Source organism: Peribacillus sp. YIM B13482 (assembly GCF_042787975.1).
Lineage (GTDB): Bacteria > Bacillota > Bacilli > Bacillales > DSM-1321 > Peribacillus > Peribacillus simplex_A.
The window spans coordinates 1-57,671 of record NZ_JBHZPF010000022.1 but is presented as its reverse complement, the minus strand read 5'-3'; the positions used below and the strand labels follow the sequence as shown (position 1 = coordinate 57,671).

The window sequence follows — 57,671 nt, the reverse complement described above, 5'->3', positions numbered from 1 at the left end:
TCCTGACTGTTTATAGCCTCCGAATGGTGTTCCAGGAAATGCGGAGAATGGGCAATTCACCATGACGATTCCCGCTTCGATTTGATTTGCCACTCGAGTCGCACGCCCGCCATCCTTTGTCCAAAGCGCTGACCCCAAACCGAATTCGGTATCATTCGCGAGTCTTACGGCCTCTTTTTCATCTTTGAATTTCATAATGACAACGACCGGTCCGAATATTTCCTCTTTCACTACATTCATTTCATGATTGACATTCGCTATGACGGTCGGCTCATACCAATAACCGCTTTCGAAGCCTTCAATAACCGCTGGTTTTCCTCCTGTCAGGATTTCCGCTCCATCAGCAATGGCAGATTGTACATAATTGTCGATGACATCCAATTGCCCTTGATCTATGACTGCACCAACATGTGTTTCTTTGTCGAGTGGATTGCCCAATTTCAATTTTTTTGTTTTTTCTACGAATCTGGCAACGAACTCATCGTATATGTCTTCGTGTACATATAAACGGGATCTAGCTTCGCAAGATTGCCCAGTATTGTAGAAAATTCCATATAGTGATCCATCGATAGCTGCTTCAAGGTCCGCGTCTTCAAAGACAATATTAGGGGACTTTCCGCCAAGCTCCAATGTCACCCTTTTTAATGTTTGTGAAGCTTTGCCCATGAGATCCCTGCCGATTGGCGTAGAACCTGTAAAGGCCACCTTATTCACTTTCGGATGCTCGACAAGGTAATTCCCTACATCCGATCCAGGACCTGGAATGACATTGACCACACCGGAAGGAACACCAGCTTCTAAACAGATTTCCCCTAATACAATGGCAGTCAGCGGCGTTAACGAAGCTGGCTTGACAATGACTGAACAGCCAACTGCAATTGCAGGTGCAATTTTCCAAGCTGCCATCATCATAGGGTAATTCCAAGGAATGATTTGAGCACAAACACCTACTGGCTCTTTTTCCGTATAGTTATGGAATTGACCAGGTACATTATTGACAGATCCGCGGTGTGCAACTAAAGCGCCTGCATAAAACTCGAAATCTTCAATTGCCTGCATGACTTGGCCTTGTGCTGCAGAAATGGATTTGCCGCTGTTCAGAACCTCCAATTCTACCAATTCATTAAAGCGTGAACGCATGATTGCTGCAATTTTGTTCAAAACACGAGACCGTTTATTAATCGGAGTTTTCTTCCATTTCCCGTTATCAAATGCTTCACGTGCAGCTTGAACAGCTTTTTCTGCATCTTCCTTTGTAGCCTTGGCAACCTTGGCAATGATTTCACCAGTTGCAGGATTGTACGCATCAATCGTGGTACCATCAGAGCTTTCCACTCTTTCTCCATTAATGATCAGATGATAATAATCACGCTTCATTTCCGCTTTTTCAAATGCCGCCTCTTGAACTCTAACCATGTAATCCCACTCCCTTTTCTATATTACTTGCCTATGAATTGAGCTTTCCTTTTTTCAGTGAATGCTGCCACACCTTCTGCATAGTCCTTCGTTAAGCCAGCAATTCGCTGACCCTCCGCTTCTTCTTTTAAGTATTCGTCCAATGAAAGGTGATAGGACGCCTCTAAGTATCTTTTGATTAAACCGATTGCTTTCGTTGGTTTGTTTGCGATATTCTCAGCAAAGGCTTTCAATTGCTCATTCCATTCTTCCACACCGATCACTTTTGTAGCGAGCCCGATATTTTTCGCCTCGCTAGACGTGACCTTTTCCCCCAATAAAGATAATTCCAAGGCTTTCGCATGACCAACAATCCGCGAAAGGTAATACAGATTCCCCGAATCAGGTATCAATCCGATATTGACAAAAGCATTTAAAAACCTGGCTTTTTCGGAAACAAGCCGGAAATCGCATGCCAGTGCCAGGCTGAAGCCAGCCCCTGCAGCCACTCCATTGACAGCTGCAATGATCGGTTTTTCACAGTTTGCTATTTGCTGCATCATCGGACCGTAGTTTTCGCGCAGCATCTGGCCTAAATTCATGCCCTCATCAACATCCGATAAATCTTGCCCCGAACAAAAGGCCCTGCCTTCTCCTGTAATGATAATGGCCCGCACTTCATCTGACCCCGCAGATATTTTGATCGCTTTCTGTATTTCCTTATTCATTTGGGACGTAAAGGCATTTAGTTTATCAGGACGGTTCAAAGTAAGCCAAGCCACTCCATTTCCAACCCTATATTTAATGGTTTCGTACATAGAGCACCCCTTATCCGCCTGTAAAATCCGGCTCTCTTTTTTCTACAAATGCTTTCATTCCTTCTTTTTGGTCCTCTGATGCAAAAAGAATATAGAAGTTCTTCCGTTCAAATTGCATGCCCTCATATAAGGGGTAATCAACGGCTTTATTGACGGATTCTTTAATCAGCCTTACAGCTAACGGGGGTTGCTTCGCTATCTTTCTAGCAAAATCAACCGCTTGTTCCATTAACAATTCAGGAGCAACGATCTTATTAATGAAACCATATTGCAGGGCTGTCTTGGCCTTTATCCTTTCAGCCGTCAATATCCATTCAAGTGCCTTCGTCTTCCCTACCAATTTCGTCAACCTTTGGGTCCCCCCTGCACCAGGCATGACCCCTAGTGTCACTTCCGGAAAGGAAAACTGGGTATCGCTGGCGGCAATCAAGAAATCGCAGGATAAAGCAAGTTCAAAACCACCACCGAATACAAAACTTTTCACCGCACCAATCACAGGCTTCTTGACTAGGCTTATTCGATCCCAATCGGCAAATTGGTTCGTTAACTCCATACTGATTGGATTGTCGTTCACCATCTCGTCAATATCAGCTCCAGCGGAAAACGCTTTTCCATTTCCCGATAGCAAGATCACCTTCACTTGTGTGTCCCGGTCGAATTCTTCCATGGTTGAAACTATTTCCCTAACCATTTTCCTGTTAAGGGCATTCAGTTGCTTCGGCCGATTTAAAGAGATATAACCAATGCCATCCGCGATTGACGTTTCAATGAATTGAAGCGCATTCATTTTATTTCTTCGCCGATCATCATCGTTACAAGTTTCCCGGCAAACCCCATTAAATCTTTCCCTGATGCTTTTCCTTCCGTGGAACGCATTCCTTGTTGCAGTGCATCATGGTCTTCATAATACATTTCACAAAGAATGTAATATTCAGAGTCTTTGCCCATTGGGGTCCCTACAATTTTAGTGACCTCCATTTTTTGAAGACCGGGAATTTTTTCCGTTATCGGACCATGTACATTGAAATAGTGCTCATCGAACTCTTCCTTGTTTTCAGGTTGTTTGTATAGGGCGATTAACTTTACCATTTTATAGAACCTCCATTTATTAGATTATTTTTATCATCGGTTTCATCGCTTCGAACGGATTTTTGCATGCTTTACAATATAAAATGCTGCGGCAGGCCGTTGGACCGAAGATATTTTCCATCGTGACATATGTCGATTCACAATATGGGCAATCCACATGCCATGATCCATCACTTTTCATTTGTCGAGGAGGAGGGGATATTCCGAAAACCTTCAATCCAGCTTTCCCCTTTTCCGTAATTCGATCGGATGTCCAGGAAGGGGAACGTAAAAATTCCACACTTACATTTTTTACGGCAGGCAGCTGTCGAAGGGCTGTTTCCACATTTTTTTGAATGATTGACAATGCCGGGCACCCAAGAAAAGTTGGCAGCATTTTCACCGAAACGTCCTGGCCTGAAACCGTCACGTCTTCAACCATCCCTAAATCCAGAATACTTACTGTATCGATTTCGGGATCTTTAACGTCTTCCAGGAGTTTATATATTTCTTCTGTGTTTAACTGTACGGTCGACATGATACCCCTCCCCTTTTCTATTGATTCACCATGAAGCTGCTCTATCTGTAGCGTAAACTTCGCTTAACGTTTCTAACGCCTTTTCCAAATCCTCCGTATGCTGGCCATTACGACCATCACCTCTTGCCATGCCTATTTCAATGGTTGCTGCCAAGCCAACACTTTCAAAAATTGGGGTGATAGCCTCGATCCACTTCTTCTGTAAGTCAGCTTCGCCTTCTATCAAGCCAAGCTCCACCATTTCCTCACCATATTGTCCAAGTGAAAATACGCCAGCGAAATCCGGCATCGTTTTCCCGATCGCAGCCTTCATTCTCAAAACCGCTTCTTCGTGACCAGAACCCAGCAATTGGACGAACCATGTTTTCCAGTGCATCAAATGATAGTAAAGTTCCATTTGTACCTTTTGTGCCACTTCAGCAAGCGGTTCATATGAACATGAATGAAGCGATTGAACCTTAATAGCTTTGGCTTGGGTATAAAAATAATTCCGCACTACCGCAAACGCCCAATCATAATCCGGGTCTTTCATATAGTAACCAGGTCCATTGACCAATTCGAGAATGATCGCATTGCGCCGTTCCTTGGCGGGACGGTCGTGAGCCAGCTTATCAGCATCCCCTTCACCGAGTTCATCAAGTAACTTATAATATATGGCTGCATGCCCCATCGTGTCTTGAGATATCGAAGCGGATGCAACATCTTCTTCGATATGCGGTGCGAGTCCAAGCCATTCTGCACCTCTGTATGAATGGATGAAGTCATCGTCCGCCAGTTGAAGTAGCAATTCCTTGATTGCGATGTTCTTCAATGATTCATTCTTCATTTTTCACGCCTCCAGCCCAAGACATTATCTCTTTTTCATCGAGCATTCCCTGCTCATACTTCCGCCATTTTTTCTTTAAATATCCATACCCTTTTGTGGTCCTGTAATCTTTATTATCAATACGTTGAAGCGTTTTCTTTTCCTCAATCGTCATTTTCCGTATATTCTGTCTTTTCACGACCCAGATATCATCAACTGCTTCACGTCTCATGAAATTTTCTTGTGCCATCATGATGGCGATATCCTCATTGGGGGCCAGCAGGCTGAAGTGGTATTGAACGGGTGAAGTTTGCGTTTTACGGCTAAATACTTCAAATTCTTCAAAGTAATTTTCTTGTCTAGTTTCCATATCGTCCTTCCCCCTCCCTTAGATGATCTTTGGCGCTAACGCCTCGCGTACCCATTTATTATTTTCATAAGAAATCCTTCGAAGACTTAAGCGGTCCTGTGAACGGGGGCCTTCATTCCTTGCGAACACTTTCAATTTCCCCCAATCCGGTTGTTGGTAAATCCAGGTTTTCGATTCTTTATCAAACCTTAGTGTTTCATCGGGAATGGTAAAGCCAAGTGAAAGGATCCGCTTCACATATTTAGAAAAAAAGGCTTGGCGAAGCTCTTCATTAGTACTTGTCCTGATTCTGTACTTAATCGTTATATCCTGTTTGGATGTGCCCACTTCATTTTTACTGGGAGGTCCAAAGAAGAGTAATAAAGATTCCCACCAATAATTGATGGAGTCTTGAACCAATTCCCTTTGTTCTTCCGTTCCTTCAGCCAAAGCCATGATTATCGCTTCACCATGCTGAGCGTGAAAAACTTCTTCCGCGCAAATTCGCTGTAATGCTCGGGCATAAGGTCCGTATGAAGCGCCAAGCATGTTCGTCTGGGAAATGATGGCTGCCCCATCAACCAGCCACCCAATCAATCCCGCATCGCCCCAGGATTTGGCTTCCATATGGAAGACATTATGAAACTTTAAATCTCCATTAAATAAATCTTGCATAAGGTCATCCCGTTTTTTACTGTACGGCTTTAGCAAATCCTCGGCGACTCGAAGCAATAATTGTCCATGCCCCATTTCATCTTGCACCTTTGCCATGATTCCAAGTTTCCTATTTAAAGTCGGGGCTTTAGGTACCCATTCCTTTTCCGGAAGCGCTCCCATGATTTCACTGATGCCATGCATCGATATTAACTTGATGAGTGTGCCACGGTAATCTTCCGGCATCCAATCATCCGCTTCTATCTTTTCTCCTGCTTCGATTCTGGCAATAAATTGGTTTAGTTTTTCTTGTTCTGCCATATCATTTAAAAGAACGTTCATCCAATTCACCTCTCATATATCAATGTAACGTTTATATAACGTTATTATATTTTACTGTTATATTTAATGCAAGACTATTCCGTCTCTTTTTTCAAAATAAAAGGAAATTATAAGGGGATTTTACGATTCTTTTAATCAACTAAAACTTTAAACGGTGAAGATTCCACTTTAATTGACTCTGTTGGCAGCCTTCCAGTGCATCATCCAGATCATCAAATAAATCTTCTGCGACCACTGCAGTTCCTTCATGTTCATCCAAGATGACAAATGCCACTCCATCATCATTGTAATCAAAGATTTCCGGTGCATCGGCACCACACGCACCGCAAGCAATGCAAGTTTCTTGATCCACAACTGTATATTTAGCCAAGATGCCTTCCTCATTCTCTATTTCATGATTAGATCCTTCTTCTTTTCCATTAAGCTTGTGCCATGAAGGGGCTGAACCTTTGAAAATGGATCGATAAGTTCCTTTGCATTGCCGATTACAGTAGATGCTTCTCCAAACCCACTGGCTCAACTTTACTTTCCCTTCATAAATGCAGATATCCCCAGCGGCATAAATCCCCGGAATGTTCATTTCCATTCTTGAATTAACGACAATCGCATTTTTTTCAATATCAAGATTCCAGACTTTAATCGGACTCAAAGCCCGTAGTCAGCGGCATCCGCTTTATGTATCTCTTCTTCCCCTTCAATCACGTTTTCGAGCATCACATCGATTTCTTCTGCTCCACGTAATTCAATCCAGATGGAGTCATAAACTGAACGTCAGAATTCGCATGGTTTTCAACACTATGTTCATGAGCACGGAACTTCCCCCTCCGGTGTGCAATCTTTACAAGATTTGCGAAAGGCTCGAGCAATTAAAACCCAACTAATGGCACCCTCCTTTCCAGCCAGTTATAAACTAATCACTTCATCTTTCCGCTTATCAACGACCCGAATGGCTTTTCCTTCTGAGCGCGGAATGCTTTTTGGAATGTTGACAACAATATCCATCGTTACAAGACATGCAGATTTCATATGATGCTGAATCGTTTTCCTTAGTATCTCTACATCTCCATGCGTTAAGTCTTCTTCAATCTTCTTGTAGAAACCGCTTTCAATTTCAATGTGCAGTTCAACACCATCCATCTTCCCCTTCTTAACGAGATGAATCTGATAATGAGGCACAATTCCCTCCATTTGGAATAACACACGCTCTATTTCAGAAGGGAATACATTCACTCCCCTGACTATGATCATATCATCCGTTCTGCCTTTCACACGGGACATTCTTGTTGTGGTACGCCCGCATTTACAAGGTTCATGGGTAATGGAGGCGATATCACCCGTCCGATAACGAATGATTGGCAACGCTTCCTTTGTAAGGCTGGTAAAGACAAGTTCCCCATCTTCGCCGTCCTCAACTAGTTCAAGCGTGTCCGGGTTAATGACCTCGACAAGAAAATGGTCTTCTGCGATATGCAGTCCATCCTGTGCTTCATGGCATTCAATCGCAACTCCTGGCCCCATGATTTCACTTAGTCCGTAAATATCGATCGCTTTCAAATTCAGTTTCCTTTCAAGTGTTGCCCTCATTGCCTCTGACCACGGCTCAGCTCCGAAAATACCATACTCAAGCCCATTATCAGCAGGGTCAATCCCCATCTCCTCCATCTTTTCAGCGAGATTCAAAATATAAGTAGGGGTTCCACAAATGCCGCGCGGTTTAAAATCATTGATGATCGTAATCTGGCGATCGGTATTCCCCCCTGAAATTGGTACGGTGGCTACCCCCAGCTTTTCTGCACCGCAATGGAGGCCAAGTCCGCCCGTAAACAGACCATATCCATATGCGTTATGGAAAATATCTGATTTTTGACCTCCAGCGGCTACAATTCCACGTGCGACGATCGTTGCCCAGTTTTCCAAATCGTTTTTTGTATACCCGACAATTGTAGGCTTTCCGCTTGTTCCTGATGAACCATGAATACGCGTTACTTCCGCCATTGGAACTGCGAATAAACCGAATGGATAATGATCACGAAGAGTCTGTTTTTTTGTAAATGGAAGCTTTGTCACATCGTTTAGAGTTTGAATACCTTCTGGATCAAGGCCCAGCTCTTCAAATTTTTCTCTGTAATAAGAAACATTTTCATATACATGGCTTAACGTTTTCTTAAGACGTGCCAATTGTAAACTTTCCATTTCAGCACGCGTTGCCGTTTCAACTTCCGGATTGTACATTGTTTCAGTCCCCCTTAATTTTGCTCGTGTCCCATCCGACCCCTCTTTCATAACGTTTATAAAACGGGTATCAAATTATCGTTATGATTCATTTTCAAGATTAATACGTCGTTTCTACGTTGTCAATAATGTTTTTTTCAATTCTGCAAAAAATGACAGAATAAACAAAAAACATTTTCTAATTTACTAAATTTTCCGACTATGTTAACTTTAACAGTGATATTTCACTTTAACTACGGACGTTTTAAATTTGTACTATAACGAAAAGGGGGGTTATTATGGAATCGCCGGTTAAAGCGGGGCATTCACCCGCAGGTCATGACAGTGGAAACAAGTATCGTCAATTAATTGAAACGGAAGAATTCAAGGAACTGATTCAAAAGAAAAATGCTTTCATCGTACCGGCGGATTGACAGCATGGCAAAATGGTTTGGCCGTCGCAGGTGACTTTATGTCAGCCGCTTCTTTCCTGGGAATTACAGGTGCCATCGCACTGATTGGTTTTGATGGCTTTTATATGAGCATCGGGAACCTTGTTGCCTTTCTTGTCTTACTTTATCTTGTCTCGGAACCACTTCGTAATTTATGTAAGTTTACGCTGGCAGACATGATTTCAGCACGCTTTAAATCAAAAAAAGTGCGTGGGATAGCTGCGGCTAACACACTTGTCATTTCAATCTTTTACATGATTGCACAACTTGTTGGTGCAGGGGGATTAATTAAACTATTGCTCGGCATCGATTATTGGCTTTCCGTCCTTCTTGTCGGTATATTGATGACGATTTATGTAATTTTCGGCGGGATGAGGGCTACAAGCTGGGTGCAGATCACCAAAGCTGTTCTCTTACTAGGCGGTTCCGCTGTGCTGACGTTCATCGTATTTTCCCGTTTTAATTTCAACATTTCAGAGATGTTCCATCATGTTCAAACTGCAACACCGCTCGGAAAGGATTTTTTGAATCCTGGGAATAAATACACCGATGGACTTGACATGATTTCCTTTAATATGTCGCTTGTCCTTGGAGCAGCAGGCCTTCCGCATTTGCTCGTCCGCTTCTTTACAGTTAAAGACGCAGCTACTGCAAGGAAATCCATCGTATATTCCACATGGTTTATAGGGATATTTTTCATCATGACGATTTTCCTTGGTTTCGGTGATGCATCTTTCGTCGGTTTTGAGCGGATCGTCGAAGCGAACTCGGCAGGAAACATGGCCGCGCCCCTTCTTGCATTAACCATGGGCGGTGAATTTTTATTCGCATTCGTTTCTGCTGTGGCATTTGCCACGATTTTAGCGGTTGTATCCGGTCTTGTTTTAACTTCGGCATCCGCTTTTGCACATGATATATACGGTGAAATCATCAAGGAAGGAAAGATTACGGAAAAACAGCAAATACTCGTCGCCCGAATGGCTTCTGTCGGCGTAGCGGTCATTTCGATTTTACTTGCTTTATTTGCACAATCAATGAATGTCGCTTTTCTTTCAGTCCTTGCGCTTGGAATTGCTGCAAGTGCCAATTTACCGATCATCCTTTGCACAATATATTGGAAACGCTTCAACGCAACCGGAGCGATCACAGGAATGTTATTCGGGTTACTCAGTTCCATCATACTGGTCATGCTCAGTCCCAATGTATGGAATCCGGAACCTGGGATGGGTATTTTCACAGGCAATCCCCTCTTCACAATGAGCAACCCTACCATTTTCACCGTGCCGCTTGGCTTTATTGGAGCCTATTTAGGTACAATCCTGTCAACGGCAAAAGGTGAGGAAAACAATTTTCCTGAAGGACTGTTCAAATCCAACACCGGATATGGAATAAGTTCAGCAAAAGACCATTAAAGGAAGGGAGATTTCCATGACCACTCATTTAGATCAGGATATTCACGAATTGCATTACGACCAAATCAAACAGGTACTTGTCGACGAACCATATGCTTCTTTTCTCGGGATGAAGTTGACGAAACTCGGTCCCGGCACAGCTGAAGCAGAATTGATTCCAAGTGACCATATGCTCAATTCACACGGAACGGTTCACGGGGCGATTATCTTTTCACTCGCTGATTACGTGTTCGCAGCAGCCAGCAATTCATATGGAAAAATAGCAGTTGGCGTTTCAAACAACATCAATTTCTTATCAGCTGGCAAACGGGGTGAGACTTTAACTGCCAGAGCGGAAGAGATCAAGAAAAACCATAAACTGGCATGGTATAAAATAGACGTGGTAAATGAAAGGGAATTGATCGCGTCCATGGAAGCGATGGTATTCAGGAAAAATCAATATTTCGTTGACCAGGTTGAATAAGTAACGTTTGAACCGTACAAGCAATCCATTTGTCCGGTTTCCTTCCCCTTGATTTTCCAAGGATACATACTCAGAGATTTAAAAAAGGGGGATTTCCGATTCGGAATCACCCTCCCTTATAATGAATTCAATTGCCCCAACCTTATTTGCAAAGCCTTCTCCCTAGTTATTGACCGCAATACCGGAATCTATCACTTTTAACCATTCCCCACGCTCCCATTCACTTATTACATCAGTCTGATAAACTATTTTCCCTCTATTAATGGTAGCCGTGATTTGGCAAGGAAAGGTATGGCCCATATAAACGCTTTGCTTATGTTTCGCGAAAAAATTCGTTTCCGAAACTTCATGCGTACCATTAAGGGAAACGATAGCAAGGTCCGCATCCATCCCGTGCTTAATTTGTCCTTTTCTAGAAGAGAGACCAAATCTTTTTGCCGGGGCTGAAGCTGTCCACATAGCGACTTTATGAAGCGGGATATCGTGTAATACAGCCAACTCTATCAACGACATTAGCGAAAATTGCCCTCCGCTTATTCCGCCCCACGCTTCAAAAATATTATGTACGGCAGGATCTTTCAGCTCATGAGGGCATGGTGAGTGGTCGGAAGAAATCATATCGAATTCACCTTCCATTAAATGGGTAATCAATCTTTCTTGTTCTTCTCTTTCCCTTAGTGGTGGAGCACATTTTGCAACCGCGCCTTTTTCTATTAAATCATCCTGATTAAATAATAAATAATGCGGACACGTCTCAACCGTCACATCCAGTCCCTTTTGTTTGGCCGATTCAATTTTTCCGATGGCCAAACTACTGCTAATGTGGACAAAGTGCAGCGGACAGCCTGTTAACTCTGCATATGTAATGGCACGCCCCACAGCCTCCGCTTCCGCTTGCACAGGTCTTGTAGCAGCATAATCATTCGCACTGAATAGTCCATTCTTCTCTTTATCCTGCTTAAACCACTGAGTGATCGGATCACTTTCCGCATGAAGGGCCAATACCTTGCCCAATTCTGCAATTTTCTTCATTCCATGTAAAAGGGTGAAATCATCCGCTCGTTCAAACTCCTCATTTCCCGTCGCTGAGAGAAAAGCTTTAAATCCGATCACTCCGGATTTGGCGAGATCCTCTAAATCATCGATATTTCCCGGAACCAGTCCTCCCCATAATCCAAAGTCTATAACCGACTTCATCCCACCGATTTTGCCCTTTTCAAGGAGAGCCTTTCGATCGATGGTTGAAGGGATTCCATTCAAGGGATATCGAAATATGTGGTGCAGCCTCCCGCTGCCATCATTTGCGATCCTGTTTCAAAGCCTTCCCAATGAGCGCGGCCAGGTTCACTAAAATGCACATGGACATCAATCATACCAGGAAAGATATGCTGGCCATCCGCTTCATACTCTTCATTCGCTTTACCATCCAGATGATCCCCAACCTTAACAATCACCCCATCCCGGATTGCAAGATCAGCCTTCTTCACTTCATCAGGAAAAACTACATACCCATTGCGGATAATAAGATCATATATTGACATACGACAACTCCTCCAAAATAGTTTTATAAAATCAAAGAGTTCCCCTGGATGCAACCACTTTCTCCGTCTTTCCCACATACACATCGAGTGCAGCCTGCAAAGCCTCTCCCCGATTCACTTGGAACCCCTGGCGCAAAAGGACAGCTTCCAAGGAGGCCAATACAAAGAGGATGTTTTCTTTCCTACAGCTGAATCCCATGGTCCCGATCCTCCAGATTTTCCCGTGAAGCGGACCAAACGAGGAAGCGATTTCGATACTGAATTCATTCAACAGCATGGCTCTTACAGCTTCCCCATCGATTCCTTTTGGAATTTCGATGCAAGTTACACACGGAAGTTTGTTTTTCCCATCCCCGAATAACGTTAGTCCCATCGCCTTGATCCCCTCAACGAGAGCAGCTTCGTGGAGTTCATGACGGGCAAAACGCGTCTCCATACCTTCTTCAAGCACAAGGCGCAATCCTTCACGCAACGCATAAATCATGGAAGTAGCTTCTGTATGGTGATTCAAACGGCGCGGTCCCCAATAATCCTGCAACATGCTTAAATCGAAATAATTACTGGTGATCGGACGGCGGAGCGAAACCTTTTGGTTGTCTTCATCGGTCGCAATACCACGTTCCACCTTTTTGCGGGACTGGATGATCTCTTCTATTCGTTCATTATACGTAATCGGCGCCATACCTGAAGGAACGGACAAACATTTTTGAGTCCCGCCTATCAATCCATCAATACACCATTCATCCACCTTTACATCCGTTCCCCCGATGGAAGCAACCGCATCCACCACAAGCAGGACACCCAATTCACGGCAGGCCATCCCGATTTCCTTCAGTGGCTGCATACAACCAGTGGAGGTTTCCCCATGGACGATTGCTGTTATTTTAGGGGAGACTTTCTTGATTTCCTCGATGACAGCTCGAGGTTTGAACACCTCTCCCCAAGGACATTCCAACGTATGGACTTCAGCTCCGTATCGCTCACAAATTTCCACCAACAAGTGACCGAATCTTCCGAATATCGGAACCAGTACTTTATCACCCGGCTCAATGATGCTGCATAGAATCGCTTCATTCCCCGATCTTGAGGTGCCATCTATCGGGAACGCCCATTTATTTTTCGTTTGAAAAACCAAACGCAGCATTTCCATCACTTCATTCATGATAGCAGTGAATGCAGGATCGAATTGCCCTAATATCGGTGTGCTCATCGCCCTTAAGACACGCGGGTCCACTTCGACCGGGCCTGGTGTCATGATCGTTCTCATCGGTGCATTCAATTCTGAATATGCCATTTTAACCACTCCTTTTAATAAGCTAATTTATATAGTATTTCACTTAAAACGTCGATTCCCTTTTCCATATCGGCAACACTCGTAAACTCCTTAGGCGAATGGCTGATCCCACCCTTACTTGGAACGAACAGCAGGCAAGTCGGACAATAAGAACCAAATACCTGTGCATCATGCCCGGCTCCGCTGACCATATCTTGGTAAGGTATATTTTTATCTTCAGCTATCTTTCGGGCAAGGCGATTCATTTCCCGATCCATCGCGACAGGTTTGACATCCATCCATTGTGAAACCTCCAGCTTCATTTCAGCTTCTTTCGCCAAGGAATCGAGAGTGGAAAAGATCTCCTTACAAAACTTTTCAATAATCACTTCCTTGTGATGCCTGATATCCAGACTGAACTCCACTTCACCAGCAATGACATTCGGAACATTAGGTTTAACATTCATTCTGCCGACAGTCGCAACTAAACCCGGGTCCATCCCCTTCGCTTTTTTCGTTAAAAAAGAGATGAATTCCGAAGCAAAACCGACTGCATCCTTCCTATAGGACATGGGAGTGGTGCCCGCATGATCGCTCTCACCAATGATTTTGACCGCATAACGGCGCTGCCCGACAATATGGCTGACGACCCCAATCGTATTCTCATTCTTTTCAAGTACCATCCCCTGTTCTATATGAATTTCGACAAACCGTTCAATATCATCCCGGACTGGGGTTATATAATCTTCAGGTTCAAACCCTGATTTTTTCATGGCTTCCAAAAAAGGAATTCCTTCAGTATCCTTTAAATCCCTGACATGCTCAAGACTATAGACTCCTTTAATATTCCTCGATCCCCAAAACGTTAAAGGAAATCTGCTTCCTTCCTCCTCACAAAAGGAAACGACTTCAATCGTCTTCCGCGGTTTTCCATAGGCTTTATACAACCTCTTAACTGCCAGGAAACTAGCGACGACCCCATATGCACCGTCATATTTCCCTCCATCCTTGACCGTGTCTATATGAGAGCCGGTCAAAATGGTTTCACCGGAGGGGCCCGTTCCCTCAAGCCTGCCAAACAAGTTGCCTACACTATCAAAATATGTAATAAGGTTTTCTTTTTCCATCTCAGCTTTCATTGCCTGCTGAGCGCTCATCCATTCCTTGGAATATAATAACCGGGTCACCCCATCACTCTCCGTTGCCCCGAAAGATGCTAACCATTCAATCATCGAAGCAACTTCGTCCTTTTCATTTATGGACTGTTCGATTTGAATGCCCATCCCATCGCCTCCCTTCCAATATCCACTCATGTTATGAATATTCACAAATTTATGTTATCTATTATTTTACTTGCTTTCGCATATAACTTCATTGACAATTCTGTTAGTATTTCAGGGTATTTTTGTGCAAAATAACCAACGAAAAGCAATCAAATAATGCCTGTAAAGGAAGAGGGTGCAGAAAACCGTGGTAAGGGCATACGATTTCATCACTCTCCGCCCACCACGATGCAGACAAAGGTCCCTTGCAACGATAATCTTCCCACTGGCCCGATAAAGGACAAGGTGTACACCCAGAAGTTTAATGCCTATCGGTTTTTCCGACACTTCCCCCACTGCAGCCACACGAAACCAATATTGCGATAATACATCCTATTAATCATAGCTGAATCTGCATTCTTTCGAAAACGGCGTTACTCTTTTTTTCTTACTTGAAGTAACTGTGCTTTCACTCATTTTATCGCCGCCCTTATTCTCACGTTAATTTTTATAAAACCTTACACAAAAACCTATTTTTATACACCCTAACAATAAACCAAACAATGAAGTTCGTAAGATATGCCAAAGGATTTGTATGATATGATAATTAAAATCCGCAAAGCATGTGTGTAATCGTAATGATTCAAGATATACAGGACATGTAAAACCCTGAAGGTAACAGATCTTTTAACAATGCCCGCTTTAACCGGCATGAATATAATTGCCGGAGAAACAGGGAACGAACGCAAAGTCCAGACAGTCAACATGATGGATGCTCCAGATATCATCAACTTTTTAAAACCAAATGAATTCCTTGTGACCACGGCTTATCACGTAAAGGATAACCCACGCCTTTTGTCATCACTCGTCGAAGCGATGGCAAACCAGGGTTGCGCAGCCCTCGGGATAAAGACAAGTAGATTTCTAAAAGAAATTCCTGAGGACGTACTAGTTCTTGCCAATGAATTATCCCTTCCAATCATTGATCTCCCGGCAGAAATGTCACTTGGGGAAATTATCAACCATACATTACGGGGGATTTTGGATCAACGGGCAGCGGAATTGACATTTGCAATGGAAACACATAAGCAATTCACAAACTTAATTATGCGGGGGAAAGGAATACAAAAGCTCCTTGATCATTTATCGGATATGATTGGATACCCCATCATATTAATTGACCAGTATCTTAATCCGATATTCCATCCAATTTCAACATCCGGAATTATTCCAATAATCAAAAAAATGAGTGATGAAGGATTCCGATTTCATAAAACCAAAACTTCATTCATTTCCTTTTCATCTCTATCCAATAAACGAACCTATACAATATTCCCCATCTGTATGTATGAAGAAAAAATCGGCTATTTGACGATATCAGGGGAAATCAAGACTGGTGATAACCTCATAACACTGACGATAGAGCAGGCAACTAATGTCATTTCTTTTGCCTTGATGAAAGAGCATGCCCTTAAACAGCATGATCGAAATACCCGAAATGATTTCTTCCTTCATTTTCTGGATGGCAGTTTCTCCTCACAAGAGGAAATCATAAACCGGGCAAAAGAGTTTTCCTTACATAATGAACAAGCCTATATATGTGCAGTCGGAAAAATCGATGAATCCGAATCGGCCAAAAGTTACACACAGCTGCAACGAAGGGCTGATTCGATATACGAGTTTTTAGAAGATGAGCTTCGCATATCACCTAATCCCATCCATCTCTTTACAAAAGGTAAGAAATGCATTCTTTTATACGAAGTGAGTGAAGTCTTTGCCGATGTTCTCCAAACTGTCGAAATCTCGCTTAAATCATTGCAGAAGATAATATCCAGCCAGTTCGACTGCACGATTTCTTTCGGAGTGAGCCTTATGAGCCCGAGTTTTTTACAAACAAAAAACTCTTACAAAGAAGCGAACGACTCCCTTCTGGAAGGAGGTCGTTCGAAAAGGACAGAATATATCCAAACTTTCCGGACGAGGGATATTATGGAATTATTGAGAATCCTCCCCGAAGAAGACTTAAAGAACTTTTATCTTTTTGCACTACAGGGATTTCCAAAGATTTTCACCGAGGAGGAGCAATCCTTATTAGAGACATTATCCGTCTATCTCGAAACGCATTGCCAAATATCCGAAACTGCCAAAAGATTATTCGTTCACCGGAACACCGTTGTGTACAGACTCGAGAAATGTGAAGAGCTACTCGGCAAGAGCTTAAAAGATTCAGAGACCACACTCCAGATACGACTTGCCCTTCGCATTAAATCCTTACTCAATCTATAAAAACATCAGTCTCACCTCCCTTCACTTTATGCAAGTTGTCTATATCAACAGCCAAAAATTGTATAATCTAACCAATAACAATTTTCTGATTTTTAATTTTGATAATATTAATCAAAACAAAACGGCGCGATATAATACGACAACACGTTAGGAAAGGAGTTTTTTTATGAATGAAAGAATTAATAAGTCCAAGGCCTTCTTGGGTCTTCAGCATGTTCTTACCATGTATGTTGATGCCATCCTGGTGCCGATACAAATGGCAAAAAGTAGATAAAAGGATCCTGGAAGATGATTCCCCTTAGTCACTAAATGCACTAAGCGAAAAGGAGTTCACGAAGTTCCTTGGTGATACTTTTGAACATTCACCTTGGATTGCAGAAAAATCGGCTGCCAATAGGCACTTTTCACCAATAATCAACCTGCATCGATGCATGGTGGACATTGTAAGCAATTCATCAAAGGAAGAAAAGTTAATGTTAATCAGGAAGCACCCGAATTTTGGGGACAAAGTTGAAATGAGTGATGATTCTATTAAGGAACAGCGCGGCGCGGATTAATAGGACTTATAAACAGCCGTATTGGATACCTTATTTGGACATTCAGAAGAGTTCAGGAAAATTGAAAGGAAATATACCGAATTGTAATATTTATCGGAAAGGCCTGTTACAAATTTAACCATTATTGTGGATTAGGATAAAAAACTCCCCTTAGGGAACCCATTAATACCAAAGTATAATCCTATCTTTCCTAATCCACGTTTGCTTTCCATCTCTTAACCTTACTATGTAATATGATCATTTCCGATACCAACAATTTACCCAACTTTATAACTGTTCCATTTTTTCCTTGCTTTCCGAATAAATACCTCTTTATCATTCCAACTAAAATCAATTTTGATTTCCCCCCTCTACTTAATGAAGTAGAGTAATTAAAAATAACCTCTTAAAACACATAACAAAACCCCACCTGTTCCCAATAGCAACTGGTGGGGTTTCTAACTGGCTTCTACATCTACATCAACCTGGAGGTCCATCTTGTGCAATCACGCCCTTTCGTTTATACGGCTAATTTACTGTATTCATCCAACTGATCTTTAGTTAAGTTTTTGATGAAGTGGTCGAAATTTATCGACTCTATTTCATACCTTTCACAAATCTTTAAATAACTTTCATAGGCTTTATCCTGAATATTCATCATCTTGACTCCTCCTCCTGTTATATAACAATAAATTTAACTTATTAATAATATATAACAACCGTAATTTCCCGTCAATGTATTTTCTGAAAATTCGGTAAAATTTTTATTCTTTTAGTATTTCCCATATTGTTCTTAGCTAACCGTCCTATAAAGGAAAAGCCGCCTTAGCGACAGCCCCGATCAAAAGCTAATTCACACGTTATTTCTTTAAAGCAAGAAATAGAATGCTGTTACATTAGCGGCCATTTGAACAGCGTAAAAAACCAACTCTCCATAAAGGAAAATTGGTTTTTTTCTTTTGAACTATAGATTATCTAAACAATGCAGTCGGTTTTGTAACTGCTGCAAGCACACCAGGTACACCTGTGTTTTCAGTTGTACCACGAATAACTCCACCTAAAATTTAGCGCGTCCAAGGGAGAACCCACAGGGGCAAAGGGCGACGGGAAGGCTCCCTTACCGCCCGTGGAAAGTGAGTGCCTGGCATGCAAAATAATGATTCCGGCAAACTCGATCATTATCAGGTTTGTCTACAGTCTAAGCAGGTACTCCGGCCTGCTATTCCTTTTAATGATTAACTGAACAGCGCCCTGTTCGCTCCCTTTTTTGAAGGGATGGGGTTGGAAGTATTTCTTTTTGTAATATAGGTCCGTATGTATCGACACGTCGATCTCTAAAGAATTGCAGCATTTTTCTAGTCTTTTCTATCTCTTTTAAATCAATTTCTTGCACAATAATTCCTTCTTCATCATCAAGTGAAGCTAAAATATTCCCGAATGTATCGCTAATGAATGAACCGCCGTAAAAATTCATGTCCTTCTCCTGGCCCACTCGATTTGTCGCAGCAACAAATACACCATTAGAAATGCCATGAGCAGAAATTGCCTTTTCCCAGGATGATCTTGTTGATATCTCGGGATGATCTGGCTCTGAACCAATAGCGGAAGGATAGAATAATATCTCTGCACCTTGTAAGCTCAAAATTCGGGCTACTTCTGGAAACCACTCGTCCCAACAAATCCCGACTCCTATTTTTCCATAAGCCGTTTCATAGACAGGATACCCTGTATTGCCTGGAACGAAATAATATTTTTCATGATACTGGGGACCATCCGGAATATGATTTTTTCTTGTAATTCCTAAACATTCTCCATCAGCATCAAATACAGCTGCACTATTAAAATAAATACCGGCACCTGCTCTTTCGTAAAAAGGTACAATCAAGACAATTGCTAATTCCTTTGCTAATTCAACCATTTCAGCTAATCCACCGCTATCTACGTCTTCAGCTAAATCATAATTTTTCACACTGACCGTTTGCGGAAAATATTGCGAAGAAAATAATTCCTGTAAGCAAACGATTTGTGCACCTTTATTTACTGTTTCTTTTATTTTCTCTATCGTTTTTTGAATATTTTGCTCAATGGATTCTCCGCAACGAATTTGAATAAGGCCAACTTTTACTTTTGACATCTTCTCACTACCTCACTTTTATTATTTTTTATCTTATACAGTTTGAACGACCTGGTTTTCATATACGATCTTTCCATCCATGATCGTCATCTTCACTTCTGTTTCAAGAATTTCCTCTGTTGATATGCTAAATAAATTTTTATTTAATACAGCGATATCCGCTATCTTCCCTGCTTCCAATGTGCCTAATTCATTTTCTCTAAATGACCCGAATGCCGGTATGGCCGTGTAGTATTTTAACGCTTGTGCCAATGTTACTCCTTCCGACTCTTGCCACGCCTTCCCGATTAAATCTTTTCTGGTGATTGCCTGATAAATACCCATCATAGGATTTAGGGGCACTACAGGAAAATCTGTACCAAAGGCAATTTTAGCACCAGTATCCACTAGTGTTTTGATAGGATAATAGAGAGGTTGTTGTTTTTCACTGATCCTGGCTGTATATGCCTCACTTTCCATTAATTCAATGTGTTTAGGTTGAAAGGAAGCGATTACATCCAATTCCTTAAAGCGATGAACATCATCCGGATGCAATACCTCCACATGTTCAATGACATGTCTAGCGTCTCTTTCTCCATTTACGTTTTTCGCTTCTTCAAATGCATCCAATGCTAAGCGGACTGCACCGTTACCAATTGCATGGAAACGAATTTGAAAATTTTCCTTATCTGCCTTTTTTACTAATTGTTTAATTGTTTCAGCTGGATAAGTTGTTCCGCCTTTTGTATCTGGACGGTCTTTGTAATGATCCAATAAAAAAGCAGTATGACTTGTCACAACACCATCTATAAATTGTTTTAATCCAGAAAAGGTGAGCTTGTCTGACTGATAATTTGTTTGTAATTCCTTTGCGGCAGCTAAATCCATTTTTAACTCCGGCGAAAAGTGAATTCTGGTTGTAAGTAACCCTTCTCGCTCAAATTCCTTAAAAATTTTAAGATCGTCTAATGGATTTGGCGCAATTTTAGCTCCATATAAATCATTAACGGATGTAATTCCCAATCTTTTTGTTTCATTAAGGAAACCTTGGAATAGTTTTACACGTTTATCTTTCGGTAATTTGTATGCATGCTCTGATGCATACCCAATTGCCTGTTCAAATAGGAGGCCTGTCAGTTCCCCATTTTCATCTTTTCCAATTTCTCCATATTCCGGATCTGGGGTATCCTTCGTTAATTGAATCATTTCCATTGCTTTACTATTGATCCATGCGTAATGCACTTCTGCATTGAATAATAAAACAGGGCGATCACTAATATATTTATCTAGTGTTGTTCTATGTGGCAGCACTTTGTTCTTCCAATTGGTATGATCCCAACCCACGCCGAATATCCACTCATCATTTGGTCTCGTTTCTGCAAATTCACCTACTATTTTGGCTGCATCTTCTTCTGAATCTGCATCAAATAATTTGGCACTGTCCTTCTGTAAAATGCTTCCCATCATAATGTGCATATGAAAATCATGGAATCCCGGAATAATTAGTCCGTCATCCATGTCATACACTTTTGTTTGATTTCCAAGGAATGACATTACATCTTCTTTAGAACCGATTTTAATAATTTTATTATCTTTAATAGCGATAGCTGCTTTTATTGGCTCATCTTGTAACCCAGTGAAAACATGTTGACCAGAAAGAATGATGTCTGCATTTACCATTTTTATCCTCCTCAATGAATATAGCTTTTATGCTTGAATTTCTTTTTTAATCGCACTATCAATAGAAAGCTCTGGTGGCCGTTTACTAAACATTTTCGTATTAGAAAGGAGCATGATGAAACCAATTCCAAACCATCCTAGTCCGAGTAAAAGTGCCTTTGAATCAAGACTAGTCCATAACCAAATTGTAAAACCAGTACCAATCAGCGGCAATATTAGGTACTTCAGTGTGTTAATTCCGTTTCGCTGTTTTTCTTTAATAAAATAATGGGAAATAACCGAAAGATTAACAAACGTAAATGCCACGAGCGCTCCAAAGTTAATAAAGGATGATGCTGTCACTAAATCAATAAATAACGCAGATAAAGCAAAAATGCCCACTAAGATGATGTTGTGTGTTGGAGTTTGAAATTTTGGATGAATATGACCAAAAATTCGCTTTGGAAGAACTCCATCTCTCCCCATCGCATACAAAAGTCGCGAAACACTTGCATGAGCTGATAAACCAGACGCCAGCCCCCCGGTAATATAACCTGCTAGAAAAATAGATTGAAATAAATTACCCCCGATGTACATAGCAATTTCCAAGGAGGCGGAATCTGCATCTTTAAAGGCTTGGAAATTTGGGTAAACAAGGTAACTGATGTATGAGATGGTGACAAACAGACCTCCCCCTATTAATGCGACGAGGAAAATAGCCTTTGGTATTTTTTTTTTAGGATTAATGGTTTCCTCTGAAAATGTAGTAACAGCATCAAATCCTAAAAAGGATAAACATAAAATGGAAGATCCCGCTAATACTAAAGATAGTGGTATATCACCATTCACAAATGGAGAACTCATGAATAATGTTCCTGAACCCATTCCGTTAAGTAACCCTTTAATTGACAAGAATGTAAATATAACTATTATTAAGAATTGACAGGCAACTAGTAAAAGATTTATTTTTGTTGCTATTTTCACTCCAATTATATTTACAGTGGTGATTAAAATTACAAAGCCAATTAACCAGACGGAAAAAGGAACGGATGGAAAATATGCGTTTAAGTAAATGGCGATTAGTAATCCATTGATCATTGGCAAAAATAAATAGTCCAATAATATAACCCAGCCTACTAAGAAGCCAAGATGAGGGTTTAGAGCCTTTTGAGTAAATGTATATGCAGAACCAGCAACAGGATAGGCCTTAACCATTTGACCATAACTATAGGCTGTAAACAACATACCAACTAAAGCTATAATATAAGCAGCTGGCACCATCCCTTTCGTTATTTCCGCAACCACCCCATAAGTAGAAAAAACTGTTGTAGGTGCCATATAAGCCAATCCAAATAACACTAAAGGAAATACTGTTAACGTACGTCTTAATTTTGCATTCTCCATGTATCACTCCACCCTTATTCGTGATTAATTAACTAATATGCAAATACCATACCAAGCGGAGATTGATTATTTAACGATTTAATTACCGGTATATTTTAAATATTTACAATATACAGATTATTTAATAGATTAATAGTTTTATGCAATATTGCACCAATTATTTAAGATTGCATAAATACTCGTTAGCTATGAAGATGTCTCACCGTGTATTCTGGTTGATACGAATAAGGTTCGAAATAAGCTACGTGCCGTAATGGCGTCATCAATAAATTGTATCTGGTATGACACGCAAATCTCGCGATTGTTTAAGATGGGATTAATGCTTATTGCGACATTTTTCCATTGAAATAGCCCTAAGAAGGACGATTCGAATTATTAGATTTTAATTTCCCGAATTCTCACATATAGAGAAAAACCCTCAAAACTTATTTATTTATGAGAAAGAGACCCCGAATCAAACAACATCCCTCCCCTTGAAACTACATTATTCGACATCAACTTGGTAACCCAAGCCTTTATTGCAATCTTTTTGCCACTTCTTAATTAAAGAATCAGTACAAGTTTTAAGGGTGTTATACGCATCCTCGGATATCAACCCATCTTTTTTATGCTTGTCAAGTAACTTGTTAAACCTTTGAAGGTGCTTGACAATCCTTTTGGCTGCTTCCAGTTTTTCAAAACGGACCACTGTATCCAAATGTGCCTGTAGTGAACGGGCAACACCATGGTTGACAATTTCCCCATCTTCTTCGAATTGCTCAACAAGTGTCTTTATATAGGATGCATTTATAAACGTGGGATCACGGAATACTTCCTTCCCTTCGAACAAATTCAACAAGATCTTCGTTTCATTAATTTCCGTTTCTGGAATCTCGAGGAGATTTTTATCCAAAACGACCAAGTCCGCTTTTTTGCCCACTTCAATAGAGCCTCTTTCATCCTCTGCGAAAATCACATTAGCCCCGTTGATTGTATAGCTAGTAATCATCTCCTCGAGAGATGCTTTTTCCTTAGGCCATAATACTTTCTTTAGATCGGTTTGATCAGTTTTGTCCCGATCCAATCTTGTTATCCCTACCTCTATTCCTGTAAAAGGCCGGAAGTCACTTAGAAATTCACTGGTGGAAGGAAAATCACTTGATGAAGCAACGGGTATTCCGGCTTCAAAATAGCTATTCATCCGATTAAGATTCTTCAACTCTTCAACTCTTATATCACCATACCAATCATTACCAAACCAAGCGGGCTGAGGAACAGGTATTACCCCTAAGTCCTTAAACCGGGAAACATCATCTTCCCGAACCCAGTCGAGATGGGTAATCACATGTCGGGAATCTCTTTTTCCATTTACTTCAGCTGCATATTCAAAAGCGTCCAAAGAATTACCACTGGGGTAAAATCCCTGATTGCCAATCGCATGGATATAGACGCGGAAACCCTCTTTATCTAAAGCAGCCACGGTCTCCTCTAAGATTTCTTGATCCCAAACCAATTGCTTGTCACCGACGCCGTCAGAAAATATTTTAATTGTATCTATTTTGTACAACTCTCCTTGATATTTGTCACGCGCTTCTTTAAATCTCCCAATCTGCTCTGTCCCTTTGGTTTCATCAGCCCATAACCCTAAATCGTATCTTAAGGTCAATTTCCCTGCATTGTCCAGATCTTCAAATGCTTTAAGCAAATCTTGGTTATTAATTTCTACAAAAAACTAATTGTGGACTAACCCTATAGTCGCTTCTCTCTCCTTTTCAACGCAAAGAATCATAACTTGAACAGTAGATATTAATTTTAAGATAAAAAAGTTACCAGCTTGGCAAAAAAATAAGTATAAGAATGTAATAGATTGGATAAACTAATAAAAAAGGAGTGGGAGATTATGGAGACTAAAATTAAAGAAGGAACAAAAGAAATGTGGAGCGAAATTAATGAATGTATAGCTCGGAAAATTAATGAAAAACATGATTTATCTTTTCAAAAGAAGAGCAATGATAATTATATGAATCTATATATTCAAACAGCAGTATTACACACCTTATTTGAACTATCAGATGAGTTCAGGAAAATCGAACGAAAATATAACCGATTGTGATGCTGGAAAGCTCATGCACTAAAAAATTCAACTTAATGGTGGATTAGGATTAAACTCTTTAAGGGAGCCTTTTAATCCTAATCCACGTTTTTTCTTTCCAGCTTTATTACTTCATCATTACCGCTGCCGACAATTTGACTAACATCAACTGTACCATTTGTTTTCCTTCCCTATAAATCCTTCTTTTCATTCCAACTATAATCCATTTTTCAATCTTACATTAAAATAAAAGAAAAGATTATTCGTCAATCAAGACAGTATACTTAAGCTTAAAACACCTGACAAAACCCTACCTTTTCCTATTAACCACTGGTGGGGTTTCTACATCTACGTCAACCGGGAGGTTCCTCTTTTGCAATCATGCCGGAGAAAATGGGTTCAATGTGTAAAGTAGTTTTTTAATGGAAGATTTTCAAGGGAGTTGTTTTTTTATGGTACGCTGTGTCTAAAACTATTATTTGTTGTTTTATAAATCACTAAAATCTTGTATATTTAATATAACTTACTGATTATTGAATCGAATGATCAGTAACAGCTCGGAATAGCTTCATAATTAACTAAAATCATTGAATGTAAATATTTTTGAAAGAGAGCTGAAAGCCGATGTTGTGGTCACCGCTATTCGAAAATGATGTACCTGCAGTTATTCTTCCTTAACGGTAGAAAATTGCATCTCCGTTAAGGACTGGGAATGTTTAGTTAAAACGGAGGGTGCAAAATGAAAAACACTATATTAGGTTCTTTATATTTATCACTCGCTGCTAGCATTTGGGGCGGGATGTATGTTGTGGTAAAAGTTGTGGTAGACGTTGTTCCACCACTTGAATTAGTATTATTACGATATGTAATTGCGATTTTAGCATTGCTAACTATTGGTTTCATAACAAAACAATCTTGGCGGATTGAAAAACGAGACTGGCTTTTGGTTTTCATTATAGGACTTGTTGGAAACACAATATCTATCGTAACCCAGGAAGTCGGTACGCTACTATCTACTGCACAAATGGGAGCCATCATTACTTCAACAACACCTGCATTTATGGTGATATTTGCACGTATCGTTTTAAAAGAAAAGATTACTTTTAAAAAATCAATTTCTGTTATTTTAGCGACGATCGGTGTCGGTATCATTGTCGGAAATGCCCATATCGGCTCATCTCACCAACTTGGGGGCGTATCACTGCTTTTTGCTGCATTAACTTGGGCACTCATGTCTGTTCTAATTAAACGTGTACCTGGGCAATATTCACAAATTGTTATAACGACATATGCTGTGCTTGTGGCAATTGTCATTTTAACACCTATTACGATTAGTCGATTAGATGAGCTTGATTTTCAAGCAATCATGCATCCATCCATATGGGCCGGTCTTTTATACTTGGGCGTTATTTCTACAGCATGTGCCTTTTTACTGTGGAATCGCGGACTGCAAATGCTTACCGCATCAAGTGGTGGATTATTTTTCTTTTTACAACCTATAGTGGGAACTTTTTTAGGTTGGTTAATACTAGGTGAACAAATCGGCTTGTCTTTTTGGATAGGTACAATATTAATTTTTATTGGTGTGTTATTAGTCATTCGGGAAGAATGACATATTAAAAAGTTTATTAGAGTTATATTTTAAAATGTACCCTATAGAGCAGTCACTTTAAAAAGGGCTGCCTATTGATATTATCCCCTTAAAGTAGACAGTGTAAAAAGTCCATGAAAAAACATGGATGTTACACTATTACTTGGAGGGGATTTTAATTATGGCTAAAAAAGGGGATAAATTTCAAACTTATTCAAAGAATTCAAGATTCAGGTTGTCCAAAATTATTAAATAATGAGGGTAGCCTAGTCTTTTTTTAAGCTATCTATTTGACGGGGGTAAGTCCATACTGCTTGTAAAAGTTTAGGATATTGCTAATTGGCTTATATTCCCCTATTATTGTGATATTCTATAGAGGGAGGTATTTTATGACAAAAAATACGTATGTTTTTAAAGTGTTTTTGGTTTTGGTGTTTCCCGTATTTACCTTTATTTATTTAAGCGGCAGTTTCGGAATGATCCCTGCAGCTCTAGGGGGCTTGATTTTACTTATTGCCTTAAGCACTCTTTTATTTTCACGAAAATAAAACAATGGTACTCATTAAAAACAACCGTTGTTTCTTTTATATTTTATAGACTCCCTTCTTTAACGTCGGTGCCTTCGAAAGCCAATCCCAATTTCTTTCGGTACACATTACTTGATTTTTCGTAATCAGAAAACCATCTTCAGCATACTCGATCGCCGGCTCTAGAACTTCAGCTAACATGCGTGTTCCTTCAATATCTCACCCCAACCGTCTACCATCCCAGGAACTGTAAGTGCGCTTCTTCCCCCGCGAAAAGGGATCTTCTTTTCCCCTCTATATGCTTCAAGATTGACATTTCTTCTGGAGCGTCCGCTTCCATTATTAGCACGAGTTTTCCGTCCTTCTTTTCATATATAAGCCAGAAAGTATCTCCACCAAGCCCGGTCATATGCGGATAAACTACATCCAAACAGGCACTGACTGCCACTGCCGAATTAAAAGTCCCCCCTTTTTCAAGAATTTTAATTCCTGCCATCGATGCAAAAGGGCTTTCCACCTTAATTTTCGTCCCAATTATCGATTGGGTCATGCATTTATTCTTTTTATTTATTTTATATTTTGGAAAATTTATGACAATTGTATTATATCTTGTTCTTGTTCTTACGTAATTCAAATTTTAGTTTCCAAGACAAAAAGTGCGTTTTTTTAAATTCATCAGCCTATTTTATTAAAAAAAGATAGTTATTTCGTTCGTTACGTAATTATTATTAAAATTTTATATACATTTCGAAAGCACTTTTGTTATCATTAATCCATGATCCTGGAAATAAATCCTAAATTTTAAAACATGGAGGAATCGTTTTGAAAAATCCATATAAGGAATTAACTGTTGGGATGATGAGGACGGGGATTTTAGGTTTCGGCGGCGGGCCATCTGTCATCCCGCTCATCCGCCACGAAGCAGTTTCCCGTTATCACTGGCTCGACGATGATGAATTCGGGGACACTTTGGCGATTGCCAATACACTCCCAGGACCGATTGCCACTAAGATGGCAGCATATCTTGGTTATAAATTAAAAGGCTGGCCTGGAGCCATCGTCAGCGTGGCCGCTCACGTTTTACCTTCATGCATTGCGATGGTTTTCTTGATTGCATTCATTAATGTTTTAAGTAATTCGGCAATGATCAGTAATATGATCGCTGCTGTAATGCCGGTTGTCGCTGTCATGCTTGGTCAAATGGCTTATGAGTTTGGCGAAAAGGCGGTAAAAGGGTTAGGAAAGGTGCTCGGAATCACCTTTTTTGCGATTTCCTTTTTGCTTCTGCAGGTCATTTCCCTGCATCCGGGTATCGTCATTATGATTTTCCTTTTATATGGGGCGTTCCATTTTAAATTAAAGGAAAGATTGAAAAATAAAAAGGTTAATAGGAAGGAGGAATCCGCTTAATGGGTCTTATTATCCCAATAGGAGTTGCTGTTTTTCTAGCGTTTTTCATTGCCAATATTCTTGGTTATGGCGGAGGTCCAGCCTCGATTCCGCTTATGTATGATCAAATCGTCACCCGTTATGGCTGGCTTGATAATGCCGAGTTCTCACAAATGCTTGCTTTAGGAAATTCACTCCCAGGGCCGATCGCCACGAAAATAGCCGCATATGTCGGATATGATGTATATGGCTGGCCAGGATTTCTAGTCGCATTGGCAGGCACGATCATCCCTTCAGCCGTGGCTTTGATATATTTATTAAAAATCCTACGAAAATACAAGCAATCGCCTATCGTAAAAGGCATGTCCCTGCTCGTACAGCCCGTGATCGCGATCATGATGTTATTGCTCACCTGGAATATGGCCGAGGATGCCGTAGGTTCCATCGGCTACATCCATTCAATCGTCATCGCTGGATTGGCCTTTTTGGCCCTAGGTAAATTCAAGATCCACCCCGCCTTCGTAATCATACTTGCCTTTGCGTACGGCGGCTTTATCATCCCGCTCACATAATAATAAAAAATCCACCTATATAGGGGGATTTTTTCATTTAAAGCTTCATGCCCATCCGGCTTTTATAACGTTTAATGAGAATTTGGCAATCAACGCTGACAACACCGCCGACCGCATACAGCTTCTGATTGAGAAAACGTTCCATCTCCTGGTTATCAGTAAAGATTCCGTGCATATGGAGTTTACTCGGACCGGTCATATGATATAAACTCGTTACAGCCGGTTCACTTTCTAATTGCTGTGCGACTGATTCCAGATATTTAGGTTCAACCTCAACGTTAAAGAATGCCGAAACATGGATGCCGACCTTAGCTGGATTTATGACCGCAGTGAACCTCTCAATCACACCGTTTTCAACAAGATGATTGATTCTCATCTGAACCGCAACCCTGGAGAGCTCCACTTTCTTCGCTAAGTCGGTATACGAAATTCGCGCATCTTCATGTAAAACCGATATGATTTTCTTATCGATCTCATCAACTTTCAAGCTGGGAATCTTAAAGTCCTCTGCCATCCTACGTAGCTCCTTTTCGATTTCTTTATTCCATTATCGCAGAGAATACCAGCGGGTCACAACAATCTTCCTTTTTACTTTAAAAATTAAGCTTCATTATGAAAACGGCGGATTTTATGAATGATCAATAGCCAAATATATAAAAACTGATACGTGTAATGGCAAGCTAATTTTGGCAGCCCCTTTTCAATAGGCTCCCTCCAACTCATCCGCTTGAACAAGGAAAGGAACATCCACAAAGTTATCTCCTGTCATATAGCCATTTCCGTTTAAGGAGTGCTCAGGAAATGTCTCATTCCCATCCTTATCATAAAAATTTATAGCCAATTGTATCAGGTTGTTAAATTCAGGGAAGTCACTCTGCCGATCTTCTACCTGAAGTTTTACATACTGATCCATAAGCTCCCTCCAATTTTCAGGATACCTCCCGACTCCGTACGTTTTTCCATTAAGCGCAATGCTGTGCATCATTTCTATTCCAGGTTGATAGGTAGCTATGCCATCCGATACCATAAAACCTCTATCTTTTTTCATAAAAACCCTGATTTCGGAAATGTCATCTTTCGGATCCATATTCCACATGATCAAAGATTTTTCTTCTCCATTCCAAACCTGTGGCTGACCGCTATTTTCCACAGAAGCCACTCTCCATTTATTGCCCTTCCAGACCCAAAAGCTCATCCCATACCCATTATCTACGTTAATAAAGGGGACAAACACATGTGTATTATCCAAAAATATTTGATCTTGTATGACCCTAGGCTGAGCCTCAGAGAAGTTTGAGTTTATTCGTTCGATGACTTGTCTGTCCGATATGAAGGGTTCCGGCTCTTTTGGAAATCGAACAAATAAAAGGATACCTCCAATCGATATAACAGCTGTAATGAAAACAATCATTTTTGTTTTTTTAGTCATCCTTCTAACGCACCTCCAGTCAAAATGGATTCCTCTAGCCTGTAGTAAACCTGATGCCCTTTATTAGGTGTAATCAGTAGACCCTTTCCATCTTCTTCAATGAAAATGAGTGTTTCAAGACCTCTTCCTTTTTTAGGAACGGTACCTGTCAAAATATAAGGGAACATTTCTTTGTACCCGCTATCTTCATTGATTCCGTAATACCAAGATTCACTCTCGGTCTTTTTTTGTTTCATCTTGTTCATTTGTCTTTCCAGCTCTTCTTTATTCAAAGTGACTTCTTTGGAGTTCGGATGCGTCGCCATCAGCGAAGCCCTTTTAATGTCCATCATATATGTAGATATGTCAGCCTTAGGATACATCATTTCATCCAGCGGTATGGCTAAAAGTGAAGCACCCAAAAAGATGAAATTCGATAAGAATCCGAGCCAGGCAAATCGACGGAATCGCTGCCACCGCCCTTCATTTCCTTTCCTTCTCAATAACCATGATAAGAGAGCAACTCCTATAGGGATAATGGGTACACTAACCACCTCATCTGATAGATTAAAAGTAAAACTAAAAGTGATCATTCCTAGTACAAACACAACGAGAGCCTTCCATGCCTTAGGAGAACTTTCTTGTTTTTTATAAATAATGGCAAATGCTATACCAATCAGCATGCAACTGAATGCAATAAGGATTAAAGAGGGTGCATGCATATATTTCTCTGCGTCAAATATTCCATTCATTCTATCTAATACTCTCCTTTTAATCGACTTCCTTCATACGAACCCCTAACTATACCATATATCCCTTTTTTTGTAACTAAAGGGCAATAAAGTATGACTGCAAACCCCCTCCTCATCAATTTAAGGCGGGGGTTTTACAGCCCGTTTAATGCGAGATAAAAGTTTATGAATATCAATGTACCCATCATCAATCCTTTGTTTGAAAGGTCTTCGTGATATTTTTGTATTCCTCATCATTGAGAATGCCCATTTTTTTGAATATTGCGGAATAAGCCATTATTTTTTTTTGTGTACGGTTTGTACAACTCATATGAATCAGCTCCTTTTTTTACATAGTATTCAATCGCAACAAAATGTTTCCTATACACAAAACATTTTGTGTAGACTAAAATGAAAAAACTGCCGTTTTTTATCGGCAGTAATACGTGATTAAAATAAGGTTCGCCGCGTTCTTTTAAATTTTATTCAAACCTGTTCCGTGGTAACCTTGAACCTGAAAAAGCTGTGAAACTTCTTCTAAAATTCGGCTCTCGAATTCCCCTTGCTGTAGAAGGTTTCTCACCGATTCTAAAAATAATGAATGATAGCATGGAAGATAATGGTCCGTTACTATCCAAAGTGTTATATATTCCCCAGTAGATTTTGCACAAAAAAATTCATAGTTTGTTATTTGTAGGAAGTGCCCAAATACAAACTGATTCCCATGTCCATATATCAAAACAAAAAAATGGCGGTTCGGGTCCATTAAAGTCCTTCTTGCAACCTGTCATCATTCGGATTATCGTTGTTTAAGAGGATGCGAAGAAATTGAAAAAAACTGCATACTTTCTTCATACTTTTTTGCTAAACTTACTCCATCAAATAAGAAGGTGAATATTTTGAAAATCTCCTTTAAGTTGGGACTATGTATTTTTGTTTGCATTTTTTTGATGGAAACCGTTTCCATGATTTACTTACATAATAAAGTGATCCATTCCCGTATCAATCAAGAATTGGAATCACTGAAGGCCCGTGGCAATAGTCATCGTGATGTGTTGGAAATCACTTATTCAAACTCAACCCTTCAGCATATCGCCCTGATGGAATCACATACAGATACAGATGTCGTGATAATGAATACAAGAGGAGATATTCTGATATCTTCCGAAAAGGTAAATGGGGGAATGAAAAAAATCTTAGAAAAAAAACTCCCCCAAGTACCACGAAAGGGTCTCATCATCCAATCAAGTTGGAAGGATGAAAGGTATATAGCCACCGTTACGCCATTTATCAGTGATAAAAAAAATGAAGGCTATATCTATATGTTCAAAGATACGAGGGATGTTGAAGATTTAATCGCTCAATTGAATAGACATTTCCTCTTTGCAATTGTTTTGCTCCTTTTCTTCATGATTATCACCATTTATTTTCTTTCAAAAGCTTTGACTAGACCGCTTATTGCGATGAAAGAATCGACCACCAAACTCAGTAAAGGGAATTTTTCAGTGGCTGTACCAGTACGATCTCATGATGAACTTGGGGAACTTGCCCAATCCATTCAAAGCTTGGCTAATGAATTGAACTATTTAAAGAAGGAACGCAATGAATTTTTGGCAAGTATCTCTCATGAACTGCGAACGCCGCTAACTTATATAAAGGGCTACGCTGATATTGCCCGCCGAAAAGAATTGGATGCATCCGAAAGATCACGATACTTAGAGATCATCCATGATGAATCCCAACGATTAAATAGATTATTGGACGAACTATTCAATATGGCTAGAATGGATGTAAATACATTTACGATTTCAAAAGAAACCGTACAGCTCTCTACATTCCTGCAAACCATTCATGAAAAAGTGTTACCAGCTTTTACAAATAAAAAAATTCAATTGCACCTGGTATGCAAGGATCATTTATTTTTAGATATTGATCCCTCAAGGTTTGAGCAAGTTATTCTTAACCTGCTGGATAATGCACTGAAGTACTCGAACGAATATACAGTCACTACCATCAAAGCCACTGAATCGCTTAGCAGTATTTCCATCTCTATAATCGATCAAGGGGTTGGCATTCCAAGTGAAGATATACCCCATATCTTTGACCGATTATATCGTGTCGAGAAATCACGCGCTAGAGATACCGGTGGATTCGGATTGGGGCTCTCCATCGTCAAGCAATTAGTGGAAGTTCAAGGTGGAACCATTTCCGTTAAAAGCAATTTGGAGCAAGGAACGTGCTTCATTATCACATTTAAGGAGATAAAATATGAAGACAGTGGTTCTGGTCGATGATGAACAGAGAATGCTTGATCTTATAGAGCTATACCTTATACCTCACGGATATACTTGCATTAAGATGAAATCTGGACATGAAGCCTTACTGTTCTTAGAGCATGAACATGCTGACATTGTCATTCTTGATGTAATGATGCCTGAGATGGATGGATGGGAAACATGTGAAGGGATCCGGGGTTTTTCCAATATTCCCATAATCATGCTCACCGCCCGGGATGCTGCAGAAGAAATGGTGAAAGGGTTGAAAAAGGGTGCGGACGATTATGTAACGAAACCCTTTAATGAAGATGTTTTACTTGCCAGAATTGAAGCTGTTACACGAAGAGTACATAATCACCAAGGTGTGTTCTTTAAGGGGATACATTTAAATGAATCCGCTTATGAAGCGCATTATGATTCCAAAACCATCCCATTAACGCCAAAAGAGTTTTCCATGTTGTGCTTGTTTTTAAAATCCCCTGACCAAGTGTATTCCAGGGATCACCTGCTTTCGACCATATGGGGATTTAAAACGGATACGGAAGATCGGACAATCGATTCCCATATTCGCAATATTAGAGAGAAATTGCGCCATGCAGGTTTTCCAGTAGACCAACATTTGAAAACGGTCTGGGGCATCGGATATAAATGGAGTTCTGTGGATTGATATGGATTTCATTTCTGATGCATTAGCAACCAGCGGACCCTTTTTCATTGCTGTAAGTTTAGTATTGAACATATTGATTAGCGTTCTTGGTTTTATTCCAAGCGTATTCATCACGGCTGCCAATATCACCGCATTTGGATTTGAAAAGGGATTGATCCTTTCTTACATGGGAGAAATTGCCGGAGCAGTAGTCAGCTTTTGGTTATATCGAAAGGGCTTTCAAACTTTCAAACCCAAATTCATGAAGAACCGGTGGGTCATGCAGCTGCAAAAGTCACAAGGCTACCATGCATTTTGGATGATTCTGATGCTTAGAATCCTACCTTTTATACCATCCGGCGTGATCAACCTTACAGCAGCATTAAGCGAGACGGGCGTGATGACTTTCTTCCTCGCCACATCCATCGGAAAACTGCCTGCCCTCCTTGTCGAGGCGTACTCGGTGACACAAGCAATGAAGGCTTCAAACGATGTAAAGATCGTTCTAGTATTATTGATTTTGATCATCGCACTCTTGTATTACTTTAAAAGAGGTAAGAATAAAGAAATGTAATGAAATAGTAGAAGACCATGTAAAAAGAAGACTATTTGATATTTTCATTAAAATAAATAATGTTAAACATTATATAAGGATAGATAAAAATTGAACCTAATCAGCTTTATCTATCCTTATTTGTAGTATTACAACATTATGATTTGACACGGATAAATCAATAATTTCGTTATTCAAGAAATGCGCCCGATTTTCAGCTTATAAATATAAATTAAAGAATTGCTACTTTATTTAACGATCAACCAATCGGTAAAATTTACCTTATACACAATTCTGTACAAAATCTAGTAAATGCAATCAATGTTCTTAAAACCTCTTTACCGCTTTACATTTTTACTTTCTTATTGTTTTCTAGAGGCACAGGATCAATACTCTGATCATTAGCTGTCAAATCGATCCCGTAGTCCTTTGCGAATACCATGTGCGTTTCTACTAGAACCTCAGCTGTATTTTCATCTAAATTAAATACTCTGGCGCCGCGCAGTCTGTTCCTTTCAGCTCCTGGCAGACCATAAGCGCCGAACCCGGTACTTCCCGCATAACCAAGCAGGATTCCGTAATAATTACCTACATAAGTGTTTATATGATCATGTCCGCAAAAAACGCCCTTGACATCGCCTCTCTCCAGCATCGCTGAAAACAGCCCCCCGTTAATTGGTCCCATACACTCTTCTTCATTTCTTTCTCCTACTATATTATGCTTTTTAACGGCTACCTCATGATTGGAGTCAGCTCTTTGATCTACGCTCGCATACCACATAAACCTATGTTCCCACAGAGGAATATGGATGAAAGCGAGTGAAGGAATTTTTTTCTGCCATTTTCTCTCTAATTTTTTTGACGTCTCATAATACCAATTCACCTGATTAATACGAAGCCAGTCCCAAGTCGGATATCCTTGGAAATCTTGATTTGCAATGGTTTTTGGCGCATATCTTCCACTGTCAAGAAGCCAGAGGTTGAAAGCTGCCTTTTTTCCTTTTGAATCCTTTATAAGTAAATTCATGTTACCTGTCCCAGTAATACCTTCGACGGTAGGCTTGTTCATATTGTATTTATAAGAAAGATAGATTTTGAGCATGTCTTCCTCATTAAGACCGCCCTTCGGGGTAGAATCTTCATCATGATTTCCAAAGGTAATGGCCCACTTGATTCCTCTTTGTTCCATAGGGTGTGCGACATTGTTAATGGCTTGCTTCATCTCCATAGATGTATCGCATCCACCCGTAATAATGTCTCCATTAATCACAACAAAATCAGGTTTTTCTGTATCAAGCACTTTCTCCATAAGCTGTAATGTTCTACGATCAATACGTTCATCATCTTGTGTATCATTAAATTGAACGATTTTTAATTTTCCATTACGATTAAATTGAAGAGCCATGTCATCTTTTTCTTCTGCCAGTGCTGCAGTGCTAAATAAATCATCTGAAAGTCCAGAGAATCCAAGTGTTAAGGCAAGTGTACTCATTCCTCCTATCTTGATAAAATCCCGTCTATCCAACCCTTCATGTGGTTCTTGATTATTCATTAATAAAACTCCCATTCTCTTCTAGTAACTGTTTTATAGGGATCAAGCTATCGATACGATGGTGGAGCAAATTAACTATGTAGTTCCAATTCAAAAAACCATTATGGTAAACAAAAAATTGGATTTGTATATATATGATTACAAACTTACATTTTTTCGAAAATCACCCTATAAAGGTCAGTTCTTACTTCATAATAAGATGAAAGTATTAGTGGGGTATTAATGTTATATGAAAGATAAGTAAAAAAACAATAGAAGAAGGAATGTGTAAGATATCAAAAAATCCTTACTGTTCATCGGGGATATATGGTAATAGAGGGTTGTCTCCGCTATGGATGGATCGAAGTGCTTTCCCTTTTGTCGTGTATGCCAGTCTGACTATCTCTTTTCAGCTATTGAATCGATGCAGGGTAAATTGGTTCATTTCCTTGAATCTTATACCGAATATAATGAGAAAATGCCTATACTATCTTCCTGTTTTCTGGAAAAAAGAATGAATATATTGTGTTTTAATGGGGAATTCCTTTATAATGCGCATTAGATGATTTTTTTAGCACTGAATACGAGAGGAGACTGAATATGAAGAAACTATTGTACCCAATCGTTATTGGATTATTGGCAGTTGTTCTAACAGCTTGTGGTTCGAACGATGAAGCTGATAAAAAAAGTGGCGGGAAAGAGACTAAAACAACTGAGGAACAGCAAAACAAGAATGATGAGAAAGAAACGGCTAAAGCAACTGAGGAACAGCAAAAAAAGATGGAAGAAATGCAGAAGGAACTAGACAAGCAAAAGGTGGATGAAAAGAAAACCGTGGCCATCGTCAATGACGAAAAAATTTCAGGTGCGGAATATAATACCGTTTTGTCCACGACACAAATGCAGATGCAGCAATTCGGACAAGACCCAACATCAAAAGAGGGAGCCAAACAAATTAAAAAGCAAACGCTCGACTCTTTAGTAGGGCAAACATTGCTTCTTCAGGCTGCTGATAAAAAGGGCTATACAGCTTCCAAGGCTGAAATCGAAAAGCAACTTGCCCAAATCAAAGACCAATATGGAAATGAAGAGAAATTCAAGGAAGCGATGAAAAAGGCAGGCCTGAATTCAAAAATGTTGAATGCTCAGATCGCAGAGAATATTCCATATACGAAGTATGTTGAAAAAGAGATTAAAGTGGATGAACCAACTGACGAAGAAATTGAAAAGTCCTACGACCAGTATGCGAAGCAAGCTAAGGCAAGCGGGCAGAAGGTACAGAAACTTGAAGAAATGAAGCCGCAAATCAAGGAACAGCTAAAGCAGCAAAAGAAACAAGAAATGCTTGTAAAACGTGTGGAAGAACTTAAGAAAAATGCTAAGGTCGATATTAAGATTTAATGACTAAAAGAGCTGCAAAAAAAAACTGCACCCCAATTGTTAGACAGCATTAACAATTGGAGGTGCAGTTTTTTTTGATTAATGGACATCCTACTAACAAAACTGCAACAAAGTCCCCTATTCTGATAAATTGACTCAAATCCTTTTGAAGAAAAGTGCTGATGAAATGAAATGAATCAAGCAATTTATACTTTTTTATCGACAATCATCACTCACGGCCTTTCATTTTTTATACGCCCGTTTTAGAGAACCGTTCGATTCTTTCTCTGATTTCATCACGGACACGTTGGAAGGTAGCCCATTTTTCTTCATCAGTTCCTTCCGCTTTTGCCGGATCATCAAAGCCCCAGTGTTCCCGTTTAACATGCGGTGGCGTCATTGGACATTTGTCTGCCGCATCACCGCATAAAGTAACCACAAAATCCGCATTATTTAATATGTCAGTGTCGATGGTATCTGATGTTTGATTGGTGATGTCCAATCCCGCTTCATGCATTGCTTTTACGGCCTTTGGATTTAACCCGTGTGCTTCGAGCCCTGCACTAAGCACTTGCCATTCTTCACCTAAATATTTCTTCCCCCAGGCCTCTGCCATTTGGCTTCTGCAAGAGTTACCAGTACATAAGAAGTATAGTGTTTTTTTAGCCATGCTGTTTCTCTCCTTCATGAGTAGAGTAATCTTTAGTGTATGATGAGCAACCAAATATATAAACCAACTAATGTGATGAACAATGTTGGGATGGTTAGGATGATTCCAGTTTTAAAGTAGGTTCCCCATGAAATTTTCACGCCTTTTAACGATAGTACATGCAGCCACAGCAATGTAGCTAAAGAACCGATCGGAGTGATTTTCGGGCCCAAGTCCGAACCGATGACATTTGCATATATAAGGGCTTCCTTGATAACGCCGGTAGTATTGGTATCGGAAATGGCAAGTGCATCGATCATCACGGTTGGCATGTTATTCATAAGCGAAGAGAGAATGGCGGCAATGAAGCCCATTCCAATCGTTGCTGCAAATAATCCTTGATCGGCGGCAACTTGGATTAAATCCGTTAATACATTCGTCAATCCAACATTCCGCAGGCTGTAAACCACAACATACATGCCAATCGAGAAAAATACGATTGCCCATGGTGCGCCTTTAATAACCGTTTTCGTGTTGACTGCCGGGCTCCTACTAGCCATGATCAGGAAGAAAATGGCGACGATGCCTGCAATGATGGATACAGGTACCCCAATGAATTCACTTGAAAAATAACCAATAAGTAAAATTCCCAGAACAATCCAGGACAATCGAAACATTCTTTGATCCCGAATGGCTTCCACTGGCTTCTTAAGTTGTGATACATCATAATTCTTTGGGATGCTTTTACGGAAAAACAAATATAAAACCAAGATGCTAGCTACCAATGCAAAGATGTCCGGTACGATCATTCTCGATGCAAACCCGGCAAAACTGATACTGAAAAAGTCTGCAGATACTATGTTTACAAGATTGCTTACCACTAAAGGTAATGAAGTTGTATCGGCAATAAAACCACTGGCGATGATAAATGGAAAAATCATTTTATCACTAAACTTCAAGGCACGAACCATCGCTAATACAATTGGTGTAAGGATAAGGGCCGCTCCGTCGTTTGCAAAAAATGCAGCAACAAGCGCACCCAGAATACTTACATAAACAAACATCCTCACTCCGTTTCCCTTGGCTGCCCTAGCCATATTTAGTGCTGCCCATTCAAAAAATCCTATCTCATCCAAAATGAGCGAGATGATGATGATGGCAATGAAGGCGAGTGTCGCGTTCCAGACAATCGATGTCACATCAATGACATCAGCAAAATCTACCACTCCCACAAGTAAAGCCAAAACAGCACCGCCACAAGCTGACCATCCGATCGACAGTCCCTTTGGCTGCCAGATGACGAGAATGAGTGTTAATAAAAAGATGATAACTGCCAAAATAACTGATCCCACTTAAGTTGTACCTCCTAGTCAGTCCCAACAAATCCGTTTTCCTTGTGCTGTTAATTCTTCTAATTTAAAGTTTTGACTTGGCAAATCCCCGATGATCGTTAGAATAAATGAATGATATGAGGATGTTTTGTTTAACGAGTAAAAAATCCATTGTCCCCTTCTCTCTTCATTCACGATTCCACTATCTTTCAACTTTCGTAAATGTTGGCTGATAGCTGGCTGGCTCATTTCGAACAGGTCCACAAATTCACAGACACAGCATTCATGTTCAGACATGATCTTAACCATGGTCAAACGGGTTTTATCACCTAGTAATTTAAGTATGTTTGCGGTGGTTTCCAAATCCAAAGCTTCATTCATTTGCATACTGCCCCCCCTTATTCAATAGTTAAATAAGTATATGCTTATATGAAATCAATTCCTCATCATTATATAAGCATATTCTTATATACTCAAGTAAAAACTATACATCTTATTTAATATAACTTTACTCTGGTTTGACTACCCAAAAACGTCCCTTTCTTGCTCAGCGAATAGCAGTTAATCAAATATAGAATTTTTGTTAAGAAAGTATCGTTTATGGAGAGCGAAAGGAGAAGTTGGAGGGTATGACAATTCGTGAAGGAATCATACGAAACAAAAAAACTGCCGAGTTACCGGCAGTTTTTTTGTTTACAAATATTTCTTGTGAATACTTTTTCCATCATAGGAAAACATGACTTCTTTTCCTTCCATGACTGATTCCATATGCACGGAGCGGCCCCAAAGCTGATGGATATATGGCATGACTTTTTCGAGATATTTCAGATCCAGTTCAATATCTTCATACCAATGTTTTAGATAAAGTTCCCCATTACGCATGTAGTCTCCATCATTTACTGTGATATAGGGGAATCCGCCGTTAACCCTCATACTGACGAGTTGATCACGAATCTGTTCCCATGCCTTATCGACGATTTTGTAATCCTTGCCCTGCTTTTGGAATAAATACATATCCTCCCGCATGACCAGGTCTTTGGTCAAATAATTGCGGAGAAAGGAAATATCCGATTCGATTTCCCTGACTTCGAACATCTTTTCCCGGCCAGATCCAGGCTTGACACCCAGCTTGATCATTTCTTCGGTTGGATTATCATAGCGTTCTTCAATATCTTCAAGCACTTTCAATCCGAGATAATAAGGATTTATGCTGGTCTTTGATGGCTGAACGACACCTGCGTTCAGTTTTGCGAACTCAATGGCTTCCCCTGAGGATAAATCCAATTCACGGATTATGCGTTGATGCCAGTAGGATGCCCAGCCTTCGTTCATGATTTTCGTTTCCAGCTGCGGCCAGAAATAAAGCATTTCTTCCCTGATCATCGTCATGATATCCCGTTGCCAATCGGATAGGTCCCTGCTGTACTGTTCAATGAAAAGCATAATATCCTTTTCTGGCCTTGGCGGGAATTTTTTTCTTTTTTTAATGTTGGATTTCTTCGGTTTATCCTTATTATCAAGATTCCATAAATCATCGTATTGTGTGGCTGTCGGTTTTGCTTCCTCTTCTTCTTCCTCATCTTCCATCGTCCAGGCAAGCTTCGGTCTCATCAGTGACGGATCGATATGTTCTTCAATGGCTAAAAGTGCATCGAGGAAAGTTTCCACTTCCTTTTTGCCATGCAGGATTTCATATTCACGGATTCTTTCTGCCGTGGCCGACATACTTTCCACCATATCTCTCTTAGTATTATTGAAACGTACATTATTCTTAAAAAAATCACAATGGGCCAAAACGTGGGCGACAATCAATTTATTTTGTACTAGTGAATTGGAGTCCAGCAGAAAAGCGTAACAAGGATTAGAGTTAATGACCAGTTCGTAGATCTTACTTAATCCAAAGTCATACTGCAGCTTCATTTTATGAAACTGCTTCCCAAAGCTCCAATGAGAAAAACGGGTCGGCATCCCATAGGCACCAAATGTATAAATGATTTCTGAAGGGCAAATTTCATAACGCATCGGGTAAAAATCCAACCCGAATCCAGTTGCTATTTCTGTAATTTCACTAATGGCATATTCCAGAGCCTTTTGCTCCGCTCCATTCATCCGATATCCCCCTTGTCTTCCGCCTTTAAACTAATGTATGAAAAAAAGGAGGAAAAATGCCGTGATCATGAGTAAAGATCCTCGATAATAAAAAAAACACCTCCATGAAGAAGATGTCTGTTCAAATGATTCATGCAGTTCTGTACTCTATCTTAATTTCCCTACTCTATTATAATTTTGCGAATTCCGTATTCACTGCCCCCTTTTTCGCTTTTGACCGAATCCAGGAAATGATAAGCGCTGCAATGATTACAAAGCCTAAATATCCTGTGACGGGGTATACCGTTCCAACCAATTTTATGAAGCCAACGAAACTTGCAAGGAAGGCAAGGATCCCTACCATTATCACGGATATTTTAAAGCGTCTCGTTTCGGCAGGAACCAACCTGGCTGTGAATGCATACAGCATCCCGACAGCGGTATTATAAATCATTCCTAAAAGGATGATTGATAGGATATATCCCAACCATGGAGAAATCTGATTCGCTAAATGAAGGGTAGGCATTCCTGAGCCTTCTATGCCCTTCAAGTCGGACATCATCCCCAAATTGATTAACAATAGCAAGATCCCCAATCCGATACCTCCCAGAATCCCTCCAATACCAGCCTCCTTCTTATTCTTGAAGGTCCCTCCCATTACGGCTAGCATGGCAATTCCGGCAGTCATATTATATGAAACATAAAGTAATGAACCCATTATCCAGTTTCCGGTTGCAGCATTTCCTTTACTTGAAGATGAAATGATTTCATTGAAACTTAGATCGGATGTGAAAAATGAATAACCTGAAATAATGATCATGATAACAAATAAAAACGGTGTGACGGCACTAATGATGGACATTATTTTATTAACATTAAGTAAGAGCGTGCCAATCGTCAGCACTGTCATGACAATTGCACCAACTATACTGGGAATCCCGAATTGTTCTTCAAAAATCGTTCCGGAACCAGCAATCATGATGACAGTAACGCCAAACAAGAAAAATGTGATAATAACATCGACCACCCTGCCTAAATAGCGGCCACAAATATGTTCGATGATGCTTTTATGGGAGCGCGTTTGCAAAGTGCTCCCCAATTGCGTAACCTGCATGCCTAAGAACGCGAATAAAGCTGTCGCAACCACAATTCCCAATACACTGTAGATTCCAAAGCTAGTGAAGAATTGTAATACTTCTTGTCCTGAAGCGAAGCCTGCTCCAATGATGATTCCAATATATGCCCCTGCAAGATTTACACTTTTTTTCATATCCGACCCCCGCCCTAATTAAAAGATTATTCTGATAATTTGGATTAAATGAAATATCTTCCCGTTCATCACAATCCCTGATCCGTAATAGCTTCCCAGCTTCAGTAATTTTTACGATCCATCGCCCATGAAGCTGGGTAGAGCTATTATTCCAACTCTTGTTCATTTATCATTTGGAATATCTTTTACTATGGGAAGTGAATCCATCGACCGCAGCGTAATTGACTTCATAGCCAATGCCTGCCCCCTTTGGCACAGTTATGACTCCATCTTCCACTGTAACCTCTGGTTGAATGATGTCCTTATGCCAATAATTCGCAGATGCCGCCGTATCACCAGGCATCGTGAAGTTATCAAGTGTTGTCAATGCGATATTATGGGCACGCCCCACACCGGATTCCAACATGCCTCCGCACCAAACCGGAACATTTCTTTCTTTACATAATTCATGTATTTTCATTGCTTCCGTTAAACCGCCAACCCTGCCGATCTTAATATTAATGATTTTACAGCTTTCCAATTCAAGGGCTTTTCTTGCATCTTCCACGGAATGTATACTTTCATCCAAGCAAATCGGTGTTTTGATTTCCGCCTGTAATGTGGCATGATCGACAATATCGTCTGATGACAAGGGCTGCTCGATCATCATTAAATCAAATTGATCAAGTTGTTTCAGTAATTCGATGTCTTTCAGCCGGTAAGCGGAGTTTGCATCCGCCATGATCGGAACATCGGGATATCGACTGCGTACTTCCCTGATTACATCTACATCCCATCCTGGTTGTATTTTCATTTTGATTCTTTTATACCCATCTCTCAATCCAGCTTCTATCTTCGCCAGTAATTCAGGTACCGTTTTTTGGATGCCGATGCTGATTCCAACATCGATTTTTTTTAGTTCCCCGCCTAAAGCCATACTTAATGGAATATTCTTTTCTTTCGCATATAAATCCCAGATGGCCCCCTCGATTGCCGATTTTGCCATATTATTTTTACGAATATGCGAGAACATATCCGATACATCACGAGGATGCTCTATTTCTTTATTCAATACAAGCGGAATCAGGAAATCCTCCAGCATGGTCCAATTGGTTTTTATGGTTTCTTCGTTATACCAAGGTGCTGAAAACGCCACAGATTCAGCCCAGCCCGAAAGCCCCTCTCCATTTTTCACTTCTACAAGTATGAATTCCTTATCCACAAATGTTCCAAAACTTGTTGTAAATGGAGCTACCAAATCCATATTTAAATGACGTAAACGCACTTCTGTTATTTTCATCCCGATTCCCCTCTTATTCTTGTTTTTTTAATAAGTAGTTTTGAATGGTTTCACCTTGTTCCCGTGCTATTCCGACTGCAACATATCCTTTGGCAAAAAGCGTTTTGAATAATTCGCCCGTTTTCGACCGCCAATCAATCGCAAGGCGGAGATCATCTTTTTTGATTTTTTGAATATCTGTCGGAATGGGTATAGCGACCACGTCGGCATTGGTTTCCAAATGATAATCCTTGATGTAAGGAAAGCCTTGGTCATTCATTTCTGTGGTTACAATGTGTATGGCTTTATCAGGAAGTGGCGTCTCTTCCTTTGCTCCCTGCCCTATATTCCATTCCACCATGAAACGATCAGTGGACAATCCTTCATTGAGGGTATCCTTCATATTTCCATAACAATCTTCCATATATGTTGAACAAACCGCTTTTAGTTTACCGATATTCAAGTTTGCGTTCACACTTTCCAATGGATCATATGTCCATGTAATTAGATCGTAGCCTTTTTTGAGCGCTTCTTCTTTTTGTGCCAGTTTAAGTAATCTGCCGTAGCCCTTCTTTTGATGAGCCGGATGGATGGCTAACATATGTGAACAAAGAAACACCCTTCCATCCTTGAATCCCGGGAAACTGTATTGAAATCCAACTAACTGGTCATTGAGGTAACCGCCTAAAACAAGCCCTCCGTTTTTGACTGCGGTAATCGTCTGATGGGTAGGAACGCAATCCATGCCCCATACAAGGATTTCAAGACGCTGTACTTCTTGTAAGTCCTCTAGTGTTGTTAGGGATTTAATGATTAATTCATCAGTCATGTAGGTGTCCCCCCTCGCCATATTTCTCGAAAGTAAATATGATGGCCTTAGTCAGGATTTCAATTCCCGATAACAAAGCATCTTTGTTGAACGTCATGTTCGGATGATGGAGCCCTGGTGTCAAATTACATCCCAACCCAAGCATCGTCGCTTTGAGCTTGGGTCTTTTCAGCGTATAAAAATGAAAATCCTCTCCTCCAGTTGTAATGACAGGCGCTACCAGATTTTCTTCTCCGAGTGTATCGACTATCGCTTCAGCCATTATTTCCTGGGCTTGTTCATTCACGATTGCTGCAGCAACGTTGGTTCCCGGTTCGAGTTTCATTTCAACTCCATGGACAATGGCCAAGGATTCGGCAACTTTTTCCACCTTTTTGGTGAGCTCTTCCATGACAGCATTATCCTGAGCCCTTAAATCCAATGAGAAAGTGGCTCTCCCTGGGATGATATTGGAACTTTCGCCCCCAGCAAAAAACTGCGTCATTTTTACTGAATAAGGGATGGACGGATTGAGATGGATACCATTTAATAAAGTGACGAATGCTGCTCCTATCTCGATGGCATTTTGCCCTTGATGCGGTCTGGCTCCATGTGCATCCGTCCCCGCTATTTCTCCTTTAATGAACTGGGCAGCCCCATGGACAATGGCTGGAGCCGCCTGCCCATCCTTCACTTCCTCAACTGGCCTTAAGTGCACTCCATAAAGGAAATCGACATCATCCAAAACTTTCTCTTCAATCATCTTCAAGGCGCCCGTACCTTTTTCTTCAGCAGGCTGAAAAATGAATTTCAGCTTACCTCTTGGTCGAAAGTCCATTTCCTTCAATACCAGGAAAACACCAAGCGCCAAGGTCATATGCCCATCGTGTCCACATGAATGATTGGCCTGAAACGTCCCATGCACCTCCTGCCAAAGTGCATCGATATCCGATCGTAACCCGACTGTGAAATTCCCATCCCCGATTTCCCCAATCACTCCTGTACAGTCTTCGAATGATTTTACCTTGCATTGATTTTTCATTAAAATATTGGAAATGAATGCTGTCGTGCTCACTTCATTCCAACTCGTTTCAGGATTTGCGTGTAACTGGTCGAAGATATCGATGATACGCGGCCTTAATTTTTCTATTGTTAGTTTGATATCCATTTCTGTCTCCCCCTTAACTCCCGGCTTAATTGGCTTGACTTATGACTTTATTTCAAAAGAAATATTCGTCTTGATTGAACGCATCATATATGGCCTTTCTTTTTTTAAAACCCTGTTCATCTTTAATCGATACACCAGCTACTATACTATTCAATAATGAAAATAAAACCGGTGCCGTATCGATAGTGGAAGTCCTTGGTGTTGAAATAGGCAATAAAATGTCAGTGTAGTCAGCAATCGGAGCCAATTCAGAATCCGTTACGCCAATTACAAATGCACCCGCTTGTTTAGCCATTTCCGTAATTTTCACAGTTTCTTTCACATAACGGTGAAATGAAATGGCTACAAAGACAGAATTTTCAGTCATTTTATTCATCAGTAAAAAAATATCATCAGTATCCGGCCTATATAAATGGACCTCCTCCCTCACAAGCCTCAGTGTAAAGGTTAACCAATGTGCCGCAGAAAATGATAACCGATGTCCGGATATCAAAACATTGTCGGCTGCCGCCAATTTATCAACCGTTTTAGAAAAATCTTCATTTGATAAATTTTTGATTGTCTTTTCGATACTGACGATATCCTGCCCCATCACTTGAGCCATGAAGTTTGGTTGATTCGCAGCTTCAAGTTTTGAAGAATGATATTCATTCAAACTGCTGCTCTCGAATATCAACTGATTTCGAATAAGTTTTTGAAGTTCCGCAAATCCACTTAACCCCAATGAATAACAAAAGCGGATGATGGTCGTTTCACTCACACCTATATCATTCCCGAGCTTTTGAGCTGAAGTGACTGCAAATGTATGTGAATGTACTAACAAGTATTTTGCTACCTTTTTTTGGCCAGTTGATAAACCAGGGAATACTTCTTTAACTTTTTGCTGTAATTCCATAAAAAATCCCCTCTGAAGCAAGATATGAATCCAAAACTTCTAATATGACAATATGAAGTTTTTACTTCATCAATAATAAAGAGTATTTTATCATGGGACTTTTAATAAAACAATAATATTCAGAATTTTTAATAAAAAGAAATATCAAAGTACCTCAATCACAAAAAAACCACGAAGATGAACTCCATGGTTTCCTTATCTTTATTTATTTTTTATGACGCTTTGCATAGCCACATCGTTTACATAATTCTTCAACTGCACATCTTCTTGAAAAACCATCATACATATTTTTAGCCCGTTCACCATTTAAAATATCTTCAAGTGACGTTTCAAATATATTCCCCAGTGGAATTTTCCCTTCACTATCCAAACAACAAGGTACGACTGTACCATCCACCAAAATGCCTAACTGATCTCTAAGAGCATAGCAGAAAATATTCTCATCGATAATGTCACGGTCCAATTCTGGCCACTCGAATTTTTCAGCCATGTTTATATAAACGCGGTCCTTCAATTTAATATTATTCTTCTGCTGAAGAGCTTCACTTAAACGAATGTCCAATGAAAGCTTCTCCTCCAACATGCTGAGAATATCGTCGTTCAGGCCATTACTCGCTTTTAGTTCATCCGTATCCATATTCCATAAACGAATGGCACAAATCATTTCACTTTTTTCATTTGCCTCATTTATGAAATCGGCAATATTACTGACATATGAGTCGAGACTATTGCTCGTATCGTTTGCCTCAAAGCTATGAAGTGAAATATTCACCTGACGAAGGGCTTTTTTGGAGAGCAGCTTTTCTTTGACCTTTTGAATCAAAGTACCGTTCGTTGTTATATTCACCTTTAGGTCATTTTCTGCACTGATATCCAGGAATGTACCCAAATTTTTATTTAAAAAGGGTTCACCCATCAGATGAAAATAAATGTGATCGGTGTGCGGTTTGATTTTCTCGATTACATGTGTAAACCCTTCAGGATCCATGAATTTAAGAGTCCTTTGCAAGCTGGAGCTTGGACAAAAATTACACTTCAAGTTACATATATTTGTAATTTCCACATAAACTTTCTTAAACTTTCTCATTTTCTAATACCCCTACAATCAAGCTTATTGTTTCAATCTGATACTAACTATACTGGTTAGCTGCTCATAAAAGCAATGAAAACTTCATGGCAGCGGATATCAAGGAACGGATAGGTATCACTTCACCGTGGCAACTAATCCGATATCCACCATTTTCCGGACAATCCTTTAAAGAAATCAGAAAAAAACATCTTCTCGAGGTGAAGATGTTGGCTAAAATTCAAACCTTTTATTTTTGTCCTGAATTTACTTTCTTTTTTGCTCAGTGACCTTTAAACTAAGTAATTTTTCATTTTTCAAATCATGTTGTACGGTCACGATGACATTGAACTCATTTCCCTTATCCACGACTAAAAAGATGAAAGCATCTTCGACAAGACTTTCCGCTACAGTTTTCCTACCCTTATATTCGTAATCGGTAACCTCAACTTCAGGATAATCTGCCTGAACTACGGCAATCGCAATCTTTCCGTATTTTTCGTAATCGGGTTTTTGGGCCTGTGTTGAAATGGACCCTGCTTGTATAATCAAAAAAATCCCCATTAACATCACGATGACTTTTTTCAAAATTCTTCCTCCTCATATTTTCCTCTTAATATTATTATGTAAGATTGTTCATTTGTTATGCAGCTGCATCGCTTCTTTAACAAGCATGATTCCAACTGATCGATTCCTTTTCCATTCCTCAGGAAATACACTCAATGGAGGATTGGTTTCATCCACTAAATAACTAAGTTCGATTGTCATTCCCGGGCGGTGGAATTCAGTTATGAACCAATCCGTAAATCCACTTCCTACCGCTTCTTTTTCCGGAAAGGTCAGTTCATACCCAGTCAATTCCGATGTTTTTTTGGCAATCCCATAATCCCTCACCATATTTTCCCGTTTATTTTTGTAATGCCAAAAGATTTCCCTTCCTGAGGTATGATAGGCAACAGCAAGAAGGGGATCGATTTCCCTTGTAAAATCCGCAAGCGCTTTAACTTCAGCTGCTTCAAGTGGTTTTTCCCCTTTATAAAATTGATAAGATGGTTTTTTTTCATGACTCATGACTTCTTTCCATCCAGACGGATACTGCCTATTTAAATCAATGCCCTTGGCGTTGGCTTTCCATCGCGACCAATTCTTGCTATATCCGTTCATTTTCCATACTGCTGCCTTTTCAAGTATATTTAAGTTTGATAAATCTCCTTGCTGGATGCTGACTCCATCTGGATTAAGCATCGGGATGAACCAGATGCTTACTTCATCCAATGATCCCGACGGGTATTCTCCAACAGGCTTGCCCGCTCGATAAGCGGCTGCATAGTCTTCAAGCATGCTCATTAAAAGTTTGGAGCTGAGCCATTCCCGCCCATGATGCGACCCCACAAACAAAATCGATTTTTTTCCTTTTCCTAACTTGACTGCTTTTATATCTTTTCCCTTTTCAGTTTGACCGATTATTTGAACGTCCAATTCATACTGGTGTTGGATTCCTTGCAGATCCATTTCCATCCGCTCAGGAGAATACACCTCTTCTGCGAGTGTGGTTTCAGGAAAAAAAAGCAGGACAATTACTCCAATTACCATTATTTCTCTCATGTACTCACCTTTTTTTTTATTCAGGTAAAAAGCAACAACCGCGGTCCAAATACATCACCACTTATTGTAAGGAAATGTTCTGTCCGATCTGAACAAAATACAAATAGCTCCTTATTAAGGGGGAGAACTACATGAGGATTGCGGATTATGATCAGGCATTGTTTCACACACACCGTTCTGATTGGGACAGCTTGTTAGTATTGATGGTTCGGACGAAAGATCATTTTCTTTCAAAAAAAATAGAACATTTTTTGCACGCATACCGGTTTGAGCATGATTACCAAATTGTTCAATCCCAGTTGTATGCGCTGCTTCGTTATCTAGATCATGCGGCAGAAAAAACAAGTGATTATTTAAGTGAACTTCCAAGCTTAAATCAACTATAGTTTTTGCAAAACGGGAAAATTTATACAAGAAGATTGATTTTCGGGGATTTGACTTTGGCTGGTGAACCCTATAAAACAAGGAAGGGTCAGGTATGAAAATACCTGACCCTCATTTCATTATTTTTTCATTGTTGCATACGCAGCTGCATACATTTTAAGATCTTCAAGTAAACCTTCCACAAGTACGGCAGACTCTTCAAGTAAACCATCATTTTCATAATCGAAGCAATGTGGATCCAGAACCAATTGTTTGGCGATCACATTTGCATAAAGGCTGCGGCCCACTGTTCTCATTGAATTTAAGGCGTTGATCCCACCTTTTCCTCCGCCGGAGACAGCCAATAAAGCGACTGGTTTATGCGTGAATTGTTCATTGCTTAGAAAATCCAAGGCATTTTTCAAAGCTCCACTCATGGAACCATGATATTCCGGAGTGGTCAGGATCACACCATCCGCTTCCCCGATGCTTTTCCGAAGGCCTTGAATCACTTCCAATTGATATTGCTCACCTTCACCTGAATATAAAGGGATCTCACTATTGCTTAAATCAATAAGTTCCGCTCCGTATTTCTTGGAAATGTAGCGTGAGGCTATCCCTGTACGCCCTTGTTTACGTGGTGAACCATTAATGATTACTAATTTCATGAATATTCCTCCATTATCCCTTATTGCCGCTCACTCTAAATTCAATAATTTACCGATGTTTTCCGAGGTCACTTGCCAATACAGTATACCAAAACCGAAACCGAATTTCCTTGAATTTTGCTCATTCAAATTTCCCAGAGACCACTTTAAGATACTTTTACACGAAAAAAACGAAAGACCGGAAATCTTTCGTTTAGCTTTTCATACCTTTAAACTAACGCTTCAATCTTGCCCATGAAATCTGCCATGACTCCCGATAACTTGGACTCAGCTTCTGGCATTGATTTACCTTGGACACCGAAATAGAATTTAATTTTCGGTTCAGTACCTGAAGGACGGAGGCATACCCATGTACCATCCTCAAGGAAATACTTCAATACGTTTGATTTCGGAAGCTCGATCAGTTCTTCACCCTCGGAAAGTAACGTACGCTTTTTGCTTCTTTGATAATCTTCTTCAACGACCACCGCGATTCCAGCTATACGAGCAGGCGGGTTTTGACGGAATTGATTCAAGATTCCTTGAATCTGTTTCGCTCCCTCAATGCCCTTTAAAGTTAATGAACGCAACCCTTCTAGGTAGAATCCATATTTTTCAAACACATTCAGTAACCCTTCATAAAGCGTCAAACCCTGCTTTTTATAATAAGCACAGACCTCAACAGCCAGCACAGCCGCTTGAATGGCATCTTTATCACGTGCAAAGTCTTTAATCAGATAACCATAGCTTTCTTCATATCCGAACAGAAAGCTATGTTCCCCGCTTTCGTTATACTGATTTATTTTCTCGGCGATGAACTTAAACCCGGTAAGTACATCAATCGTCTGCAAGCCATAGGACTCCGCAATCGTCCGCCCGATTTCCGAGGTGACGATTGTTTTTAAGACGACTCCATTTTGGGGAATATTCCCTTTTTCTTTTTTCTGGGACAGTAAATAATCAAGGAAAAGGGCGCCTGTTTGATTTCCAGTCAGGACAACATATTGACCCATCTCGTTTTTCACAGCAATTCCAAGCCGATCGGCATCTGGATCCGTTGCTATCAATAAGTCCGCTTCCACTTTGTTTCCAAGCTCGATTGCCATTTCAAATGCAGCTGGTTCCTCTGGATTTGGAGATTTGACTGTCGAAAAATCAGGATCTGGCAGTTCCTGGTCCTTAACTATATGCAAATTTTGATACCCTAAGCTTTGCAGTGCCCGCCTGACGGATTTATTTGCCGTTCCATGAAGCGGCGTAAAGACGATTGACACATCTATTTCCTCGGCAAGCCTTGGATTCTCGGGAACAGTGAGCAACTCTCGATTATATGCTGCATCCAATTCCTCCCCAATCATTTCGATGAGGCCCTGCCCTTTAAGAACTTCCGCTTCTTCAACCTGAATTTCAAGCTCATTTTCAATGGCATCCACATAGCTGATCACTTGATCCGCTGCTTCCGGTGGCAATTGTGCCCCATCTGGTCCATAAACCTTGTAACCATTATATTCAGGCGGATTGTGGCTTGCCGTAATGACAATTCCAGCAAAAGCATTCAGCTCGCGAACGGCAAATGATAATTCTGGTGTCGGACGCAACTCATCGAATAAATAAGCCTTCACCCCAAATGTCGCCAAGGTTTTAGCTGCTTCTAGTGCAAATTCAGGAGACTTATGTCTCGAATCATATGCAATCACAGCCCCTCTTCCTTTTGCCTCTTTCCCAAACGAAGAGATATATTGGGCCAACCCAACCGTTGCCTTCCTTACAGTATAAAGATTCATCCGGTTCGTTCCAGCTCCGATTTCCCCACGCATTCCGCCTGTTCCAAATTCTAAATTCTTATAAAAGGCATCTTCGAGTTTTGCTTCATCCCGCTGCATTTCCTCAAGGAGGACACGTAATTCCCCATTTAAATTCTGGTACCCTGCCCAAGTGGTGTATAAAGATTTCCAATCCATCTCCAACATCTCCTCCCAAACGCCTTATTTGTTATTATTATGTAGCTAGCTTACATATACAAAATTATCATATATATTCCAATAAATGAAGTAAAGGCTCGTAATGAATAGAACCGCATCAGCGTTCATCACATCACGAGCCCGTATACCTTTTATTTTCCGCCTTTTTGATAATGCAGTTTATAAATATCATGGCGGCGGTCTTTCAATTGCCTTACAGTACCTGACTGCCGTTCTCGCCGTAAGATCTCCAAATCAACATCGCCAATCAGGACCATCTCAAGGTTCGGGCTGGTTTCTCCGACTATGCCGTCACGTGCAAATTCGAAATCCGATGGAGCGAAGATTCCCGATTGAGCATATTGGATATCCATATTTTCCGTTTGAGGCAGATTCCCCACCGTTCCGGAGATGACGGTATAAATTTGATTTTCCACAGCACGGGCCTGGGCACAATAACGAACGCGCAGATAGCCTTGCCTGTCTTCTGTACAAAATGGAGTGAATATGATTTTTGCCCCCATATCGGTAGCAATCCGGGCAAGTTCCGGAAACTCAATATCATAACAAATTTGTATCGCGATTTTCCCGCAGTCCGTATCAAAGACACGAACACGGTCACCAGCGTTGATGCCCCACCATTTTCTTTCATTCGGTGTGATGTGAATTTTATATTGCTTTTCAATCGTCCCGTCACGACGGAATAAATAAGCGATATTATAGATGTTATCATCATCTTCTTTTACGAAATGGGAACCGCCGATGATATTGACGTTATACCTTACTGCTAAAGTGGTGAACAATTCAATGTACTGCTCCGTGAAATCGGACAGTTTCCGTACAGCCAAGCTTGGTGATCTTTCATTTAAGAAAGACATCAACTGGGTAGTGAACAATTCCGGGAATACGGCAAAATCCGCATTAGCATCCGAAGCCACGTCGGTGAAATACTCAACTTGGTTCGCGAAGTCCTCGAATGAATCGATTTTACGCAGCATGTATTGTACGACGCAGATCCGTACCGGTTCGGATGTTTTATAATAACGTTTTGTTTTCGGCTGATAATCGACGTTATTCCACTCCATGAGAGTAGCATACTTATTGGATTGCAGATCATCCGGCAAGTAATTCGGATTGATCCTCATTAGCGTGAAGCCATTTAAAAGCTGGAACGAAAGGACTGGGTCATATATTTTATGCAATTGCACCTCTTTGACATATTCCCTTGGTAGCAATTCCTCCGCATGTTTATGGTAATTGGGGATCCTGCCACCTATAATGATGCTTTTTAAATTCAATTGGGCAACAAGTTCTTTCCTTGAATCATATAGTCTTTGACCAATTTTCATCCTGCGGAATTTAGGATGGACCATGACCTCGATTCCATATAAATTATAACCGTCCGGATTATGATTCGTGATGTATCCATTATCAGTTACATCATCCCATGTATGGCGATCATCATATTCGTCAAAATTAATGATGAGGCTGGAACATGAGCCAATCACTCTACCATCATATTCAGCCACAAACTGTCCTTCTGGAAAAATCGCCAGATGGCTCTCAAGCTGATCTCGCTTCCAGGGAACCATTCCAGGAAAGCAACTCGACTGTAGAGCAATTATTTCATCTATATCTCCTAGCCTCATATTACGTATTTCCATTATTTTTTCATATTTATGCAGGTCTAAATTTGGCATTTTCCTCAGACTCCTTTAATCTCTTCCGTAAGAATTATACCCCTTATTCAAAAATTAAAACAACTGAACCTACCCAAGGTTTTCAAAATTCCATTGATAAAAATCATTCTTAATGTCCCAGAAAAAGAATATATATTTTACAGACGCAGTCCATACATACTATACTTTTCATGAGAGCAAAAAGAGATGGGGAAGAGGAACCATGAACAATACAAAACGCAGTGTGGAAAACTTATGTTTGTAGCCTGGCTGCTTCCATCATTGCTTTTTCAGGAAGCTTATATTTTTCTGAAATGAAGCAATATGAACCATGCTCGCTCTGTTGGTATCAGCGGATCATCATGTATCCTTTTACAATCATTTTAGGAATTGCAATCATTCGAAAAGATTATTGGATCAGCTTTTATACCATGATACTATCCGAATCGGGTGCATTCATTTCCACTTACCATAATTTGATACAAAAGGTCTCATCCTTTCTGACCACACCCTTGCATGCTGAAGGGTTTCATGTACAGTACAATATATTAACGTATTGGGTTTAATTACCATCCCATTCCTAGCCTTGACTGCATTCGTCATTATTTTTATATGCAGTTACATCGTATGGACAAGATCCAAGGAGGTTGCAGCTTAATGAAGAAAATGGCTATAATTTTAGTAATAATCGTCGCGCTATTTGTCCTGCTCGGCGTATTTACAAACATGAAAAAAGAAGAAAAATCAAAAGGAAATCCATACGGCAAAGATAAGCTCAAATCAGCTACTGTCGATCAGCTGGATGATCCCAATTATCAAAACTTGATCCTGCCTGAAGAATTGGAGCAGGACCTTCAAGATAATAAAGATGTGACCGTTTATTTCTATAGTCCTTCGAATTCGATCAGTCAAAAAACCACACCCGTCGTGGCACCTTTGGCAGAAAAGCTGGGAATCGATCTAGTTCAATACAACCTTTTGGAGTTTGAACAAGGCTGGAGCGATTATGGCATCAAAAAGGAGCCGACCATCGTTCACTATAAAAATGGACAGGAACAAGAACGGATCGTTGGCTTTAATAAAGAGGAAACCTTCGAGAAATGGTTCGAGGACCACGATATTAATTAAGGATGAAAAAAATGAGCCGGCCCTAACGGAAATCTTCACCCGTTATAGCCGGTTCATTTTTTTTGACTTATACTAAATATTGATTGGCCACCTTGATATCCATCATCTGCATCTCATTACCCGCTTCATGATGTATATGTGAAAAATGGTCATAATAAAAAGGGAAGAATATTCCGCATTCATTCAATAGAGTGATGTTATGTTGGAACAATTCTTCAGACTTAGATTCCATCACTATAGAATCTTCTCTCTTCTGTTTATCCAATATCGACATGAGGATTTGAAGACATGTCATAACTTGAAATGCATCTCTTAATGTTGCTAAGTAAGTAAAAGAACCCTGATTCGGCTTCAAAACGCCAATCTCACGAAAATGAAGGATTTCACTTTCCGTAAAGTATTTCGGAAATACAGATTCGTAGAAACGAGAAACGAGACTCGCTATTTCTTGCTCTTGTTCTTCAGTTGAAGAAAAGACCGTCTTCACTAAAAAAACCACCTTTTTTCAGATCCGTTAGACCTATCTAATATATGTATACTCTAGGACAAGCGATTTCTTTCCCAATAGAATAACATAAAAATTGTAAAAAACATGTGGTAATTTCCACCACGAAAATCTTAGCAATAGGTCAAAGGTTATTTTTTTCATTTAACCACAACCAAACAAGGCGAAAGTAGGAATGAAATTGGAAAATTTCAATATAACTAACCAACATTTATTAATAGAAGTACTGGACAGCTGGAATGGATTAACATTGGAAAAGCTTTTTAGGGAGCGGTGGAAAGCCCCAAAGAAGTTGGTGCATGAGTGGAGGATGAGTAAAGAAGTGACAGTGAACGGCAATTCCGTCACATGGTCAACTGTCCTTACTGAAGGAGATACGGTCAGCATCCCCATGCTGGATCAAACTGAAAATGAAACTGTTAAAACGGCAGACTTAGAAATATCCATCTTATATGAAGATGACCTGTTGTTGATAGCCAATAAACCGGCTGGAATGGATACTCACCCTTCTCTCCCAGGTGAAGCACACTCCCTCATCAATGGAGTTGCGCACCACCTTCGGCAAACCGGCCAGACCTGTATGATCAAGCATATTCATAGGCTTGATAAAGATACCACCGGTGCGGTCCTTTTTGCCAAAAACCGCCTCATTGGGTCCATGCTGGATAGAATGTTGGAAGCAAGGGAAATCAAACGGACTTACCTTGCTTTAGTCGAAGGAAACATAAAAAAGGATGAAGGCGAAATCAAAGAAAAAATTGGCCGGGACCGCCACCATGCCACGAGACGAAGGGTTTCCCCTTCAGGTCAGACCGCAGTTACCCATTACCGGGTGCTCAATCGCGATCCCAAGAAAAACTTGACGCTCGTCAGCTGTACTTTGGAAAGCGGCCGAACCCACCAGATCAGGGTACATTTCAGCCATCTGAATCACCCTTTGGCCGGAGATACCCTTTATGGAGGAAGAAGGACTTTCCCACGTCAAGCCCTGCATGCACGAAAAATCGAATTCATCCACCCCATTTCCGAGGAAAAGTTGATTATTGAAGCTCCTTTCCTGGATCGACCTGAAATATTCAATTTTCACATATAATAGAAAAACACCGTTCCATTGGAACGGTGTTTTTCATTTCAGTTTAATCTGTATCATAGACTAAATCATAAAGGTTAACTTTTAAAAAATAGCTGGCCACCTGGGCCAGCTTTATTTTGTATTTAAGATGCTTTTCTCATGCCTTTTAAGATAAGGCTTAAGATGAAAACAAATACGATTGCACCAATCAATGCTGGAACGATAGCGAAATCTGCTACTGTAGGTCCCCAGTGCCCAAGAATTAATGAACCTAACCATGCACCAACAAAACCAGCGATAATGTTGCCGATAATTCCAAATGGTACATCACGTCCAACGATCAGACCTGCTAACCAACCAATGATACCTCCGATAATTAATGACCATAAAAATCCCATAATATATTTCCTCCTTCAAATTAGTTAATTTTTAATATCTACAGCAGACTTCAAGAAATCTCATCACTTCCATATTGTCATGCCCTTTTTTCAGTTCTTTTAACTTTTACATTCAAATGGTATAATGCCGATTACGCACAATATCTAATGAATGTGAATGTGTTAGTTATAAGGTAGTGTTAGCTAGCTATAGCCCTTGAGGAACTGATTGGACAATCCTCAATGTGTTAGTGAATTTTTTCTTTTTGTTTGCCGCTGTACTCATTATTTTCCCCGTTTAATTAAACTAAAACCTGATTTTTTTAAAAAATATTCGGTAACGAAAACAGGAGTATTACACCTGAAGAACGGGTATATAATATGTTTTTAACTTTGTCACATAGTTAGTATAAGCAGTAACTGTCTCAAATATGTTCATTAAGAAAAAAGAAAAAAGATGCCCCTTATCTAAACTGTACCCTGTAGAGTAGACACTTAAAAAAAGTGTCTACTCTACAGGGTCTTTTTTTGTACAATGGAATGAC

At 40.2% G+C, this 57,671-nt stretch carries 56 protein-coding genes and 4 pseudogenes (1 of these 60 running past the window's edge); 18 read left to right on the top strand and 42 right to left on the bottom strand.

Annotation, left to right across the window (positions count from 1 at the left end):
- From ACFX4L_RS12715 to ACFX4L_RS12670, 10 genes and pseudogenes are all read right to left on the bottom strand, one after another.
- Positions 1-1,416, bottom strand: partial view of an aldehyde dehydrogenase family protein gene (locus ACFX4L_RS12715; RefSeq protein WP_061461913.1) — the 5' portion only. It extends 102 nt beyond the left edge of the window; only the first 1,416 of its 1,518 coding nucleotides appear in the window; its start codon is at positions 1,414-1,416; its stop codon lies beyond the left edge, outside the window.
- Positions 1,417-1,439: 23 nt separating this feature from the next.
- Entirely contained in the window at positions 1,440-2,213 is a 774-nt protein-coding gene (locus tag ACFX4L_RS12710) for an enoyl-CoA hydratase-related protein (RefSeq protein WP_377405321.1), read from the bottom strand.
- Positions 2,214-2,223: 10 nt separating this feature from the next.
- The gene (locus ACFX4L_RS12705) at positions 2,224-3,000 is read right to left on the bottom strand and encodes an enoyl-CoA hydratase/isomerase family protein (protein WP_089364442.1); all 777 of its coding nucleotides are present in this window, start codon (positions 2,998-3,000) and stop codon (positions 2,224-2,226) included.
- The gene (locus ACFX4L_RS12700; RefSeq protein ID WP_289320898.1) at positions 2,997-3,302 is read right to left on the bottom strand and encodes an EthD family reductase; all 306 of its coding nucleotides are present in this window, start codon (positions 3,300-3,302) and stop codon (positions 2,997-2,999) included. Before ACFX4L_RS12700 ends, ACFX4L_RS12705 begins: the two co-directional genes overlap by 4 nt.
- Positions 3,303-3,321: 19 nt before the next feature.
- Positions 3,322-3,819 carry a 1,2-phenylacetyl-CoA epoxidase subunit PaaD gene (gene paaD, locus ACFX4L_RS12695; protein WP_176432024.1) on the bottom strand — a complete coding sequence of 166 codons (498 nt, stop codon included), beginning with the start codon at positions 3,817-3,819 and terminating at the stop codon, positions 3,322-3,324.
- Between the two features lie 25 nt (positions 3,820-3,844).
- Positions 3,845-4,645: a 1,2-phenylacetyl-CoA epoxidase subunit PaaC gene (paaC, locus tag ACFX4L_RS12690; protein WP_284471596.1), complete on the bottom strand. Its 801-nt coding sequence runs from the start codon at positions 4,643-4,645 to the stop codon at positions 3,845-3,847.
- On the bottom strand, positions 4,635-4,994 hold the full coding sequence (paaB, locus tag ACFX4L_RS12685) for a 1,2-phenylacetyl-CoA epoxidase subunit PaaB (RefSeq protein WP_061461908.1): 360 nt from the start codon (positions 4,992-4,994) through the stop codon (positions 4,635-4,637). Before paaB ends, paaC begins: the two co-directional genes overlap by 11 nt.
- A gap of 18 nt (positions 4,995-5,012) precedes the next feature.
- Entirely contained in the window at positions 5,013-5,969 is a 957-nt protein-coding gene (gene paaA, locus ACFX4L_RS12680) for a 1,2-phenylacetyl-CoA epoxidase subunit PaaA (RefSeq protein WP_284471597.1), read from the bottom strand.
- A 131-nt stretch (positions 5,970-6,100) separates the two neighbouring features.
- A pseudogene (locus tag ACFX4L_RS12675) lies at positions 6,101-6,339 on the bottom strand (ferredoxin).
- Positions 6,340-6,872: 533 nt separating this feature from the next.
- Entirely contained in the window at positions 6,873-8,201 is a 1,329-nt protein-coding gene (locus tag ACFX4L_RS12670; RefSeq protein ID WP_377382502.1) for a phenylacetate--CoA ligase family protein, read from the bottom strand.
- A 278-nt stretch (positions 8,202-8,479) separates the two neighbouring features.
- Between ACFX4L_RS12670 and ACFX4L_RS12665 the strand changes: the two genes are divergently transcribed.
- From ACFX4L_RS12665 to ACFX4L_RS12655, 3 genes and pseudogenes are all read left to right on the top strand, one after another.
- Positions 8,480-8,614 carry a hypothetical protein gene (locus ACFX4L_RS12665; protein WP_377382499.1) on the top strand — a complete coding sequence of 45 codons (135 nt, stop codon included), beginning with the start codon at positions 8,480-8,482 and terminating at the stop codon, positions 8,612-8,614.
- A pseudogene (locus ACFX4L_RS12660) lies at positions 8,602-10,044 on the top strand (solute symporter family protein); the annotation flags it as partial. The gene ACFX4L_RS12665 and the pseudogene ACFX4L_RS12660, both read left to right, overlap by 13 nt.
- A gap of 16 nt (positions 10,045-10,060) precedes the next feature.
- Positions 10,061-10,507 carry a PaaI family thioesterase gene (locus ACFX4L_RS12655; RefSeq protein WP_284471600.1) on the top strand — a complete coding sequence of 149 codons (447 nt, stop codon included), beginning with the start codon at positions 10,061-10,063 and terminating at the stop codon, positions 10,505-10,507.
- Between the two features lie 162 nt (positions 10,508-10,669).
- On the opposite strand, the pseudogene ACFX4L_RS12650 reads toward ACFX4L_RS12655, so the two are convergent.
- The 4 genes and pseudogenes from ACFX4L_RS12650 to ACFX4L_RS12635 form a co-directional block, all read right to left on the bottom strand.
- Positions 10,670-12,048 (bottom strand): annotated as a pseudogene (locus tag ACFX4L_RS12650) (allantoinase).
- Between the two features lie 31 nt (positions 12,049-12,079).
- Positions 12,080-13,342, bottom strand: a complete 1,263-nt coding sequence (locus ACFX4L_RS12645; protein ID WP_377405318.1) for a pyridoxal-phosphate-dependent aminotransferase family protein — start codon at positions 13,340-13,342, stop codon at positions 12,080-12,082.
- Between the two features lie 14 nt (positions 13,343-13,356).
- A complete protein-coding gene (gene allC / locus ACFX4L_RS12640; protein ID WP_284471603.1) occupies positions 13,357-14,604 on the bottom strand; it encodes an allantoate deiminase in 1,248 nt (415 codons plus the stop codon).
- A 111-nt stretch (positions 14,605-14,715) separates the two neighbouring features.
- On the bottom strand, positions 14,716-14,931 hold the full coding sequence (locus ACFX4L_RS12635; protein WP_167555967.1) for a Rieske 2Fe-2S domain-containing protein: 216 nt from the start codon (positions 14,929-14,931) through the stop codon (positions 14,716-14,718).
- Between the two features lie 345 nt (positions 14,932-15,276).
- Here ACFX4L_RS12635 and ACFX4L_RS12630 point away from each other — a divergent pair, with 345 nt between their 5' ends.
- On the top strand, positions 15,277-16,869 hold the full coding sequence (locus ACFX4L_RS12630; RefSeq protein WP_377405315.1) for a PucR family transcriptional regulator: 1,593 nt from the start codon (positions 15,277-15,279) through the stop codon (positions 16,867-16,869).
- 320 nt (positions 16,870-17,189) lie between these two features.
- Positions 17,190-17,426, top strand: a pseudogene (locus ACFX4L_RS12625) (2-oxo-4-hydroxy-4-carboxy-5-ureidoimidazoline decarboxylase); the annotation flags it as partial.
- 499 nt (positions 17,427-17,925) lie between these two features.
- On the opposite strand, the gene ACFX4L_RS12620 reads toward ACFX4L_RS12625, so the two are convergent.
- From ACFX4L_RS12620 to ACFX4L_RS12600, 5 genes are all read right to left on the bottom strand, one after another.
- A complete protein-coding gene (locus ACFX4L_RS12620) occupies positions 17,926-18,066 on the bottom strand; it encodes a hypothetical protein (protein WP_155727232.1) in 141 nt (46 codons plus the stop codon).
- A gap of 567 nt (positions 18,067-18,633) precedes the next feature.
- A complete protein-coding gene (locus tag ACFX4L_RS12615; protein WP_377382484.1) occupies positions 18,634-19,539 on the bottom strand; it encodes a carbon-nitrogen hydrolase in 906 nt (301 codons plus the stop codon).
- A 33-nt stretch (positions 19,540-19,572) separates the two neighbouring features.
- Positions 19,573-21,198 (bottom strand): amidohydrolase, encoded by a 1,626-nt coding sequence (locus ACFX4L_RS12610; RefSeq protein ID WP_377382482.1) that lies wholly within the window; start codon positions 21,196-21,198, stop codon positions 19,573-19,575.
- Between the two features lie 27 nt (positions 21,199-21,225).
- Positions 21,226-22,581: an APC family permease gene (locus tag ACFX4L_RS12605; protein ID WP_377405312.1), complete on the bottom strand. Its 1,356-nt coding sequence runs from the start codon at positions 22,579-22,581 to the stop codon at positions 21,226-21,228.
- A 484-nt stretch (positions 22,582-23,065) separates the two neighbouring features.
- A complete protein-coding gene (locus ACFX4L_RS12600) occupies positions 23,066-24,265 on the bottom strand; it encodes an amidohydrolase (protein ID WP_377405309.1) in 1,200 nt (399 codons plus the stop codon).
- Positions 24,266-24,460: 195 nt separating this feature from the next.
- On the opposite strand from ACFX4L_RS12600, the gene ACFX4L_RS12595 reads away from it, so the two are divergent.
- From ACFX4L_RS12595 to ACFX4L_RS12585, 3 genes are all read left to right on the top strand, one after another.
- Positions 24,461-24,673 carry a hypothetical protein gene (locus tag ACFX4L_RS12595; RefSeq protein WP_284471608.1) on the top strand — a complete coding sequence of 71 codons (213 nt, stop codon included), beginning with the start codon at positions 24,461-24,463 and terminating at the stop codon, positions 24,671-24,673.
- Between the two features lie 718 nt (positions 24,674-25,391).
- Positions 25,392-26,264: a DMT family transporter gene (locus tag ACFX4L_RS12590; protein WP_377382473.1), complete on the top strand. Its 873-nt coding sequence runs from the start codon at positions 25,392-25,394 to the stop codon at positions 26,262-26,264.
- A gap of 368 nt (positions 26,265-26,632) precedes the next feature.
- Positions 26,633-26,791: a hypothetical protein gene (locus ACFX4L_RS12585; RefSeq protein ID WP_377382470.1), complete on the top strand. Its 159-nt coding sequence runs from the start codon at positions 26,633-26,635 to the stop codon at positions 26,789-26,791.
- A gap of 36 nt (positions 26,792-26,827) precedes the next feature.
- Here ACFX4L_RS12585 and ACFX4L_RS12580 read toward each other — a convergent pair whose 3' ends face one another.
- Together ACFX4L_RS12580 and ACFX4L_RS12575 are read right to left on the bottom strand one after the other, a co-directional pair.
- Complete coding sequence (locus ACFX4L_RS12580; RefSeq protein WP_260398863.1) at positions 26,828-26,971, bottom strand: gamma-glutamyltransferase family protein; 144 nt, start codon at positions 26,969-26,971, stop codon at positions 26,828-26,830.
- Between the two features lie 31 nt (positions 26,972-27,002).
- Positions 27,003-27,320: a gamma-glutamyltransferase gene (locus ACFX4L_RS12575; RefSeq protein ID WP_377382467.1), complete on the bottom strand. Its 318-nt coding sequence runs from the start codon at positions 27,318-27,320 to the stop codon at positions 27,003-27,005.
- Positions 27,321-27,592: 272 nt separating this feature from the next.
- On the opposite strand from ACFX4L_RS12575, the gene chrB reads away from it, so the two are divergent.
- Positions 27,593-28,180, top strand: a complete 588-nt coding sequence (gene chrB / locus ACFX4L_RS12570) for a chromate efflux transporter ChrB (protein WP_284471611.1) — start codon at positions 27,593-27,595, stop codon at positions 28,178-28,180.
- Complete coding sequence (chrA, locus tag ACFX4L_RS12565; RefSeq protein WP_284471612.1) at positions 28,180-28,731, top strand: chromate efflux transporter ChrA; 552 nt, start codon at positions 28,180-28,182, stop codon at positions 28,729-28,731. The genes chrB and chrA overlap by 1 nt, the downstream gene beginning before the upstream one ends.
- Before the next feature lie 37 nt (positions 28,732-28,768).
- On the opposite strand, the gene chrS is transcribed toward chrA, so the two are convergent.
- From chrS to ACFX4L_RS12550, 3 genes are all read right to left on the bottom strand, one after another.
- The gene (gene chrS / locus ACFX4L_RS12560) at positions 28,769-29,245 is read right to left on the bottom strand and encodes a chromate efflux transcriptional regulator ChrS (RefSeq protein WP_377382464.1); all 477 of its coding nucleotides are present in this window, start codon (positions 29,243-29,245) and stop codon (positions 28,769-28,771) included.
- Positions 29,246-29,431: 186 nt separating this feature from the next.
- Positions 29,432-30,160, bottom strand: coding sequence for a hypothetical protein (locus ACFX4L_RS12555; RefSeq protein ID WP_377382461.1), 729 nt, complete (start codon positions 30,158-30,160; stop codon positions 29,432-29,434).
- On the bottom strand, positions 30,157-30,891 hold the full coding sequence (locus ACFX4L_RS12550) for a hypothetical protein (RefSeq protein WP_377382458.1): 735 nt from the start codon (positions 30,889-30,891) through the stop codon (positions 30,157-30,159). Before ACFX4L_RS12550 ends, ACFX4L_RS12555 begins: the two co-directional genes overlap by 4 nt.
- A gap of 944 nt (positions 30,892-31,835) precedes the next feature.
- Between ACFX4L_RS12550 and ACFX4L_RS12545 the strand changes: the two genes are divergently transcribed.
- From ACFX4L_RS12545 to ACFX4L_RS12535, 3 genes are read left to right on the top strand one after another with little or no spacing between them, the layout of a single operon-like run.
- The gene (locus tag ACFX4L_RS12545) at positions 31,836-33,164 is read left to right on the top strand and encodes a sensor histidine kinase (protein ID WP_377405306.1); all 1,329 of its coding nucleotides are present in this window, start codon (positions 31,836-31,838) and stop codon (positions 33,162-33,164) included.
- Positions 33,139-33,813, top strand: coding sequence for a response regulator transcription factor (locus tag ACFX4L_RS12540; protein WP_317777174.1), 675 nt, complete (start codon positions 33,139-33,141; stop codon positions 33,811-33,813). Before ACFX4L_RS12545 ends, ACFX4L_RS12540 begins: the two co-directional genes overlap by 26 nt.
- A 1-nt stretch (position 33,814) precedes the next feature.
- Positions 33,815-34,366, top strand: coding sequence for a TVP38/TMEM64 family protein (locus tag ACFX4L_RS12535; RefSeq protein ID WP_377405303.1), 552 nt, complete (start codon positions 33,815-33,817; stop codon positions 34,364-34,366).
- 325 nt (positions 34,367-34,691) lie between these two features.
- Here the strand turns inward: ACFX4L_RS12535 and ACFX4L_RS12530 are convergent, their stop codons facing one another.
- Positions 34,692-35,897 (bottom strand): metallophosphoesterase family protein, encoded by a 1,206-nt coding sequence (locus tag ACFX4L_RS12530; protein ID WP_377382449.1) that lies wholly within the window; start codon positions 35,895-35,897, stop codon positions 34,692-34,694.
- A 579-nt stretch (positions 35,898-36,476) separates the two neighbouring features.
- Here ACFX4L_RS12530 and ACFX4L_RS12525 point away from each other — a divergent pair.
- Complete coding sequence (locus ACFX4L_RS12525) at positions 36,477-37,277, top strand: SurA N-terminal domain-containing protein (protein WP_377382446.1); 801 nt, start codon at positions 36,477-36,479, stop codon at positions 37,275-37,277.
- Positions 37,278-37,506: 229 nt separating this feature from the next.
- Here ACFX4L_RS12525 and arsC read toward each other — a convergent pair whose 3' ends face one another.
- The 12 genes from arsC to ACFX4L_RS12465 form a co-directional block, all read right to left on the bottom strand.
- Positions 37,507-37,926, bottom strand: a complete 420-nt coding sequence (arsC, locus tag ACFX4L_RS12520; RefSeq protein WP_377405300.1) for an arsenate reductase (thioredoxin) — start codon at positions 37,924-37,926, stop codon at positions 37,507-37,509.
- 32 nt (positions 37,927-37,958) lie between these two features.
- Positions 37,959-39,257 (bottom strand): arsenic transporter, encoded by a 1,299-nt coding sequence (locus ACFX4L_RS12515; protein ID WP_289338093.1) that lies wholly within the window; start codon positions 39,255-39,257, stop codon positions 37,959-37,961.
- A gap of 18 nt (positions 39,258-39,275) precedes the next feature.
- Entirely contained in the window at positions 39,276-39,623 is a 348-nt protein-coding gene (locus ACFX4L_RS12510; RefSeq protein ID WP_377382439.1) for an ArsR/SmtB family transcription factor, read from the bottom strand.
- Between the two features lie 306 nt (positions 39,624-39,929).
- Entirely contained in the window at positions 39,930-41,345 is a 1,416-nt protein-coding gene (locus ACFX4L_RS12505; RefSeq protein WP_377382436.1) for a SpoVR family protein, read from the bottom strand.
- Between the two features lie 169 nt (positions 41,346-41,514).
- Positions 41,515-42,594 carry a YkvI family membrane protein gene (locus ACFX4L_RS12500; protein WP_377405297.1) on the bottom strand — a complete coding sequence of 360 codons (1,080 nt, stop codon included), beginning with the start codon at positions 42,592-42,594 and terminating at the stop codon, positions 41,515-41,517.
- A gap of 169 nt (positions 42,595-42,763) precedes the next feature.
- Positions 42,764-43,873, bottom strand: a complete 1,110-nt coding sequence (gene menC, locus ACFX4L_RS12495) for an o-succinylbenzoate synthase (RefSeq protein ID WP_377382433.1) — start codon at positions 43,871-43,873, stop codon at positions 42,764-42,766.
- 13 nt (positions 43,874-43,886) lie between these two features.
- Complete coding sequence (locus tag ACFX4L_RS12490) at positions 43,887-44,681, bottom strand: GNAT family N-acetyltransferase (RefSeq protein WP_377382430.1); 795 nt, start codon at positions 44,679-44,681, stop codon at positions 43,887-43,889.
- Positions 44,674-45,828, bottom strand: coding sequence for a M20 peptidase aminoacylase family protein (locus ACFX4L_RS12485; RefSeq protein WP_377382427.1), 1,155 nt, complete (start codon positions 45,826-45,828; stop codon positions 44,674-44,676). Before ACFX4L_RS12485 ends, ACFX4L_RS12490 begins: the two co-directional genes overlap by 8 nt.
- A gap of 52 nt (positions 45,829-45,880) precedes the next feature.
- Positions 45,881-46,723, bottom strand: a complete 843-nt coding sequence (locus ACFX4L_RS12480) for a MurR/RpiR family transcriptional regulator (protein ID WP_284471627.1) — start codon at positions 46,721-46,723, stop codon at positions 45,881-45,883.
- Positions 46,724-46,928: 205 nt separating this feature from the next.
- Positions 46,929-47,810, bottom strand: a complete 882-nt coding sequence (locus ACFX4L_RS12475; protein WP_089364698.1) for a radical SAM/SPASM domain-containing protein — start codon at positions 47,808-47,810, stop codon at positions 46,929-46,931.
- Between the two features lie 246 nt (positions 47,811-48,056).
- A complete protein-coding gene (locus tag ACFX4L_RS12470) occupies positions 48,057-48,377 on the bottom strand; it encodes a DUF3889 domain-containing protein (RefSeq protein ID WP_377382423.1) in 321 nt (106 codons plus the stop codon).
- Positions 48,378-48,425: 48 nt separating this feature from the next.
- Positions 48,426-49,394 carry a M14 family zinc carboxypeptidase gene (locus tag ACFX4L_RS12465; RefSeq protein ID WP_377382421.1) on the bottom strand — a complete coding sequence of 323 codons (969 nt, stop codon included), beginning with the start codon at positions 49,392-49,394 and terminating at the stop codon, positions 48,426-48,428.
- Between the two features lie 131 nt (positions 49,395-49,525).
- Here ACFX4L_RS12465 and ACFX4L_RS12460 point away from each other — a divergent pair, with 131 nt between their 5' ends.
- Complete coding sequence (locus ACFX4L_RS12460; protein WP_061461868.1) at positions 49,526-49,780, top strand: YhdB family protein; 255 nt, start codon at positions 49,526-49,528, stop codon at positions 49,778-49,780.
- A gap of 117 nt (positions 49,781-49,897) precedes the next feature.
- Here ACFX4L_RS12460 and ACFX4L_RS12455 read toward each other — a convergent pair whose 3' ends face one another.
- The 3 genes from ACFX4L_RS12455 to ACFX4L_RS12445 all read right to left on the bottom strand — a co-directional run bounded on the left by ACFX4L_RS12455 (position 49,898) and on the right by ACFX4L_RS12445 (position 54,065).
- Positions 49,898-50,425, bottom strand: a complete 528-nt coding sequence (locus tag ACFX4L_RS12455; RefSeq protein ID WP_061461867.1) for an NADPH-dependent FMN reductase — start codon at positions 50,423-50,425, stop codon at positions 49,898-49,900.
- 209 nt (positions 50,426-50,634) lie between these two features.
- Positions 50,635-52,365 carry a phospho-sugar mutase gene (locus tag ACFX4L_RS12450; protein WP_377382418.1) on the bottom strand — a complete coding sequence of 577 codons (1,731 nt, stop codon included), beginning with the start codon at positions 52,363-52,365 and terminating at the stop codon, positions 50,635-50,637.
- Positions 52,366-52,517: 152 nt separating this feature from the next.
- Entirely contained in the window at positions 52,518-54,065 is a 1,548-nt protein-coding gene (locus tag ACFX4L_RS12445; protein WP_061461865.1) for a carbon-nitrogen hydrolase family protein, read from the bottom strand.
- Positions 54,066-54,358: 293 nt separating this feature from the next.
- Here ACFX4L_RS12445 and ACFX4L_RS12440 point away from each other — a divergent pair, with 293 nt between their 5' ends.
- Positions 54,359-54,610, top strand: a complete 252-nt coding sequence (locus ACFX4L_RS12440) for a disulfide bond formation protein B (RefSeq protein ID WP_375166312.1) — start codon at positions 54,359-54,361, stop codon at positions 54,608-54,610.
- Between the two features lie 91 nt (positions 54,611-54,701).
- A complete protein-coding gene (locus tag ACFX4L_RS12435) occupies positions 54,702-55,172 on the top strand; it encodes a thioredoxin family protein (RefSeq protein ID WP_284471631.1) in 471 nt (156 codons plus the stop codon).
- Between the two features lie 67 nt (positions 55,173-55,239).
- Here ACFX4L_RS12435 and ACFX4L_RS12430 read toward each other — a convergent pair whose 3' ends face one another.
- Positions 55,240-55,659 carry a DUF5365 family protein gene (locus ACFX4L_RS12430; RefSeq protein WP_125163472.1) on the bottom strand — a complete coding sequence of 140 codons (420 nt, stop codon included), beginning with the start codon at positions 55,657-55,659 and terminating at the stop codon, positions 55,240-55,242.
- Between the two features lie 193 nt (positions 55,660-55,852).
- On the opposite strand from ACFX4L_RS12430, the gene ACFX4L_RS12425 reads away from it, so the two are divergent.
- Complete coding sequence (locus tag ACFX4L_RS12425) at positions 55,853-56,770, top strand: RluA family pseudouridine synthase (RefSeq protein WP_377382414.1); 918 nt, start codon at positions 55,853-55,855, stop codon at positions 56,768-56,770.
- 122 nt (positions 56,771-56,892) lie between these two features.
- On the opposite strand, the gene ACFX4L_RS12420 is transcribed toward ACFX4L_RS12425, so the two are convergent.
- Complete coding sequence (locus ACFX4L_RS12420) at positions 56,893-57,147, bottom strand: GlsB/YeaQ/YmgE family stress response membrane protein (protein ID WP_176432049.1); 255 nt, start codon at positions 57,145-57,147, stop codon at positions 56,893-56,895.
- Between the last annotated feature and the right edge of the window lie 524 nt (positions 57,148-57,671).

Coding starts and splice junctions, on each gene's coding strand:
- ACFX4L_RS12535 (WP_377405303.1), top strand. CDS start 33,815: ATGGATTTCATTTCTGATGCATTAGCAACCAGCGGACCCTTTTTCATT.
- ACFX4L_RS12610 (WP_377382482.1), bottom strand. CDS start 21,198: ATGGTAAATGCAGACATCATTCTTTCTGGTCAACATGTTTTCACTGGG.
- paaA (WP_284471597.1), bottom strand. CDS start 5,969: ATGAACGTTCTTTTAAATGATATGGCAGAACAAGAAAAACTAAACCAA.
- ACFX4L_RS12590 (WP_377382473.1), top strand. CDS start 25,392: ATGAAAAACACTATATTAGGTTCTTTATATTTATCACTCGCTGCTAGC.
- paaB (WP_061461908.1), bottom strand. CDS start 4,994: ATGGAAACTAGACAAGAAAATTACTTTGAAGAATTTGAAGTATTTAGC.
- ACFX4L_RS12425 (WP_377382414.1), top strand. CDS start 55,853: ATGAAATTGGAAAATTTCAATATAACTAACCAACATTTATTAATAGAA.
- arsC (WP_377405300.1), bottom strand. CDS start 37,926: ATGGCTAAAAAAACACTATACTTCTTATGTACTGGTAACTCTTGCAGA.
- ACFX4L_RS12435 (WP_284471631.1), top strand. CDS start 54,702: ATGAAGAAAATGGCTATAATTTTAGTAATAATCGTCGCGCTATTTGTC.
- ACFX4L_RS12505 (WP_377382436.1), bottom strand. CDS start 41,345: ATGAATGGAGCGGAGCAAAAGGCTCTGGAATATGCCATTAGTGAAATT.
- ACFX4L_RS12440 (WP_375166312.1), top strand. CDS start 54,359: ATGAAGCAATATGAACCATGCTCGCTCTGTTGGTATCAGCGGATCATC.
- ACFX4L_RS12575 (WP_377382467.1), bottom strand. CDS start 27,320: ATGACCCAATCGATAATTGGGACGAAAATTAAGGTGGAAAGCCCTTTT.
- ACFX4L_RS12700 (WP_289320898.1), bottom strand. CDS start 3,302: ATGGTAAAGTTAATCGCCCTATACAAACAACCTGAAAACAAGGAAGAG.
- ACFX4L_RS12710 (WP_377405321.1), bottom strand. CDS start 2,213: ATGTACGAAACCATTAAATATAGGGTTGGAAATGGAGTGGCTTGGCTT.
- ACFX4L_RS12450 (WP_377382418.1), bottom strand. CDS start 52,365: ATGGATTGGAAATCTTTATACACCACTTGGGCAGGGTACCAGAATTTA.
- ACFX4L_RS12540 (WP_317777174.1), top strand. CDS start 33,139: ATGAAGACAGTGGTTCTGGTCGATGATGAACAGAGAATGCTTGATCTT.
- ACFX4L_RS12490 (WP_377382430.1), bottom strand. CDS start 44,681: ATGACTGATGAATTAATCATTAAATCCCTAACAACACTAGAGGACTTA.
- ACFX4L_RS12620 (WP_155727232.1), bottom strand. CDS start 18,066: ATGATGAATATTCAGGATAAAGCCTATGAAAGTTATTTAAAGATTTGT.
- ACFX4L_RS12605 (WP_377405312.1), bottom strand. CDS start 22,581: ATGGAGAATGCAAAATTAAGACGTACGTTAACAGTATTTCCTTTAGTG.
- ACFX4L_RS12580 (WP_260398863.1), bottom strand. CDS start 26,971: ATGTTAGCTGAAGTTCTAGAGCCGGCGATCGAGTATGCTGAAGATGGT.
- ACFX4L_RS12460 (WP_061461868.1), top strand. CDS start 49,526: ATGAGGATTGCGGATTATGATCAGGCATTGTTTCACACACACCGTTCT.
- ACFX4L_RS12555 (WP_377382461.1), bottom strand. CDS start 30,160: ATGACTAAAAAAACAAAAATGATTGTTTTCATTACAGCTGTTATATCG.
- ACFX4L_RS12645 (WP_377405318.1), bottom strand. CDS start 13,342: ATGGCATATTCAGAATTGAATGCACCGATGAGAACGATCATGACACCA.
- ACFX4L_RS12530 (WP_377382449.1), bottom strand. CDS start 35,897: ATGAATAATCAAGAACCACATGAAGGGTTGGATAGACGGGATTTTATC.
- ACFX4L_RS12705 (WP_089364442.1), bottom strand. CDS start 3,000: ATGAATGCGCTTCAATTCATTGAAACGTCAATCGCGGATGGCATTGGT.
- ACFX4L_RS12510 (WP_377382439.1), bottom strand. CDS start 39,623: ATGCAAATGAATGAAGCTTTGGATTTGGAAACCACCGCAAACATACTT.
- ACFX4L_RS12630 (WP_377405315.1), top strand. CDS start 15,277: ATGCCCGCTTTAACCGGCATGAATATAATTGCCGGAGAAACAGGGAAC.
- ACFX4L_RS12615 (WP_377382484.1), bottom strand. CDS start 19,539: ATGTCAAAAGTAAAAGTTGGCCTTATTCAAATTCGTTGCGGAGAATCC.
- ACFX4L_RS12525 (WP_377382446.1), top strand. CDS start 36,477: ATGAAGAAACTATTGTACCCAATCGTTATTGGATTATTGGCAGTTGTT.
- ACFX4L_RS12655 (WP_284471600.1), top strand. CDS start 10,061: ATGACCACTCATTTAGATCAGGATATTCACGAATTGCATTACGACCAA.
- ACFX4L_RS12445 (WP_061461865.1), bottom strand. CDS start 54,065: ATGCCAAATTTAGACCTGCATAAATATGAAAAAATAATGGAAATACGT.
- ACFX4L_RS12455 (WP_061461867.1), bottom strand. CDS start 50,425: ATGAAATTAGTAATCATTAATGGTTCACCACGTAAACAAGGGCGTACA.
- chrS (WP_377382464.1), bottom strand. CDS start 29,245: ATGGCAGAGGACTTTAAGATTCCCAGCTTGAAAGTTGATGAGATCGAT.
- ACFX4L_RS12545 (WP_377405306.1), top strand. CDS start 31,836: ATGATTTACTTACATAATAAAGTGATCCATTCCCGTATCAATCAAGAA.
- ACFX4L_RS12595 (WP_284471608.1), top strand. CDS start 24,461: ATGGAGACTAAAATTAAAGAAGGAACAAAAGAAATGTGGAGCGAAATT.
- ACFX4L_RS12420 (WP_176432049.1), bottom strand. CDS start 57,147: ATGGGATTTTTATGGTCATTAATTATCGGAGGTATCATTGGTTGGTTA.
- ACFX4L_RS12475 (WP_089364698.1), bottom strand. CDS start 47,810: ATGAGAAAGTTTAAGAAAGTTTATGTGGAAATTACAAATATATGTAAC.
- ACFX4L_RS12480 (WP_284471627.1), bottom strand. CDS start 46,723: ATGGAATTACAGCAAAAAGTTAAAGAAGTATTCCCTGGTTTATCAACT.
- paaC (WP_284471596.1), bottom strand. CDS start 4,645: ATGAAGAATGAATCATTGAAGAACATCGCAATCAAGGAATTGCTACTT.
- ACFX4L_RS12665 (WP_377382499.1), top strand. CDS start 8,480: ATGGAATCGCCGGTTAAAGCGGGGCATTCACCCGCAGGTCATGACAGT.
- ACFX4L_RS12500 (WP_377405297.1), bottom strand. CDS start 42,594: ATGAAAAAAAGTGTAAATCTTGCAGGGGCATATATTGGAATCATCATT.
- ACFX4L_RS12485 (WP_377382427.1), bottom strand. CDS start 45,828: ATGGATATCAAACTAACAATAGAAAAATTAAGGCCGCGTATCATCGAT.
- ACFX4L_RS12585 (WP_377382470.1), top strand. CDS start 26,633: ATGACAAAAAATACGTATGTTTTTAAAGTGTTTTTGGTTTTGGTGTTT.
- menC (WP_377382433.1), bottom strand. CDS start 43,873: ATGAAAATAACAGAAGTGCGTTTACGTCATTTAAATATGGATTTGGTA.
- ACFX4L_RS12670 (WP_377382502.1), bottom strand. CDS start 8,201: ATGTACAATCCGGAAGTTGAAACGGCAACGCGTGCTGAAATGGAAAGT.
- ACFX4L_RS12550 (WP_377382458.1), bottom strand. CDS start 30,891: ATGAATGGAATATTTGACGCAGAGAAATATATGCATGCACCCTCTTTA.
- allC (WP_284471603.1), bottom strand. CDS start 14,604: ATGGGCATTCAAATCGAACAGTCCATAAATGAAAAGGACGAAGTTGCT.
- ACFX4L_RS12465 (WP_377382421.1), bottom strand. CDS start 49,394: ATGAGAGAAATAATGGTAATTGGAGTAATTGTCCTGCTTTTTTTTCCT.
- paaD (WP_176432024.1), bottom strand. CDS start 3,819: ATGTCGACCGTACAGTTAAACACAGAAGAAATATATAAACTCCTGGAA.
- chrA (WP_284471612.1), top strand. CDS start 28,180: ATGGGTCTTATTATCCCAATAGGAGTTGCTGTTTTTCTAGCGTTTTTC.